Source organism: Nonomuraea insulae (genome assembly GCF_042656245.1).
Genome location: NZ_JBHSPA010000055.1, coordinates 57849 through 113539 on the forward strand (window position 1 = coordinate 57849; position 55691 = coordinate 113539).

The following is a 55691-nucleotide window of genomic DNA, read 5'->3' on the forward strand; positions in this document are numbered from 1 at the left end:
GTGATCCCCGAGGCCACGGCCATGGTCGCGGCCCAGGTCATCGGCAACGACGCGACGATCACGTTCGCCGGCGCGTCCGGCACCTTCGAGCTGAACGTGCAGCTCCCCGTGATCGCGCGCAACATCCTGGAGTCGATCAGGCTGCTGGCGAACGTCTCGCGGCTGCTCGCCGACCGCTGCGTCTCCGGGATCACGGCGAACGTGGAGCGCCTGCGCGAGTACGCCGAGTCGTCCCCGTCGATCGTGACCCCGCTGAACCGGTACGTGGGCTACGAGGAGGCCGCGAAGATCGCCAAGCAGGCCCTGGCGGAGCGCAAGACGATCAGGGAAGTCGTCATCGAGCGCGGCCACGTGGCCGACGGCACGCTGACCGAGGAACAACTCGACGCGGCGCTCAACGTCCTGTCGATGACCAGACCCTAAACCGTACGGACCGGCTGGACCTTCGCCGCGGCGGCGCGCGTGGCGTGCGCCCATCGGGTGACCAGGGACTGGGCGGCGCCCGAGTCGACGGCGTCGGCGGCGCGTTTGCGGGCGGCGGCCAGGGCGGGAGTGAGCTCGGCCGCCGGCGGCGTGCCGTCGGCGGCCACCAGGGCGGAGGCCGCGTTGAGCAGGACGACGTCACGCACCGGGCCAGGCTCGCCGGCGAACACCGCGCGGGCCACGTCCGCGTTGCGCCGCGCGTCCCCGCCACGCAGGTCGTCGGGGTGGGCGCGGGGGATCTCCAGGTCGAGGGGCTCGAAGGCGGTTCGGGTCACGGTGCCCCTGCGTACCACCCAGATCGTCGAAGGGCCGCAGGTCGTCAGCTCGTCGAGCCCGTCGTCGCCCCTGAAGACCAGCGCGGAGCAGCCGCGCTCGGCCAGCACGCCCGCGATGACCGGGGCCATCCCCAGGTGGAAGACGCCGACCGCCTGGGCGGGCGGCAGGGCGGGGTTGGTGAGCGGGCCCAGGAAGTTGAAGACGGTGGGCACGCCCAGTTCGCGGCGTGGCCCGGAGGTGCGTCTCAGTGCGGGGTTGAAGGCGGGCGCGAAGCAGAACGTGATCCCGACCTCGTCGGCCACCCTGACCACGGCGGCGGGCGGCAGGTCGACGACCACGCCGAGCTCTTCGAGCACGTCCGCCGCGCCGGCCATGGAGGAGGCGGCCCGGCCGCCGTGTTTGACCACCTTGGCGCCCGCGGCGGCGGCCACGACGGCGGCCATGGTGGAGATGTTCACGGTGTTGGCGCGGTCGCCGCCGGTGCCGACCAGGTCCACGGGGTCGCCGGGGACCCTGATCGCCGCCGATCTGGCGAGCATGCCGTCGGCCAGCCCGGACACCTCCGCCACGCTCTCACCCTTGGCCCGCAGCGCGACCGCGAACGCGGCGATCTGGGCGTCGGTCGCCTGCCCCGACATGATCTGCTCCATGGCCCAGCCAGTCTGGCGGGAGGTGAGTGACACGCCGTCGAGCAGCGCGGTGAGGAGCAGCGGCCAGGTGGTCATCAGTTGTGTCCTTCTCGTCAGTGCTCGACGGGGGGACACCCACCGGAATGGTGATGGCCGCCTCGTCGAGGCGGCCGGTGCGTATGCGCTGGGAGGTCCGCCTAGGAGGCGGGCCACCACTGGGACGAATACGCGATCATGTCCTCAACATAGCAGACGCCCGTGATCCACATATGGCGGCACGCATCTATGTCGGCAGCACCCATGCGGCGTCGCGCGGCCACCGCCTAGGGTGCGGAGTATGGCGAAGGAGCTGACGGGGCGGACGGCGCTGGTGACGGGGGCCGGGGGCGACATCGGGGCTGCCTGCGCCCGGCGACTGGCCGCGGCGGGGGCCAGGGTGCTGGTCGTGGACATGCGGGCCGAGCCGGCCGGGAAGGTGGCCTCCGAGGTCGGGGGCACGGCCGTGGTGGCCGACCTAAGCGACCCGGGCTTCGCGGACGCGCTGCCGGACGAGCCCGTGGACATCGTGGTGAACAACGCCGGGTTCCAGCACGTCGCGCCGATCGAGGAGTTCCCGCCCGAGGTGTTCGGCGCGATGTTGCGGGTGATGGTGGAGGCGCCGTTCCTGATCGCGCGGAAGGTGCTGCCCGGCATGTACGCCAGGGGCTGGGGCCGGTTCGTGAACATCTCGTCGGTGCACGGGTTGCGGGCCTCGCCGTACAAGTCGGCCTACACGGCGGCCAAACACGGGCTGGAGGGGTTCTCCAAGGTCGTGGCGCTGGAGGGCGCGCCCCACGGGGTCACCTCGACCTGCGTCTGCCCCGCTTACGTGCGGACCGGCCTGGTCGAGGCGCAGATCGCCGACCAGGCCCGGGTGCACGGCATCGCGCCGGACGAGGTCGTGGAGAACATCATGCTGGAGCCCGCCGCGATCAAGCGGCTGATCGAGCCCGAGGAGGTGGCCGACCTGGTCGCCTACCTGTGCGGGCCGAGCGGGACGTTCATCACCGGGGTGTCGCTTCCCATGGATGGTGGCTGGACTGCTCGGTGAGCACACAATTCTTGGAGTTGCTGGCCAGGGAGGCGTCGGCGGTCGAGTTCGAGGGGCCGATCATCCAGGCCAGGGCGGCCGGCGCGGATCCGGCGGCGATCGAGGAGCTGGAGCAGGCCAAGGTCGAGGCGCTCAAGGTGCGCGACCTGCTCAAGCGGCGGGCCAGGCGCGAGGCGGAGCTGTCGGCTCTCTACGACACGGCCGGCGACCTGGCCGCGCTGCGCGACCTCGACGCCGTGCTGGAGGCCATCGTGCACCGGGCCAGGCAGCTCCTGGCCACCGACGTCGCGTACATGACCCTGCACGACCCCGAGCGGGGCGACACCTACATGCGGGTCACGGACGGGTCGATCTCGGCCAAGTTCCGGGCGTTGCGGCTGGCGATGGGGCACGGGCTGGGCGGGCTGGTGGCGCAGACGGCGACGCCGTACTCGACGGCCGACTACTTCGCCGACGCCAGGTTCCGGCACAGGGAGCACATCGACGTCGCCGTCAAGGAGGAGGGCCTGGTCGCCATCCTGGGCGTGCCGCTGCGGCTGGGGCAGCGGGTGATCGGCGTGCTGATGGCGGCCAACCGCAGCGCGCGGCCGTTCCATCAGGAGGAGGTGTCGCTGCTGGCCAGCCTGGCCGCGCACGCCGCCGTCGCGATCGACAACGCCAGGCTGCTGCAGGAGACCAGGAACGCGCTGGAGGAGCTCTCCCACGCCCACAGGACCGCCAGGGAGCACGGCGAGGCCGTCGAGCGGGCCGCCCTGGCGCACGACAGGATGACCTCGCTGGTGTTGCGCGGCGGCGGGATCGAGGACGTGGCGGCCGTGGTGACCGACGTGCTCGGCGGGTCGCTGGCGGTGCTCGACGACCTGGGGCGGGCGATCAGCGGCGACGTGGGCGAGCTGGACGCGGGGGTGTTCGAGGCGGCGCAGGCGTCCAGGGCGCTGGGGCGTACCGTGCGCAAGGGCGATCTGCTGATCGCGTCCGTGGACGTCGGCGGGGAGCCGTTGTGCACGCTGATCCTGCGCAGCGACGACGCCGACGAGCGCATCCTGGAGCGGGCGGCGCTGGTGTGCGCGTTGTTGCTGCTGTTCCGCAGGAGTGTGGCCGAGGCCGAGGGGCGGGTCAGGGGTGAGCTGCTGGACGACCTGATCGTCAGGCCGGGCTCCCCCGGCCTGGCGGACCGGGCGCGCAGGCTGGGGATGGACCTGGGCGCGCCGCACGTCGTGGTCGTGGTCAAGTACTCGGGGCAGCGGGAGCGGGCGGCGTTCTGGGCGTCGTCGCAGGCCACCGTGCGGCACGGGCTGGCGGCCGGGCGGGGTGACGAGGTGGTGCTGCTGCTGCCGGGGACCGACGCCGGGGGCGTGGCGCGGCGCGCGGCGGCCGAGCTGACGTCGTCGCTGCACAGCCCGGCGACGGCGGGCGCCTCCTGCGTGGGGGTCCAGGACATGCGAGAACCACCGGACGTGGCCGACGCGTATCAGGAGGCGCGGCGGTGCGCCGAGGCGCTGATCGCGCTCGGGCGGGCCGGGGACGGCGCGAGCGCGGCCGAGCTGGGGTTCGTGGGGCTGCTCGTCGGCGACGGCCGTGACGTGGGCGGCTTCGTCGGCAGGGTGCTGGGCGCGGTGATCGACTACGACGCCCGCAGGGGCACCGCTCTGGCCGGCACGCTGACGGCCTACTTCGGCACCGGCGGCTCCCCCTCCCGCACGGCCGAGACCCTGCACATCCACGTCAACACCGTCACGCAACGCCTCGACCGCATCGGCAGGCTGCTGGGCGAGGGCTGGCAGGAGCCGGAGCGGGCGCTGGAGATCCAGCTCGCGCTCCGCCTGCACCGGCTCGGCCACACATCGGATGCGAAGACTGTAGGTCCCGGCACCATATGAGTGATGCCGGTCACATCCTACGGTGACCGGCATGGCCACTTCCATCAAGAAGATCGTCGCAGCGAGCCTGATCGGCACCACCGTCGAGTGGTACGACTTCTTCCTGTACGGCTCGGCAGCCGCCCTCGTGTTCAACAAGCTCTTCTTCCCCGAGTCCGACCCCCTGACCGGCACGCTGCTGGCGTTCCTCACCTACGCCGTCGGGTTCGTCGCCCGCCCGCTCGGCGGCCTGGTCTTCGGCCACTTCGGCGACCGGATCGGCCGCAAGTCGCTGCTGGTCGTCAGTCTGCTGACGATGGGGGCGGCGACGTTCCTGATCGGCTGCCTGCCGACGTACGAGACGCTGGGCCCGTCCGCGGCGCTGCTGCTGACGGCGCTCAGGCTCGTGCAGGGCTTCGCGCTCGGCGGCGAGTGGGGCGGCGCGGTGCTGATCGTCTCCGAGCACGGCGACTCGGCCAGGCGCGGCTTCTGGGCCTCCTGGCCGCAGGCCGGCGCGCCCGGCGGGAACCTGCTGGCCACCGGCGTGCTGGCGGCGCTGGCCGCCTGGCAGTCGGACGAGGCGTTCCTGTCGTGGGGCTGGCGGGTGCCGTTCCTGCTGTCGGGGGTGCTGGTGCTGATCGGGCTCTGGATCCGGCTGACGATCACCGAGTCGCCGGTGTTCCAGCAGGCCCCGCCGGAGGAGCGGGCCCCGATCGTCGGGGTGCTGCGGCACCACTCGAAGGACGTGGTCATCGCGATCGGCGCGCGGCTGGCCGAGAACATCTCGTTCTACCTGCTGACCGTCTTCGTCATCACCTACGCCAAGCAGAGCAACATCTCCAACTCCACCGTGCTGAACGCGGTGCTGATCTCCTCGGCCATCCACTTCGTCACGATCCCGATGTGGGGCGCGCTGTCGGACCGCGTCGGCCGCCGCCCGGTCTACCTGGCGGGCGCCGCCGGCATCGGAGTGTGGATCTTCGCGTTCTTCCCGCTCCTGGACACGGGCAACTTCCTGGCGATCACCCTGGCGGTCACCGTCGGCCTGCTCTTCCACGGCATGATGTACGGCCCCCAGGCGGCCTTCTTCTCCGAGTTGTTCGGCACCAGGACCCGCTACACCGGCGTCTCCATCGGCGCGCAGCTCTCGGCGATCGTGGCCGGGGCGCTGGCCCCGATCATCGCGGTGGCCCTGCTGCGGGAGTTCGGCAGCAGCGTGCCCATCTCGGCCTACCTTGGTGTGGCGGCGATCCTCACCATGGCCGCGGTCTACGCCGCACGCGAGACCCGGGGCCGCGACCTGGCCGAAAGGATCCACGCGCGATGAAGGTCACCACGCCGAGGCTCACCCAGCACGTCCTGACCGTCGAGGGCAGGACCACCGGCGAACCCGTGCTGTTCGTCCACGGGAACGTCTCCTCCGGCGCCTTCTGGCGCGACACCATGGCGGCGCTGCCCGAGGGCTACCGCCCGCTCGCGGCGGACCTGCGCGGGTTCGGCCACACCGACCCCGCCCCCGTGGACGCCACCAGGGGCGTGCGCGACTACTCCGACGACCTGATCGAACTCCTCGCCGCGCTGAACCTGGACGGGGCGCACCTGGTCGGCTGGAGCCTGGGCGGCGGCATCGTCCTGCAGGTCCTGCGCGACCGCCCGGCCCTCGTCAGGAGCCTCACACTGGTCAACCCCGTCTCCCCGTACGGCTGGGGCGGCACCGAGGGCCCGCACGGGCGGCTCACGCACCCCGACGGCACGGGCGCGGGCGCCGGGGCGGCCAACCCCGACTTCGTGGCCCGCCTCATGGCAGGCGACATGTCGGACGACTCCCCCGCCTCCCCGCGCAACGTCTTCCGCGCCACGTACGTCAAGCACCCGGTCCCCGACGAGGACTTCTACGTACGCTCCATGCTCACCACCCGCGTCGGCGAGGCCCACTACCCGGGCGACGCCGCCACCTCCGACGCCTGGCCCGGCGTGGCCCCGGGAAAGACGGGGGTGCTCAACGCCATCGCCCCCACCCACTTCCGCCTCGACGACCTCCACGAGATCGACCCCAAGCCGCCCATCCTCTGGATCAGGGGCGCCGACGACGTGATCGTCTCGGACACCTCGCTGTTCGACCTGGCCCACCTCGGCGCGCTCGGCGTCGTGCCCGGCTCCCCCGGCACTCCGGCCCAGCCCATGGTGGCGCAGACCAGGGCGGTGCTGGAGCGCTACGGCCGCCACCGCGAGGCCGTCCTGGACGACTGCGGCCACAGCCCGCACCTGGAACACCCCGCCGAGTTCGCCCGCCTGCTGTCCGAACACCTGAGGGAGGCGTAGATGCTGGTCGCGCTCACGCTCGTGGCGAGCTTACTGACCCCCGTGCCGCGCCTCACGGTGCCGGGCGCCGAGCACGCCGAGATCGCCGTGCTGGACGACCTGACCACGGCGGGCACCGCGAAGAGCGGCCACACCGACCCGGCGGACTGGGCCGGGCTGCACTCGGCGGCCACGGTCAACCCCACCGGCGTGCCCGGGATCCAGATCGACGGCTACTTCCCCGACACCTCCACCGGCAACGCCACGCACGGCTGGAACCACGACTCCCAGTTCGTGATCAGGCTCCCCGAGCGCTGGAACGGCGGCCTGGTCGTCGGCGGCACCCCGGGCAACAGGGAGCAGTACGCCAACGACTACACGATCTCCGACTGGGTCCTGGCCAAGGGGTACGCGTTCGCCACCACCGACAAGGGCAACGTCGGCGTGGACTTCCATCTGGACGGCCGCCGCCCCGGCGACGCCATCGCCGAGTGGAACGAGCGCGTCACCCAGCTCACGACGGCCGCCAAGGCCGTGGTCAGGCAGCGCTACGGCAGGCAGCCGAAGCGCACGCTCGCCGCCGGGATCTCCAACGGCGGCTACCTGGTCAGGTGGCAGCTGGAGAACCGCGGCTGGCTGTACGACGGCGGCGTGGACTGGGAGGGCACGCTCTGGCGGGTCAAGGGCGACAACCTGCTCAACTTCCTGCCTCCCGCGCTGAAGGCCTACCCGGACGAGGCCGGGGTGCGGGCGGCCGGGTTCGCGGCGGGCTCGGAGTTCCTGTGGCCGTTCCACCGGCAGTACTACTGGGAGCTGACCCAGGAGCTGTACCAGAAGGAGCTGGACCCGTCGTACCAGGGCGCGCCGGCCGACTACGACTACGACCGGCGCAGGCCCTACGCGGCCATGGCGAAGATCGCGCTGACCGGCCGGATCACCAAACCGCTGATCACCGTCCACGGCACGCTCGACACGCTGCTGCCCATCTCGCGTGACTCCGACGTCTACGCCGAGATGGTCGGCCCGCACCGGCCCTTCCGCTATCACCGCGTCGAGGGCGGCAACCACCTGGACAGTCTGGTGGACCTCTACCCCGACCGGCTCAAGCCGATGCTCCCGGCCTTCAGGAGTGCCTTCGAGGAGCTGGAGGGCTGGATCAGTCCCTGAGGTAGCGATGCCTGCCCGCGCGCGCCAGGCGCACGATGTGCCGCGCGCCGGGCAGTCTCCTGCCGAGCCGGTGCAGCGCGGTGTCCCGGCCCATGGGGTCCCTTTCCAGGCGGCGCGTGGGATCGACGGCGGCGGCCGGGCGTATCTCGACCCTGCCCCTGCGCATCTCCAGCCCGAACCGCAGCCCGATCTCCTCGTCGGAGGAGCGCAGCGAGGACAACCAGCCGCCGCGGCCCAGGTGCTCGACTCCCGGCATCAGCCGCTTGAACGGCACCTTGGCCACCAGCTGACCGGCGATCCTGCCCGGCACCCCGGCCTCGACCAGCGCGGGCGCGCTCACCTCGCGGGAGCGCCGCCTGGTGCTGCGCAGCACCAGCTCCAGCGGCGGCCCGCCGCTCGGCGGCACGTACGGGACCGGCAGCACGACGTAGACGTGCTGGTCGACCTGCTTGACCGTCACGCCCGGGGACACCAGCGCGATCGACTCGGAGAACGAGCGCGGCTCGACGACCAGGCCCAGCTCGCCGTGGTCGCTCCAGCACGGCACCACCAGCCGCATCCTGGGCCGCTGGGCCAGCACGCCCAGGCAGTTGAGCGGCCCCTCGGGGCGGCTGACGCGGGTCCTGGCCTGGTTGGCCCCGCTGAACATGCGCACGTGCACCTCCCACTGGCCGGGGCGCAGCGGCGCGCCGAGCGCGGCGTTGGTGATGTCCAGCCTGGTCTCGCCCTTGATGCGCACCCGGGTGCGGCGGCGGCCGGCCTGGACGCGCTCCACGTGCTGGGTCAGGGGCAGGAAGTGCACGACGCCGGTCTCGGTGTGGCGCAGGTACAGCTCGATGCGGGCCCGTTCGACGGACTCGGTGATGTCGGTGACGTCCTGCGGCAGTTTCTTGGTGTCCAGGGAGCGCGGCGGGATCCAGTGCAGGCGTTCGCCGTCCACGCGGTAGCGGTCGGGCGAGCCGTCGCCGGCCATGATCTCCGCGGTCAGCCCGAGCACCAGGATGTGGGCGTCCCAGCGCACCTCGGTGAGGTCGGCGCGCAGGCCGGCGCGCCTGGAGGAGTTCGACAGGAGCACGATCTGGTCCAGGCGGCCCAGGCGCACGTACGCGGCCACCATGCGGAGCTGGACCGGCAGGTAGCGGTCGAGCCGCTCGGGGAACCGCTGGATCATGAACTCCTGCACGACGCGGAAGTGCATGCCCCGGTCCACGGAGGATTCGGCGAACCTGGCGGTCAGCAGGGGGCGCAGGACAGCGTGACGGAGCCAGTGGGCGTACATGCGGTCGCGCTGGCGGCCCTCGCCCACGTACGTGTCGATGTCGTCGAGCAGGTCCTGCAGCTCCCGTACGATCGCCCGCGGCTCCTCCTCGGCGCCCGGGCGCTCCCCGAGGTGGCAGCAGACGTGCTCGGCCAGCACGGCGATGACCTTGGCCTGCAGGTACGCCCGCATCACGAACGCCTGCTCCCCCATCCGCCCGCCGGGCACCGAGAGGCCCAGCTCGTGCTCCTCCAGGAAGGCGCGGCGGTAGAGCTGCTGCGGTCCGAGCAGGGTGAGCAGCCGGTCGCGCAGGATGTCGGCGCGGGCCGTGCTGCGCTCGAAGGCGGTCATCGGCGGGCCGTAGTCGCGGATCAGGCGGCCGATCAGGACGTCGGCGTCGGTCTCCACGGCGCGCTCGTGCATGCGCTCAAGAGCGTCCCGCTCCAGGCGGTCGCCCTGGTCGAGGAAGTAGACGTAGTCACCGCGGGCCGCGGCCAGGCCGACGTTGCGGCCGCGCATGGGCGAGCCCGTGTGCGGCAGGTGCAACGTGCGCACGTTGCCGCGCAGCGCGGCGATGGTGTCCAGGCGCTCGGCGATCCCGTCCGTGGACCCGTCGTCCGCGAAGATCACTTCGTATTCGTCCGCGGGCATCGTCTGCTCCAGTGCGGAGCGCATGCACGCGTCGGCGGTGTCACCCGGATTGTGGACATTGACGATCACGCTGACCTTCACACCCATGCGGCCAGCGTGCGCCCGTATACAGGATCAGGCGTGACGGCTTGCCGATTGGAGGAGGAAAGTTGACCTGTTAATACCATCCCGAAGACTGGGAGTGACCCCAGGCGCCGCAGGGAGTGCCGTAGCGGCCCTTGATGTAGCCCAGGCCCCACTTGATCTGGGTGGCGGCGTTGGTCTGCCAGTCGCCGCCCGCGCTGGCCATCTTGCTGCCGGGCAGGGACTGCGGGATGCCGTACGCGCCGGAGTAGCGGTTCATGGCCCGCTCGTTCCAGCCGCTCTCCTTCTGCCAGAGCCGTTCCAGGCAACCCCACTGGTCCGCGCCGAACCCGTTCGCGGCCAGCATGGCCTTGGCTGTGGCCTTGTTGCTGCCCGGCGAGGGGTCGCTGCCCGGGGGGAAGTTCTGGGCGGGGAAGCCGTCGCCGGCGGGGGCCCGCTTGGGCACGACCCAGTCGAGGCCCTTGCCCTCACCGCCCGTGCGGCCCTTCTTGAGCTGGTCGGCCCGGTAGGCCTGCTCGGCCTCGGCCTTGAGCAGGTCGCTCTCGGGGTCGGGCGCGTAGAGGTCGCCACTGGCCAGCTTGCCCAGGTCGTCCATCGAGAACGGCTTCTGGGGCGGCTTGTTGGCGTTGTCGATGGCGCGCTGGGCGACGAAGGCGCCACCGCCGCCGACGATCAGCACCACGACGACGGTGATGACAATGCGTTTGGGAGTGAAGCGCGAAGGCCGGCGCGCCGAGGGGAGGTCTTCCTTCGGGGGGCGCTCACTCAACTGCGGACCGGGGCTCACGATGCATGAGCTTGCCCTGTCCTAGGGGGTGCTCCGCAACCGAAACGCGGGAATCGCTTGGTGTAAATTTCACCAACCACCAGGTTAGCCCACAGTTTCCCGAAAGTTGTGACTTTCGTCACACAACAGGGGTGGCCCCCCTTCAGGCGCCCGTAACCGAAGGGAAGCCGTATTCAGCGTTGCTTGCCTTCTTTGGGATCAGATCTACGACATGTCACAGTTTGGTGACACAACCCGGGTATACGGGACATGGAATAATAATGTGCGCGTGGCTGGCATCCTCCTTGTTGAAGACGACCCCTCGGTCCGCACGGCTCTAGAGCTGGCGCTGACCAGGCAGGGGCACTCCGTCACGTCCTACGCGACGGGTGAGGAGGCCCTCGACCACATCAGGGCCCGGCGCCCGGAGATCGCGATCCTCGACGTCATGCTCCCCGGAATCGACGGGGTCGAGGTGTGCCGCCGCGTGCGCAAACTCGACCAGCTCCCGGTCATCCTGCTCACGGCCCGCGGCGACGACCTGGACGTGGTCGTCGGGCTGGAGGCCGGCGCCGACGACTACGTGGTCAAGCCGGTCGAGCCCCGCGTCCTGGACGCCCGCATCCGGGCCGTGCTGCGCCGGGCCGAGTCCGCCGCCTCCGACCGCATCACCTTCGGCGACCTCGTGATCGACCGGGGCGCGCTCAAGGTCACCCTGTCCGGCAAGGAGATCCACCTGACCCCGACGGAGCTGCGACTGCTGCTGGAGCTCGTACGCCATCCCGGCCAGGTGCTCAACCGCCGCTACCTGCTGCGCGTGGTCTGGGACCACACGCACATCGCCGACTCGCGCCTGGTGGACGCGTGCGTGCAGCGGATCCGCGCGAAGATCGAGCCCACGCCCGCGGAGCCCGTCTTCATCCACACGGTGCGCGGCTTCGGATACCGGTTCAGCCCCCCGTGATGATCCCGCTCCCCACGGGCCTGCGGGCCCGCCTGGTCATCACCTTCACCCTCGTCGCCGTCACCGCCTCGTTGCTGGTCGCCACGATCGGCTACGAGCTGGCCAAGGAAGCCCTCGTCAACCGGGCCGAGACCACCTCGATCGACCTGGTGACCAGGGAGCTCGGCAGCATCACCTTCCCCGTCGGCAAGCTCAGGCAGGGCGAGGCCGCGCCGACGTCCAAGGAGCTCAACCGCGTGGCCCACGCACTCAGCGGGCCGGGCCGCAGCGTGCTGGTGGAGTATCAGAGCCTGATCGCCGCCGACGGCCCCATGTCGATGAGCGACGTGCCCAACGAGCTGTACGGCCGCGCCAAGCAGAGCGTCGTCATCCAACGCAAGATCATCCGCAGCCGGCTCTACCTCATCGTCGGCGCCGAGGTCTACCGGGTCAACGGGGGCAAGGCCGAGGCCACGGGCCTGCGCGCGTTCGTCTTCTTCCCCCTGCACGACGACGAGAGCCAGCTCGCCACGCTCAGGGCCACCCTGGCCCAGACCGGCACGGTCATCGTGCTGATCGCCCTGGGCGTGGCGCTGCTGTCGGCCCGCCAGGTGCTGCTCCCGGTACGGCGGCTCAGCGCCGCGGCCCAGGCGCTCGGCCAGGGCCGCCTGGACACGCGCCTGCCCGTGCACGGCCAGGACGAGCTGGCCGGCCTCACCGCCAGGTTCAACGACGCCGCCGCGGCGCTGGAGCTGAGCGTGTCGGAGCTGCGCTCGCTGGAGGCCATGTCCCGCAGGTTCGTGGCCGACGTCTCACACGAGCTGCGTACGCCGCTCACCGCGATGACGGCCGTGGCCGACATGCTCTCCGACGAGGCCGACCACCTGCCGGAGGCGCCCGCGCAGGCCGTGCGGCTGGTGCTCAAGGAGATCGAGCGCCTGCGCGAGCTGGTCGAGCACCTCATCGAGATCAGCCGCTTCGACGCCGGCACCGCCACGCTCAACCTCGAACCCGTGAACGTGGCCGACGCCATCGAGGACTGCCTGGGCGTACGCGGCTGGAGCGAGCAGGTGACGGTGCGCGCCTCTCAGGGCCTGACCGCCAACCTCGACCCCCGCAGGTTCGACATCATCGTGGCCAACCTCGTCGGCAACGCGCTCAAACACGGCGAGCCTCCGGTGGTGGTCAGCGCCAGGGCCACGGAGAACGGCCTGGAGGTGAAGGTGCGCGACCACGGCAAGGGCATCCCGCGTGAGGCCCTGCCGCACGTCTTCGACCGCTTCTTCAAGGCCGGCGCGGGCCGCGCGCGCAGCCAGGGCAGCGGGCTCGGCCTGGCCATCGCCAGGGCCAACGTCCTGCTGCACGGGGGCACGATCTCCGTACGCCCCCAGAACCCTGGAACCCTCTTCACGGTCTGGCTACCCCACAAATGAAGCCCATCCGCATCCTGACCGCCGCCCTGCTGACCGCCCTGCTGGCCACAGGCGCCTGCGGCATCACGCCCACCGACGTCCAGGACAGGGGCAACGCGCCCACGATCAAGATCCCGCCGCCGTCCAAGACGATCTACCTGATCAGGGACGGCGAGCTCACCCTGGAGCCGGCCGACGTGGACGACGACACCGTCGAAAGCCTGCTCGGGGCGCTCTTCGACGCCTCCACGCAGCCACTCGGGGTCCGGGACACGGCGCTGCGCGGGTTCACGTACCTGAGGTCCAAGAACTCGATCAATCCGCCGCAGCGCGACGAGATCCAGCTCCCGCGCACCTCGACGCTGACCGTCTACATCAGCGGCGAGGGCACGCTGACCAAGCTCGGCAAGGCGCAGATCGTCTGCACCGCGCAGCAGGAGATCGAGTTCGAGATGGTCAAGATCGTGCGGGAGAACAAGAACCGCCCCTCCACGTCGGAGGGGCGGTTCACCTGCGGCGAGCTCAAGTGATCACATGGTGATGTCCTCGAGCATCTCCGTCACCAGCGCGGCGATCGGCGAGCGCTCAGACCTGGTCAGTGTGACGTGGGCGAACAGCGGATGGCCCTTCAGCTTCTCCACGACCGCGACCACGCCGTCATGCCGGCCGACCCGCAGGTTGTCGCGCTGGGCCACGTCGTGGGTGAGCACAACCCGCGAGTTGGCGCCGATCCGGCTCAGCACGGTCAGCAGCACCCCGCGTTCGAGCGACTGGGCCTCGTCCACGATCACGAACGCATCGTGCAACGAACGGCCCCGGATGTGCGTCAGCGGGAGCACCTCCAGCATGCCCCGGTCGAGCACCTCCTCGATCACCTCGGGCGAGGTGACGGCGCCGAGCGTGTCGTAGACGGCCTGCGCCCACGGGCCCATCTTCTCGCCCTCGCTGCCTGGCAGGTAGCCGAGCTCCTGGCCACCGACCGCGTAGAGGGGACGGAAGACGATCACCTTGCGGTGCTGGCGGCGCTCCAGGACCGCCTCCAGGCCCGCGCAGAGTGCCAGCGCCGACTTGCCGGTGCCGGCCCGGCCGCCGAGCGAGACGATGCCGATCTCCGGGTCCATCAGCAGGTCGAGCGCGATGCGCTGCTCGGCGGAGCGGCCGTGCAGGCCGAAGACCTCGCGGTCGCCGCGGACCAGGCGTACGGACTTGTCGGGCTGCACCCGGCCGAGCGCCGAGCCCTTGGCCGACAGCAGCCGCAGGCCGGTGTGCGCGGGTAGTTCCCTGGCCTCCTCCAGGTCCGCGGTGCCCGAGTCGAAGAGCGTCGACACGTCGTCGGCGGTCACCTGGATCTCGGCCATCCCCATCCAGCCGGACTCGTGGACGAGTTCGGCGCGGTATTCCTCGGCGGCCAGGCCGATCGAGGCCGCCTTGACCCGCATGGGCAGGTCCTTGGACACCAGCACGACGTCACTACCCTCACTGGCCAGCGAGCGGGCCACGGTGAGGATGCGCGTGTCGTTGTCGCCCAGGCGGAAGCCCACGGGCAGGATGGATGGATCGCTGTGGTTGAGCTCGACCCTGATCGTGCCGTCCCCCGTCGGCATCGGCTCGTCCAGTCTGCCGTACTGGACGCGTAGCTCGTCGAGGTAGCGCAGGGCCTTCCTCGCGAAGTAGCCGAGCTCTGGATGGTGCCGCTTGCCTTCCAGCTCCGTGATGACCACGATCGGAAGGACAACGTCGTGCTCGGCGAACCGGGTCATTGCCGCCGGGTCGGCCAGCAGAACCGAGGTGTCCAGCACGTACGTGCGCTTGGCCGACTGAGTAGGGTTGCTCGAGGACACTGCCACACGTTCTCCCCCGGGCGCCCCTTGGTGCGGGCGCCCTGCAGACGAGGTGGGAATCGGACCGGACCCGCGTCCCCGACCGCAAATTGCCGTCGGCGCCGGAGTCCGGCCCCCTCGGCAAGTTGGTGCAAAGGCGGGCCCTCTCCGAAATGTCCGACCTGTGACCGGACACTTCCAACGTTACGTCCTTGATACCCGAATGTCGTGTCAGGAACCGTAACGTCGGTGTCTCGCAGCGTAATCACGCAGCGCCCGCAGGAAGTCCACCCTGCGGAAGTCCGGCCAGTAGGCCTCATGGAAGTAGAACTCGGAGTGAGCACTCTGCCAGAGCATGAAGCCGGACAGACGCTGCTCGCCCGAGGTCCGGATGAGGAGGTCCGGGTCGGGCTGGCCGCGAGTGTAAAGATGCTCCGCGATGTGCTCGACATCGAGCACCTCGACGAGGTCCTCGATGCTTGCTCCCTTGCTCGCTTGCTCCTGGAGCAGTGAGCGCACCGCATCGGCAATCTCACGTCTTCCTCCATACCCAACTGCAACGTTCACAATCAGGCCTGGACGGTGTGATGAAGCTTCTTTTGCATCTTTAAGGACATTGGCGGTTCTGTCGGGCAGCAGATCAAGCGCCCCGACCGGGCTGATCCGCCAGCCCTCCTCCACGAGCTCCTGGGTCACGTCCTCGATGATGCGCAGCAGCGGCTCCAGCTCTTCCCTCGGCCGGTTGAGGTTGTCGTTGGACAACATCCACACCGTCACGACCTCGACGCCGCTCTCTCGGCACCAGCCGAGCAACTCGGATATCTTGTCCGCACCCTTGCGGTGACCCGAGGCCACGTCGCGCATGCCCATGGCGCGCGCCCAGCGGCGGTTGCCGTCGATGATGACCCCGACATGCCGGGGGACGACGCTGTCCTTCGACAGCTTGGTCTCCAGCCGGTGCTCATACAGCCGGTAGACCAGATCGCGCAGGCCCACGGAGTGCCTCCCCAGCGGTGCTGTGCCTTCAGGTCGATTGACCTAACAGGCAATTATCACCGCGAATCGTCCGTGCCTGCTCCTTCTACCGGATTCCTCGCCAGATCTCTACCTTTCAGACACCCTTCCGCCTCATCTACGAGTTCGCGGACGAACTCCGACAACTCTGACGACGTCAGCACCGCCCGCATGCCCACGCCCGTGGCGCCCCACGCCTCCACGTAGGCCCTCCTGGTCAGCCGCCACTCACCGGGCCCCGGCCGCCCCGGCTGCCACACGGGGATGGTCCTGAGCTGGCAGCGCAGCTCTCCGCCGCCCACCAGGCCGGCCCTCGTGCGGTAGCGGAAGGAGAACAGCTCGCTCTCCGGCTCCTCGTCGGGGAAACGGTCCTCGGGATCGGCCCAGCGCCTGGCCGCTCCCCCGCCCCTGCGGGCCTCGTCGACGCCGCGCGCCAGGCGGGCCAGCAACCAGCCGCAGCGCTCGCCCACGCTGCCGTACGGGGTGCCGTCGCGGTGCAGCTCAAGGGTGATCTCGTACGGCATGCCGACACTGTCTCTGCACGCGACCGGCGTGACGCTCAGATAAGAGCCGTCGACACAGCGTAGTCCTCCCATCCCCTCCCAGTTTCCGCCCGAAAGCCCCCTAAACCGGTGGTCGCCAGGCATGTTCCCGCCAGTCGGGCGGCTGGTGCCACTCCGTCCAGCCGAAGCCCACGCGACCGTCCTCGCTCTCGTACCGGCACATCGCCCGGGGGAACTCGGCGACCGCGCCCCCGGGGGAGGTCAGCGTCACGGGGGCGAAGGCGATCGGCCGGACCGTCGTCGCGTGCCCGGGGAAGCGCAGGACCGTCTCCGTCGGGAGGTCCCCGTCGAACGTGGTGGCGGCCGAGAAGCCCGGCACGTGCACCACCTCGCCGCCCGGTGGCCTCTGGAACGCGGGCCAGTCCAGCTCCAGGCCGACGTTGGCGCGCATGCCGTGCAGGTAGGCGCCGTCCCGCATGCGGGCGCTGCTCCAGAGCCAGGAGATCGACCACCAGTCGCGCACGCCCCAGCTGTGGTCGCGTTCGCCGTGGCCGCGGAAGGCGCGGCCGTCGATCGTGCCGGTGACCTCGCAGGGCATCTCGTAGCGGGGAGTGATCGCGTAGCCGTAGACGCCGGCCGTCTCGTAGGTGAGGTCGAGTGACAGGGCGGCGGAGGACAGGTGGACCTCCGCGCGCCGTAAGGGGTCGGTCGTGTGGTGGGCGGCCGTGTAACCGGCGCCCGTCACCGTCAGGTCCTCGCCGGGCAGCGGCGCCTCGTGGTCGAGCACCGCCGTACGTCCGCCGTCCGCGGTGACCAGGCAGGCCCAGTACCAGGCGCGCCCCCAGTTGGGGTAGAGGCCGAGACGGACGTAGCCGCCCAGGTCACCGTCCTCGGAGACGAAGTCGTAGTACCAGGACTCGTTCCACAACAACTCGCCGTTCGGCGGGTGTGGGTGCTCGTCCTCCGGGCCCAGGGGCCACTCGCCCATGTTGACGATCCGCATGCCCGCCTCCTACCCCGATCGGGACCACCAGCGGCGTCTGGGTGGCGGATCATCGGGCATCCGGCCGCGCTCGCGCAGCCAGGCGGCGAAGTCGGCGGCGTCGGTGCGGTAGTTGGGGGGCGGGGTGGCGCGGGCGCGCGCGTACGCGGCGAACTCGGCGGCCAGGTCGGGCCCCGCCGCCGCGGCGGCGTCGGGATGGATCCTGGCCACGATCCCGCGGCGCTTGGCGACCAGGCTGGCGGCCTGCACGCGCATCCGTTCCCGGTCGAAGCCCTCGGGCACCTCCGCCCCCGCGACCAGCGCCGCCACGACCCGGCCCTGCGCCTCGGCCAGCTCGGCCCGCGCGCCCTCGTCCGTCCTCGTGGCGGGTGTCATCGTGCCTCCCCGGTCAGGGCCGTCCTCGTGGCGGGTGTCATCGTGCCTCCCCGGCCAGGGCCATCGCGGCCCTGATCCTGGACAGCTCGTTCGCCAGCACGGCGTCGCTCGGGTAGTCCTCGTCCCACTCCAGCAGCACGCCCGGCGGGGTGGCGCGGGCGCACAGCTCGGTGAGCAGGTCGAGCACCGCCTGTGGCGCGGCCGTGCTGTGCGTGTCGTGCCAGACGCCGTGGTGCTCGTAGCCGCCGGCGACGTGGACGTAGGCGAGGTGCTCAAGGGGGAGCGTGTCGAGCGCCGCCACGGCCGGCAGGCCCAGGTTGAACTGGTTGGTGTAGAGGTTGGCCACGTCGATCAGCAGGCCCACGCCGGTCCGCTCCACCAGCTCGGCCAGGAACTGCGCCTCGGTCAGCTCGTCGTCGGGCCAGCCGAAGATGGCGGCCACGTTCTCCAGGGCCAGGGGGACGGGCAGCGCGTCCTGGGCGCGGCGCACGTTCTCGGTGACGATCCGCAGGGACTCGCGCGTGCGCGGCACGGGCAGCAGATGCCCGGCCTCCACGCCGCCGCCGCGCACGAACGCCAGATGCTCGCTGACCAGCGGCGCGTCCAGCGCTCGTGCGCAGGCGGCCAGGTGGGCCAGCCGGTCCTGGGAAGGCGGCTCGGCGCCCCCGATGCCCAGCGACACCCCATGGGGGATGACCGGCAGGCCCCTGGCCCGCATGACGCGGATGGACTCGGGCAGGCCGGCCGGCCTGATGTTCTCGGCGACCACTTCGAGGAAGTCGACGCCGGCCATCCTTTCGATGCTCAGGTCCAGCTCGGACCGCCAGCCGATGCCCACTCCGAGTCCGGCCATCTCACCCTCCTCCGCCGCCGCAACCACCGCCGCCGCCGCCGCAGCCGCTGCTTCCGCCGCAGCCGGACGACCCGCTTCCGCAGCTCGACCCGCCGTGCGAGCCACCGTGCGAGCCACCGCCGCAGCCGGCCGAGCCGTCCCCCGCGTACGAGCCCCCAGCGTATGAGTTGCCGCGCCGGCGGACACGCCTGGGCTCCTGCCTGCCGAGCTGCGAGCGCAGGTCGGCGTCGCGCAGCTCGCCGAGACCGTAGAGCGCGAGGGTGACGGGGCCCTGCTCGACGCCCCTGCCGTTCGCCCGCCTGGCCGCCTCCAGGGTCTCCCTGCCCGAGGCGGTCAGCGAGGTCCTCATGGAGCGCCGGTGGTTGCCGAGCGCCACCTCGGTCCGCACCCCCGTGACCACGAAGACGATCAGGGCGACCCACGCCTGGAAGTTCGCGTTCAGCAGGACGGTCAGCCCCTCGATCGCGACACCGGCGAAGGCCGCGACGGACAGCGCGCGCAGCCGCGCGCCCTGCTTTCTGACCTCGGAGAAGGCGCTTTCCGGTACGAGCATCCCCTGTCCGACGAGGTGCTGGTGGATCGCCTCCATGGCCACGCTCTTGGCCACCGTGGCCCTGACGGAGACGACGGGGACGCCCGAGACGGTGCCGGCCAGCGCGTTCAGCACGACCTCCTCGACGGGCTGCCGCGCGACCGTGCCCCCGCTGACCTCGTGCGCCCAGCCGGCGCGTGAGACGCGGATGGCGCCGGCGTCGGCCAGGAGCGCGATGGCTGTGTCCGCCACCCTGTTCGGGCCGCCCACCAGGTACGCCAGGTCGTAGTGGTCCGGAGTGCGAAGCCGGATCCCGCCCGTTTCGGCCCGTATCGCGGCGTGCCCGCGCTGTATCGCGGAAGTGGTGAAGGCGGCGTAAACCGCGATGCTCACCGAAATGATCAACATGAACAGGTCCATGTGGGGCCTCCGCTTCCTGCGGCCGATCAAGCCCGGCGTACTGTGACGACGCCTATTTGCACGGTAAGGACCCGGCCACGGTGAGCGTGGGTTCTGCGCCTTTAGCTAGCTGCTCGATCCGCAGCTCGACCCACCGCTCGACCCGCCGCCGCAACTGGAGCCCCCACCGCAACTCGACCCACCGCCGCAACCGGACGAGCCGCCGCAGCTCGACCCGCCGCCGAAGTCGAGGCCGCCGTAGGAGTCGGTGCCGAACGTGGCGCCGCCGTCGCCGCCGCTGTGGGTGCCGCACGAGCCGGCGCTGTCGGCCCCGGGGTCGCCGATGGACAGCTCGTCGGAGAGGGTCTGGTCGCCGGCGTCCTGCAGGCCGTACAGGGCGACGGGGATGCCGACCGAGAAGGCCAGCGTGCTGTGGTCGCGCACGCCCCTGGGGTGGTAGTCGCGGGCAGCGCGCAGGACGTCGCGCCCCTCCCGCGTGATGACGCTGCGCAGGCGCCGCCGGTGCCGGCGCAGCGCCAGCAGGCCGCTGACCACGGCGGCACCCGAGATGAGCAGCGCGCCGAAGAACGGCATCCCCTCCCCCGCCACCTTGAGCCCCGCCAGCACGAACAGCAGCACCACGTAGCCCACGGCCACGCCCACGGCGATCTTGACCCCGGCCCGGCGCCGCCACGCCGTGCCGAACGCCTCCTCCCGCACCATCAGCCCGCGCGCCTCCAGGCTGCCGGCCAGGGAGGCGAGGGCGGGGTGCGTCTCCAGCTCCCGCCGCAGCTCACTGGCGCGGTAGCCGCCCGGCCTGGCCGCCAGCGCGTCGAGCACGGCCTGCTCGACCGGCTCCGGCGAGGGCCGCGCCCCGTGGACCGGGGTGACCTGCGAGCCGCGTGACACACGAACGGCGCCGGCCGTCGCGAGGACGGCCAGCGCCGTGTTGACGGTCCGTCTCGGCCCGCCGGACAGGTACGCCAGCTCATAGTGGGACAACTGGTGCCCGTGGCCGCTCGGCGTCGTCTCGCTGACGCGCCTGCGCTCACGTTCGACGCGCTGTTCCGCCGTGCTGACCAGGAAGAACATGCCGAAGGCGGCCATGAGCAGGACGAAATCCACTGCGGTCCTCCCTTGCGGTACGGCAGTCCGCCAAGTTAGACGGCACCGCCGTACCCGCACAAGGGAGGAGTCCTCATCCGAGCCGGTCGAGCAGGGCGTTGTACTCGTCCCACAGCTCCTTCGGCAGGTGGCTGCCGAAGGTGTCGAAGTGGGCCGGGATCAGCGCCGCCTCCTCGCGCCACACGTCCTTGTCGACGGTCAGCAGCGTGCGCATGTCCTCCTCCGACAGGTCCAGGCCCTCGGTGTCGAGGTCGCCGGGCAGCAGGCCGATCGGGGTGGGCACGGCCTTGGCGTCACCGTTGAGCCGCTCCACGATCCACTTGAGCACGCGGCTGTTCTCGCCGAAGCCCGGCCAGACGAACTTGCCCTGGTCGTTCTTCCTGAACCAGTTGACGTAGTAGATCCGGGGCAGCTTCGCGCCCTCGCGGCGGCCGATCTCCAGCCAGTGATCGAAGTAGTCGCCCATGTTGTAGCCGCAGAACGGCAGCATGGCGAACGGGTCGTGGCGCAGCTCGCCGACCTTGCCCTCGGCGGCGGCGGTCTTCTCGGAGGCGACGTTGGCTCCGAGAAAGACGCCGTGCTCCCAGCTCAGCGACTCCGTCACCAGAGGCACGGCGGTGGCGCGGCGACCGCCGAACAAGATCGCTGAGATGGGCACGCCCTCGGGGTCCTGCCATTCGGGAGCGATGGTCGGGCACTGCTCCGCAGGGGTGGTGAAGCGGGCGTTCGGGTGGGCGGCAGGCTCGTCGCTGCCGGGCGTCCAGGAGCGGCCCTTCCAGTCGGTCAGGTGCGCCGGCGGCTCCTCCGTGAGGCCCTCCCACCACACGTCGCCGTCGTCGGTCAGCGCGACGTTGGTGAAGATGCTGTTGCCCCAGAGCGTCTTGATCGCGTTGGCGTTCGTCACCTGCCCGGTGCCGGGGGCGACGCCGAAGAAGCCGGCCTCCGGGTTGATCGCGTGGAGGCGGCCGTCCTCGCCGAACCGCATCCAGGCGATGTCGTCGCCGATCGTCTCGACCTTCCAGCCCGGGATCGTGGGCTGGAGCATCGCGAGGTTGGTCTTGCCGCAGGCGCTCGGGAAGGCGGCGGCGATGTAGCGGGTCTCTCCGGTGGGCGGCGTGAGCTTCAGGATGAGCATGTGCTCGGCCATCCAGCCCTCGTCGCGGGCCATGACGCTGGCGATGCGCAGGGCGTAGCACTTCTTGCCGAGCAGGGCGTTGCCGCCGTAGCCGGAGCCGTAGGACCAGATCTCGCGGGTCTCGGGGAAGTGGCTGATGTACTTGGTCGAGCTGCACGGCCACGACACGTCCGCCTGGCCGGGCTCCAGCGGCGCCCCGACGGAGTGCACGGCCTTGACGAAGTCGCCTTCGCCGGTTCGACGCGCCGCCGCGCGCTCTTCGATCAGCCGCAGCGCCCTGTCGCCCATCCGGGTCATGACGCGCATGGAGACGGCGACGTACGCGGAGTCCGTGATCTCCACGCCGAGCTGCGAGATCTCGCCGCCCAGCGGGCCCATGCAGAACGGCACCACGTACATGGTCCTGCCCCGCATGCAGCCCTTGAACAGCTCGCCGAACGTCTCGCGCATCTCGCCGGGCGCGATCCAGTTGTTGGTGGGCCCCGCGTCCTCCGCACGCTCCGAGCAGATGAAGGTACGGTCCTCCACCCGCGCCACGTCGGTGGGGTCGGACTTGGCGTAGAAGCTGTTGGGCCTGGCCGCCAGGCGCGTGAGCGTCCCCTGCTCGACGAGGAGGTTGGTCAGGCGTGTCCACTCCTCCTCCGACCCATCGCACCACTCGACGCGATCGGGCTGGGTCAGGGCTGCGATCTCGTTGACCCACGCGGCCAATTCGCTATTGGTGGTGGGCGCTGTTACTGCGACGGAAACGGACACGACGGTGACTCCTCCACTCTCTCAGGGCCCAGTCATCATTAACGACGAAGCGGCGTTAAAGCCAATTGGCATAGACCTCTTGGCCAGGCCGTCGCCGCAGGCAGCGGCCCTGACGATTGGGGGAGCCTACCCACGCGGAGGAGATTTAAAAGGAGTAATTCAGAGCAGTGGTCCAGTCCAATTGCGCTGGTCTAAACCAATTCCGGAAGTGGTTTAGTCCATTGCCGGAGCCGTTTCCGCTGGGAGATCTCAGGAATTGACGTCGGGCCCCGATGAGCGAACCCGGTCGACGTGCTGGAGCGCGTCGCGCAACTCGGCCAGCCACGTGTCGGTGTTCTTGCCGACCAGGCGTACGCACCAGGCCAGCGCGTCGCTGCGGCTCCTGGCCACGCCGGCGGCCACGAGCGTGTCGAGAACCTGGCGTTCCGTCTGGCGCAACCTGGTCATCACGGGGACGGAGAGTGTGGTGAACATCACAGTCTCGCCGCCGCAGCTCACGCCCCAGGCCACCTTCTGCCGGAACTTCCGCTCGGCCTCCCTGGCGATCTCGATCCGCCGCTCCCGCGTCTCCTCTCTGAACCTCCGGGCCAGCCCTTCGATGAGCGCGGCCCGCTCAGCCTCGGGCACGTCGTCCGGGGGGTCGGGGAGCGCGCCCAGAACCGCGATCTCCTCCCGGTCCCTGATGATCTCGGGTGCGCCGGTGAACCACTCCTCGGGCAGACGCCCGGTGAACCAGCCGTGCACCTGTGCGGTCACATCATCTTCTGTTGCCATGTAATCACAATTACACAGTTGCGGATGAAAAGCACGCAAGGCAACGAGGCCCTGTACGTCAAGGCAAGCCCCGGTGCGGGGAAGGGTCAGCGGACCTTGGCGGCGGCGATGGGGCTGACGCGGACGACACCGGCCAGGTTGCGGGTGTTGACCGGGACGATCTTTACCACGTCACCGGTGCGCGGAGCGTGCAACATCTTGCCGTCACCCCAGTAGATCGCCACATGGGAGATGTAGTCAGGGTTGGTCGGATCGTTGCGCCAGAACAACAGATCGCCCGGCTGAGCCTGCGCGAAAGGCACCTGCGGCCCCGTGACCCACTGCTGATGGGTCACCCGGGGCATGCGCACCCCCGCCTGCGCGTAGGCCCACTGCACGAGCCCGGAGCAGTCGAAGGTCTCGGGCCCCTCGGCCCCCCACACGTACGGGCGCCCGAGCTTGGAGACGGCCGCCTTCAGCGCGACCGTGAGCTGCTCGCCCGTCATGAACGACCCGGCCGGCCAGTTCTGCTGCGGCACGTTCTGCCGCTGCGGCGGCAGCACCGGGTTCACCAGGGCCACCTGCGTGCCCTTGGGCAGCGCGCCCAGGATCTTCTTGCGCAGCTTGTCGGAGTCGGCCTTCGGCGCGCTGACGATGAGCGCGTTGTCGTGGGGCAGCCCCAGTGTGCGGCCGACGTCCTTGGACACGACGGCGTCCACGGCGCCGAAGCCGGTGGTGGCGTACGCGCCGATCCGCAGTTGCCCCGCCGAGCCCGCCGGCACCCGGCTGTGCAGGGAGAGCCCGCCGTCGTTGCCCAGCACGAACGAGACCGCCACGTCACCGGCCGCCACGTTCTGCCAGAGCGGATCGGACGAAGCGGTCACCTTGGGCGTGTACGCCCGGAACGTGGATGGATTGACGGCCAACGTCTGCACCCGCTTGCCGTCGAGCGTGACCGAGGCCGCGTCGGCCAGCTCCAGCGCCCGCACCCCGGACAACTTGGCGACCTTCTGTAACAACTCGTTCGTGAACGGCTTGCGGGTGAGCACGAAGAGGTTGGGCTTGTGCAGCCTGCCCAGCGGCGCCACCGGCTGCGGCGTCGCGGCGGGCGTCGTCCGTGGCGTCTGTGGCCGCTTCTCGGCCAGCAGCCGCTGGGTGGGCGTGGCCTCCACGGCGGCGGGCGCGACGGCCCCCTCCGGCCGCGTCAGCAGCAGCACGTCGGCGGTCAGCACCGCTACCAGTGCCACCACGATGAAAGGCACCAGCTTGTACGTATTGCTGCGCTTACGGGTATTAACTAAGAAACTAAGATCTTGCCGAATTCCCGACGAATGCGAAAATGCCGCCGGGCCGACGGGGGCCCGGCGGTCGTCGTCCGGGGGAGTCAGTTGCCGATGTACGGGACTGCCTCGAGGATCTCGACGGTGTTCTGGCGTCCATTGGGCATGGAGTAGGTCGCCTTCTCCCCGATCTTCTTGCCGTTGATCGCCGCACCCAGCGGGGACCTGGGCGAGTAGACGTCGATCGGCGCCCCGCTCTCCTCGCGGGACGCGAGCAGGAAGGTGACCTCGTCGTCGTCGCCGACGAACCGGATGGTCACGGTCATGCCGGGGCCCACCACGCCCTCGGCCTTGGGGGCCTCTCCCACCTGGGCGTTGTCGAGGATCTGCCGGAGGTGGAAGATGCGGGCCTCCATCTTGCCCTGCTCGTCCTTGGCGGCGTGGTAGCCACCGTTCTCCTTCAGGTCGCCCTCTTCCCGGGCGGCCTCGATCTTCTTGGCGATGTCGACGCGCCCGGGCCCGGAGAGATACTCGTACTCCGCCTTCAGGCGGTCGTACGCCTCCTGCGTCAGCCAGGTGACGTTCTCATCGCGAGAGTCGGCCACGGGTTCTCCTTGCTTGCCTAGGGGGCCCTGAGATCAGTTGAGGTCGCGTACGGTTGAATTGCGAGAGACTAACAACTTAACCGATCGAACGCTTCCCCAAATGTCTCACTATACGAGATTGCAGTACTGGATGTGGACGGAAGTCGCCTCGCCGCTCGTGTCAAGGCTTTCCTTGAGCTGCTTACTACCCTCACCAGCCGGGATTCTTACTTCCTTGCTGCCCACTTCCGCGTGATTGACGTCCAGCGCCCTGATCCGGCAGACAGCCACCCTATCGTCTGGCTTGTATACCTCAAAGGTGATCGCGGCCCGGGTCGGCCCCTCGACCTTGAACGTCACAACCTGCGACGGCGCCTCGGAGCCGCCCGCCGTCATCGACCACATGACGTAGCCCCAGCCGCCCGCGATGATGGCCACCAGCACGCCGATCACCACGTGGACGACGAGCCGGCCACGACGTTTGGGACGATCGGGAAAGTCGTCGGGTGTGCCGAGAACGGGTCGGTTCTCGACATCTCTGGTGGCCATGGCGGAATCTCCCTGCACTCCCTCAGCGTTATCCGAGACAATTGTCGCCCGCGAGGGGTGTGCCCTCGCGACCGCCCAGCAGAAACTAACCTGTCTGGGCGACTGACCAGTCCCGACTGAGGAGCATCGAGCCCGTGAGTGCACCGCTGAGGCTGATGGCCGTCCACGCCCACCCCGACGACGAGTCGAGCAAGGGTGCCGCCACGATGGCGCGTTACGTCCGTGAAGGCGTGGAAGTGCTGGTCTGTACGCTGACGGGCGGCGAGCGCGGATCCGTGCTCAACCCCAAGATGGACCGGCCCGAGATCGTTGCCAACATCGGGGAGGTGCGCAGGGCCGAGATGGCGCGGGCGCGCGAGATCCTCGGCGTGGAGCAGCGTTTCATGGGCTTCATCGACTCGGGGCTGCCGGAGAGCGAGGAGGAGGAGCTGCCCGAGGGCTGCTTCGGCCTGCAGAAGCTGGAGGACGCCTCGGCCCCGCTCGTGGCCGCCGTACGCGAGTTCCGTCCGCACGTGATCATCACCTACGACGACGACGGCGGCTACCCGCACCCCGACCACATCATGACCAACAAGGTCTCCGTCGAGGCCTTCGAGGCGGCCGGCGACCCCGACCGCTATCCGGACGCCGGTGAGCCCTGGCAGCCGCTGAAGCTCTACTACCAGATGGGGTTCACCAAGGAGCGCTTCGAGGCGCTGCACGAGGTGATGACCGAGCGTGGCCTCGGCTCCCCCTACTCCGACTGGATCTCCCGCTGGGAGGACCGCCCCGCCAAGTGGCCGGTCACCACGCGGGTGCCGTGCGGCGACTACTTCCAGATCCGCGACGAGGCCCTGCTGGCGCACGCCACCCAGGTCGACCCCGAGGGCTTCTGGTTCGTCTGCCCGCGCGAGCTGCAGGAGGAGATCTGGCCCACCGAGGACTACCACCTGGCGCGTTCGCTGGTGGACACGGAGCTGCCCGAGGACGACCTGTTCGCGGGCATCCACGCCGACGACGTCGAGCCCGCCTGCCACTGAACGGAGCACGGCCCCCCGGTGGCAGACTGGAAGTGTGAATGTTCTCGCAGCTGGTGATGTGAGTCCGGGCCTGCTCGGCTTCATTGTCGTGGCCCTCATCGGGGTCGCCCTGTATATCCTGATCAAGTCGATGAACAAGCAGATGTCGAAGATCCAGGTGCCGCACGAGGGCGAGACCGAGGCTGAGCAGAAGGCCGAGGAGAAGGCCGAAGTGAAGGCCGCCGACAAGAAAGCCGAGTAAATGGCGACAGAAGTGGTCGACAACACGACGGAGAGCCGGTTCGAGCTGCTCGTGGACGGCAAGGTCGCCGGGTTCGCCGACTATCAGCTACTGCCCACGAAGATCGTCTTCACCCACACCGAGGTGCTGCCGGCCTATGAGGGGCAGGGGCTGGCGGGCAAGCTGGTCGGGCACGCCCTCCAGGCGAGCGCCGACACGGGCCTGCGCGTCGTGCCGACCTGCCCCTACGTGGCGAAATACATCGAACGCCACCCCGAGTTCAAGGACCTCGTAGACGCCTCCTGACCCGGCGAGCCGGGTCAGGCTCGTCCAGGTCGCCTCGGGCGGCCTTCGGGCGGCCAGGCACGCCTCCAGGCTCTCCCAGCGGGTGGCCGGGCACGTTCCAGGTTCTCTCAGCGGGCGTTCCGTCAGCTCCCAGGTTCACTCGGCGGGTGACCAGGCACGTTCCAGCGCCTTCGGCAGCCCCCACCAGCCCAGCGGCGTGAGCACCTCGTCATCGTTCACGATGCCGAGCTGCCGCCACAGGACCACCACCGACCCGAACAGGCTCTCCGTGGCCCCGAGATCCTCGTCGTCCTGAACGTCGATGTCGATGTCCTCGGACTCGGCGATGAACCGCGCCATCCGCTCCGGCGAGGCCAGCACCCCCGGTCCCAGCCTGACCAGCGCCGCCACCCCGGCCAGCCAGTCCGCGTGCTGGATCGCGCAGAGGTTGGCCAGCGCCATGTCCTCCTCGCTCAGCTCCCCGTCGAGGTCCGCGAACTCCTCCAGCACGTCCATGTTCTCCGACAGGTCCGAGATGGGCCCCGCGACGCCCGCCGCCACCGCCAGCCACAACTCCACGTCGTCGTCGGGCATCGGCCGCTCGTCGAACCCGGCACAGGCCCGCAGCACGGTGGCGGGGTAGCCGGGCAGGGCGAGCAGCGCGCGCAGGCGTACAGAGGCGGTCTCCAGCTCCCGGAGCGGGACCTCGGGCTGCTTGGGCAGCTCCGCCATGATCCGCTGCAGCTCCGACAGCGCGAACGCCTCCTCCTCGTCCCACACCGAGAACAGCTCTTCGTCCTGCTCGTCGCTGACCGCGAACCCCGGCACCCGCCCGTCGGGCAGCGGCGTGCTCAGCCAGCGCTCCTGCAGCTCCTCGTACGCCGAGCGCGCCTCCTGATCGCCGGCCGCCAGCGCGTCGGGATCGATCTCCCCCGCCGTGACCCGCTCCTCCAGGTGCGTCACCATCCGCCCGAACATCTCCGCCGCCACGGGCCCGCGCTCGTCCTCCTCCGGCCAGACGAAATAGCTCGGAGTCATGAGGATCGGCTCGGTGCCGGTGGACTCGACCCACCGTTGCACGTCACCGACCGTGGCCACCCCTGACTCGATCGAACCGAGGGTCGCCTTGGCGGACTCCCAGAAGGCGATGGAGAGCGGGTTGCCCGCCGACATCATGGCCCGCCGCAGGTCGGGCAGCGCGACGAGCGCCACCCCTGACGGCACGGCGAGCAACGCGCGCGCCACGTCCCTGCGTGTGACATCGGACGCCGGACGACCGGCGTGGGCGCAGACGTAGTCCATATCCACGCCCCGTAACCTACGCCGTCCCCCGAACGGCGTGAAAGGTAGTGGGAGTCCCGGCCGTCTAGGGTGGGCAGGGGAGGTCCTGATGAACCGCTTGAAAGACGCGACGAGTCCTTACCTGCTCCAGCACGCGGACAACCCCGTGGATTGGCATCCGTGGGGTGAGGAGGCGTTCGCGGAGGCCCGCGGACGTGATGTGCCGCTGCTCATCAGCGTGGGTTATTCGGCGTGTCACTGGTGTCACGTCATGGCGCACGAGAGCTTCGAGGACGTCGGCACCGCGCGCCTGATGAACGAGCACTTCGTCAACATCAAGGTCGACCGCGAGGAACGACCCGACGTGGACGCCGTCTACATGAACGCCACGCAGGCCATGACCCATCAGGGCGGCTGGCCGATGACGGTTTTCGCGACGCCCGACGGACATCCGTTCTACTGCGGCACCTACTTCCCGCGCCCCCGCTTCCAGCGCCTGCTCACCGAGGTGCACAAGGTGTGGAGCAGCCAGCGCGACTCCGTGTTGCAGCAGGGGGCGAAGGTGGTGGAGGCGCTCAACACGCACACCGCGCTGCCCAGCGGGGCGCTGCCGGGTGAGGAGACGTTGCGGCAGGCGGTGGCGAACCTGCGGGAGTCCTACGACGCGGCGAACGGCGGGTTCGGCGGGGCGCCCAAGTTCCCGCCGTCGATGGTGCTGGAGTTCCTGCTGCGTTCCGGCGAGCGGGAGATGAGCGGCGGGACGCTGGCGGCGATGGCCCGCGGCGGCATGTACGACCAGCTCGGCGGCGGGTTCGCGCGTTACAGCGTGGACGCCGAGTGGGTCGTGCCGCACTTCGAGAAGATGTTGTACGACAACGCCCTGCTGCTGCGCGTCTACACGCACTGGTGGAAGGCGGGCGGCGGGGACCTGGCGCGGCGGGTGGCGCTGGAGACGGCCGACTGGCTGCTGCGCGAGCTGCGCACTCCCGAGGGCGGGTTCGCCTCGGCCCTCGACGCCGACAGCGAGGGCGTGGAGGGCAAGTTCTACGTCTGGACGCCCGAGGAGCTGCGCGAGGTGCTCGGCGACGACGACGGCCGGTGGGCGGCCGGGCTCTTCGAGGTGACGGGGACGTTCGAGCACGGCGCCTCCGTGCTGCAGCTCCTGCGCGACCCCGAGGACCCCGAACGCTACGCGGACGTGCGGGCGCGGCTGCTGGCCGCCAGGGAGCGCCGGGTGCGGCCTGGGCGCGACGACAAGGTGGTGGCCTCCTGGAACGGGCTGGCCATCGCGGCGCTGGCCGAGACCGGCGTCGTCTTCGAGCGGCCCGACCTGGTCGCGGCGGCCACGGCGGCGGCGGAGCTGCTCGCGGGCACGCACATGGCGGACGGGCGGCTGCTGCGGACCTCCAGGGACGGCCGGGCGGGCAAGAACTCCGGGGTCCTGGAGGACTACGCCAACCTGGCCGAGGGCCTGATCTCCCTCTACGGCGTCACCGGCGAGGCCCGATGGCTGCGGCTGGCCGGGTCGCTGCTGGACACCGTGCTCGACAGGTTCGCCGACGGGGAGGCCGGCTTCTACGACACGGCGGACGACGCAGAGCGGCTCTTCCAGCGCCCCCAGGACCCCACCGACAACGCCACCCCCTCCGGCCAGTACGCGGCCGCCGGAGCCCTGCTCTCCTACGGCGCCCTGACCGGCTCCAGCCGGCACCGTGAGGCCGCCTACACCGCGCTGGGCACCGTGTCGGTGCTGACAGAGGGGCACGCCAGGTTCGCGGGGTGGGGGCTGGCCGTGGCGCGGGCGTCGCTGTCGGGGCCTGTGGAGGTGGCCGTCGTCGGCCCCGCCGACGATCCCCGTACGGCGCGGCTGCACCGGGAGGCGCTGCTCGCGGACGTGCCCGGCCTGGTGGTGGCGCTCGGCGGAGCGGCGGAGAGCGCCTATCCCGCCCTGCTGGAGGGGCGAGGGCTGGTCGGGGACGCCCCCGCGGCCTACGTGTGCAGAGGGTTCACGTGCCGGATGCCTGTGACGACGGTCGAGGAGCTGCGGGCCGAACTCACTGGTTGACCTGCTGTTGCCGGCGGCCTGTCCCGTCGCCCTGCGACCCGGTGTCGTCCTGGAGGGTCGGCTGGTCGGGAACCTGGGTGGCGGGCGGTGCCGTCTCCTCGGGTTGCTGGTCAGGCTGCCCGCCGCCGTCCGGCGTCTCCGTGATCGGCGGGTCGGTGAAGGACGGCTCGCTGGTCGCGGGATCGGGCTGGTTCCATTCGTCCGGGTTCGGCGAAGGCGTGTACTCCTGGTCGGGCACGTTCTGGTCGGGCTCCGAGTAGCCGTCGGACCAGCCGTACTGCGACGACGGCTCGGGGAACTCCTCGACCGGCTTGCCCGCCATCGCCTCCGTCATGAACGCTCGCCAGACCTGCGCGGGCAGCTGCCCGCCGAACTGCGTGCCGTAGCCGGGGATTGTCACCGTGGCGTTGTCGTCGCGGAACATGTCGACCGCGACCGCGAGTTGCGGCGTGAAGCCGTTGAACCAGACCGACTTCGATTCGTCCGTGGTGCCCGTCTTGCCGGCGACGGGGCGGTCGTAGAGCCTGGCGGCGGTGCCGGTGCCGTATTCGACGACCTGCTGCATCGCGTACGCGGTGTCGGCGGCGGCCTGCTCGCTGACGACCTGGGTGGAGACCGGCTTGACGGTCTCCTTGGCGCCCTGGGCGTCGGTGACCGACTTCACCACGTGGGCCTCCATGTGCACGCCCTTGTTGGCGAAGGTGGAGAAGCCGGAGGCGTTCTGCACGGCGCTGACGGAGGAGACTCCGAGCGGGAAGGAGGCGGTGTCCTTCTGCTTCTCGAGCTGGGCGGCGGGGATGCCGACCGCCTCGGCGGTCTTGGCCACCTTGTCCAGGCCGACCTTCTGGCCGAGGTCCACGAACGCGGTGTTGACGGAGTTCTGGGTGGCGCTGACCAGGTCGATCTGGCCGTAGGAGCGGTCGCCGTCGTTGGGGATCGCCTGCGGCGCCGACGCCACGCGCAGCGGCGAGTTGCCGTCGACCCGGGTGGACAGGTCGAAGCCGTTGTCCAGGGCCGTGGCCAGCGTGTACGGCTTGAAGGTGGAGCCGGCCATCACCTTGGCGGAGAACGCGTTGTCGTAGTACTTCGACTGCGACGGCTTGCCCCCGTAGAAGGCGACGACCTCGCCCGTGGTGGGATCGACGGCGGCCAGCCCCGTGCGCACCTTCTTCGGCGTGGCGTCCGGCATCACGTCGGAGACGGCCCGCTCGGCGGCCTGCATGAGCTTCTTGTCGAAGGTCGTGACGATCTTGAGGCCACCGCTGTTGATGTCCTCGTCGGTGTAGCCGCGCCGGTTGAGCTCGCTGGTGACCTGCTCCAGCATGTATTGGGCCTGCCCCTTGAGCTGGAACGGCTTCTTCGGCGCCTTGAGCTTGGGGAACTCCTCGGCGGCCACCTGCTGGGGCGTCAGCGCGCCCGTCTGCCCCATCGCGTTGATCACCGACTGCCAGCGCCCCTGCGCGGCCACCAGGTCGGAGCCCTTGGGGTCGGCGAAGCGGCTGGGCTGCTGGATCACGGAGGCGAGGTAGGCGCCCTCGGAGACGGTCAGCTTCTCGACGTCCTTGCCGAAGTAGGCGCGGGCGGCCGACTGGATGCCGTTGGCGCCCCGGCCGAAGTAGATCGTGTTGAGGTACTGCTCCAGCACCCAGTCCTTCGACTTGGACTGGTCGACCTTCATCGCGATGAGGATCTCTTTGAACTTGCGGGTGACCGATCGCTCCTGGCTCAGGCCGCTGTAGTAGTTGCGGACGAGCTGCTGGGTGATCGTGGAGCCGCCCTGGAGCTGCTGGCCGGTGAGGGTGGACCACACGGCCCGCCCGGTGCCCTTGGCCGACACGCCGCCGTCCTCGTAGAACGAGCGGTTCTCGGCCGCGATGACCGCGTCGCGCACGTGCTTGGGCACCTTGGCCAGATCGATGGTCTTGCGGTCGATCCCCTGCCGGGCGAGCACCGTCTTACCGTCGCGGTAATAGATCACCGAGCCCTGCGCGGTGGCCTGCTTCTGGGTCGTGTCGGGAATCGGAGTCATCGCCCAGGCAACAGCGAAAAGCCCGGCGAGTACGAGGATTCCCGTGCCGATAGATATCAGTAGAACTCGGAGAATCCGTCGCTTCCGCATCCCTTTACCACCGCCATTCCGCACCCCTCGACCTCCCCTTGCCCAGCGTCGCCCAACCCCCGCAAGCTGGGCGAATGCCAAGAGTAAACGATCGATAATGGTGCCTCGTCCCATAGAGATGGTACGACTAGCCGCCGTCACGTTGCGGAACATCGGCGACCAACGGCAACACTCGGTAGGGAACCGGAGTGTCCAGGGCGATGATCGAATTAGTCCTGAGTACGCCCTGAACATCAACTATCCGATCGATAACCCGCTGCAAATCGGCATTCGTGCGCGCGACCACCCGGCAAAGAAGATCGCTGTCGCCGGTGATCGTGTGCACCTCCAGCACCTCGGGGATCGCGGCCAGCCTGTCGGCCACCGGTTCGTGCCCGGCGATCTGCCTGATCTCCATGCTGACGAACGCGGTCACGTCGTAGCCCAGCGCCGCCGGGGACACGTCGGGCCCGAAGCCGGTGACCACTCCCCTGTCCACCAGACGGTCGAGCCTGGCCTGGACCGTGCCCCTGGCCACGCCGAGCCGCCGCGAGCACTCCAGCACGCCCAGGCGGGGTTCTGCGGTCAGGAGGGTGATGAGCCGGGCGTCGAGGTCGTCGATTGTCATGCTGTACAGATCTACCGGACCCCGCGCCATGTCACTAGGCAGATTGTGCACTCAACGAGGTAACCCTTGCGCAGACCGTCCAGGGAAATCGAGAGTTGAGGGTATGAATGATGTCTTTCCGGTCAACGGCATGGACGCCGTGGTGTTCGCTGTGAGCAACGCCAAGCAGGCGGCCCACTACTACTCGACCGCGTTCGGCATGCGGCTGGTCGCCTACCGCGGGCCCGAGAACGGCAGCCCGGACGCGGCCTCGTACGTGCTGACCTCGGGCAGCGCCACCTTCGAGTTCCGGGCCTCGATCCGCCCTGGCACGGACCTGGCGCGGCACGTGGCCGAGCACGGGGACGGGGTCATCGACCTGGCCATCCAGGTGCCCGATGTGGAGGCCGGCTACGCCTACGCGGTCGCCCACGGGGCCGAGGGGCTGGTGGAGCCGTACACGGCGGAGGACGAGCACGGCAAGGTGGTGCTCGCGGCCATCGCCACGTACGGCGAGACGCGGCACACGCTGGTCGACAGGTCCAACTACGGCGGCCCCTACCTGCCGGGCTACGCGCCCGCCGAGCCCCTGGTGGCGCCGCCCGCGACGAAGCACGGCCGGCTGTTCCAGGCCGTCGACCACTGCGTCGGCAACGTCGAGCTGGGCAAGATGGACGAGTGGGTGGAGTTCTACCGCAAGGTGATGGGCTTCACGAACATGGCGGAGTTCGTCGGCGACGACATCGCCACCGAATACTCGGCGCTCATGTCGAAGGTCGTGGCCGACGGCTCGCGCAAGGTCAAGTTCCCGCTCAACGAGCCGGCGGTCAGCCGCAAGAAGTCGCAGATCGACGAATATCTCGAGTTCTACCGCGGCCCGGGCGTGCAGCACATCGCGCTGGCCACCAACGACATCCTGACCACGGTGGACCAGATGCGGGCGGCCGGGGTGCAATTCCTGGAGACGCCCGACTCGTACTATGACGACCCCGAGCTGCGCGAGCGCATCGGGCGGGTGCGCGCGCCGATCGAGCAGCTGAAGCAGCGCAAGATCCTCGTGGACCGCGACGAGGACGGCTACCTGCTGCAGATCTTCACCCAGCCCGTGCAGGACCGGCCCACGGTCTTCTTCGAGCTCATCGAGCGGCACGGCTCGCTCGGATTCGGCAAGGGCAACTTCAAGGCGCTGTTCGAGGCCATCGAGCGCGAGCAGGAACGCAGAGGCAACCTTTAGTTTGTCCAGACTTAGTGGTGGTCATCCAGACATCATGGGATTGCCGCCACCAGGCCTGGCGGGACGCTGGCGGCGGTTGTTCGCCGGCGTCCTCGACTGGCTCATCGTCAACATCGTCTCCGCGCCGTTCAGCTGGACGAGCTGGGACTACGTCTGGAACGAGAGCAAGAACGGCTGGGAGCGCTTCCCAGTGGAACACACCTTCGTGGCCGGGCTCGTCGCCTTCCTGTACTTCTGGCTCCTGCACGCCTTCTGGAACGGTCAGACTCTGGGCAAGAAGCTGTTCGGCATCCGTGTCGTCTCGGAGTACGGCGGCAAGATAGGCGTGGGGCAGACAGCTGTCAGGCAGGCCGTCGCGACCGTGCTCGAATGGCTCTGCTGCGTCGGCCTTCTGCTGGATCTCGGCTGGATCCTCTTCGACCCCCGCAAACAGGCCCTCCACGACAAGGCCGCCAGGACGGTCGTCGTGAATGCCTGACTCAGCGTAAGATTCTGGTCACGATTCGAAGGGGGCTCGTTCGCCTATGCGTTACAACAGGCGCGGGGTGGCTCTGCTGGCGGCGCTCATCACCGTGCTCGCCTGCTCCCCCGGCGACGAGCCACCGCCCAGCAGCCATCACCTGCCCGCCGACCAGCGCGCGGGCACGCCCGGCATCGGCGACCCCGACTTCCCCAGGGACGGCAACGGCGGCTACGACGTCGCCCACTACGACCTCGCCGTCGCCTACGTCCCCGCCACCAAGCGTCTCGACGGCGTGGCCGCCGTGCGCGCCCGCGCCACCCAGGACCTGACCAGCTTCAACCTCGACCTGACCGGTCTCGACGTGCGCGGGGTCGCCGTGAACGACGTCCCGGCCCGGTTCAGCCGGGAGGGCGACGAGCTGACCGTGCGCCCGTCCAAGGTGCTCGACTCCGGCACCACCTTCACCGTCAAGGTCACCTACAGCGGGCTGCCCAAACCGGCCAAGGACACCGCCAACCTGGGCACCTACGGCTTCATCCCGACCCCCGACGGCGCGTTCGTGGCCTCCGAGCCCAACGGCTCCAAGACCTGGTTCCCCAGCAACGACCACCCGTCCGACAAGGCCACGTTCAACTTCACGATCACCGTGCCCGCCGGGGTGACGGCCCTGGCCAACGGCGAGATGATCGGGCAGCCCGTCACCGCGGGCGGCAGGACCACCTTCAGGTGGCGCGAGCGCCACCCGATGGCCACCTACCTCGCCACCGCCACGATCGGCAAGTTCGACCTGCGCCAGGGCAGCACGGCCACCGGCATCCAGAACCTCGCCGCCACCGACCCCAAGTTCAAGGGCTCGCTCAACGAGCTCTACACCAGATCCGGCGAGATCACCGACTACTGGACCACGGTCTTCGGCCCCTACCCGTTCTCCTCGACGGGCGGCGTGGTGGACGACTACTCCGCCGGTTACGCGCTGGAGAACCAGACCAAGCCCCTCTACGGAGGCTTCAACCCCCAAGAGACGATCGTCGCCCACGAGCTGGCGCACCAGTGGTTCGGCAACAGCCTGACCATCAAGCGGTGGAAGGACCTCTGGCTCAACGAGGGCTTCGCCACATACGCGGAGTGGCTGTGGTCGGAGCACAAGGGCCGGCAGAGCGCGGAGGCCATGTTCCAGCAGCTCCACAACCGCCCCGAGAGCGACCCGATGTGGAAATATCCCCCCGGTCGCGCCAAGCCGGACGACCTCTTCAACCAGTCCGTCTACACCCGCGGCGGCATGACCCTGCACGCCCTGCGCCGCGCCATCGGCGACGCCACGTTCTTCACCCTGCTCAAGAGGTGGACCGCCGAGCACCGCTACGGTCACGTCACGACGGAGCAGTTCATCGACCTCGCCGAACACCTGTCCGGCAAGGACCTCACCCCCCTCTTCGACGCCTGGCTCTTCCAGCCCCGCCGCCCGTCGTAGGAAACGCTTCTCGTCGCCCGATCCAAGTACGGGTGTAAGGGCGAACGACGAAGGGAGCGAGGCCAGTGCGCCTCAACGACGACCCCGCGGCCTTAGAGGCCTTCTATCGCCGCCACGTGGATGCCGTCATGAGATTCGTGGTCCGGCGAGTGAGCGACCCTCACCTCGCCGCCGACCTGACAGCGGACATCTTCCTGGCGGTCCTTGACTCGGCGCATACGTACGCGCCCAACCGGGGTAGCGAGATCGCATGGCTCTACGGCATCGCGCGCAACGTCGTGTCCGCCCAGCACCGTAAGGCGGCCAGGGAGGCGCGGATGACCAGCCGCGTCGCCGGTCGCCGGCTGATGGACGACGACGATCTCGCCAGGATGGAGGAGCGGATCGACGCCGAGCGCAGGATGCGCGGCACCCTGGAGGCCATGCAGGGCCTCCCTGAGGGTGAACGCGCGGTGCTGGAGCTCGTCGTGATCGATCAGCTCACCGTCACCGAGGCCGCCAAGGCTCTGGGCATCAGGCACGTGACGGCACGTGTCCGGCTGCACCGGGCCAGACGCGCCCTCGAGAACGTCGCCTCGCCATCGGCCGTGTATCTGGAGGGACGGACATGAACAGGTTCGAAGATCGCCTTCTCAGTGCACTCAAAGACGAGCTCACGACAAGGACGGCGGAGGACAGGATGACGACTGTGACACCGGTACGGCGCTCCCGGCGCTTCGTGGGGCTGTCCGCCGCGGTGGCGGGGGTCGCGGCGGCCGCCACGGCGGTGGTGGTGCTGACCGGGATCGCCGGCAGCCCGGCGTACGCGGTTTCCACGGGGTCGGACGGCGGGGTCAGCGTACAGATCCACGCGTTCACCGACCCCGAGGGGCTGCAGGCCGAGCTGGCCGATGCCGGGGTCGAGGCCGTGGTGGACTACCTGCCGGAGGGCCAGACCTGCAAGCAGCCGCGCGGCTCGGCCGGGGACACGCAGGGGATGTTCGCGGCGGGCATCGGCAAGGATGGCGACGGGATCACCTTCAAGATCGAGAAGGGCCAGGTGCCGGCGGGGTCCACGCTGGTGCTGGCCATCTCGAAGAGCAAGGACGGCGACACCGCGCCGCCGTCGGCGACCACGATGCAGATCGTCAAGGGGGCGGTCGCTCCCTGCGAGCCCACCGCCCTGCCCGTGCCGCCGCCCGGTGACGGCGGCACCTCGGAGAAGAAGGACGACGGACCGAGCCACGACACCGGCACGGAGGAGGGGCCGAGCTTGACCAGCAAGACCGGCTGACCCGCCTCCCAGCGCCCGGCGGCCCCTCCCGAGCAGCGGGGGCCGCCGGGCTTTCACACGTCATGGAACGCCCGCGTCATGGAAACGCCGACGTCACGGACCGCCGACGTCACGAACCGCCCGAGGCGCTGGAGAAGACCAGGACGGAGGCCGTGAACCCGTGTACGTGGTTGTGACCGGCGACCGGACCCACCTCACCGGCCGCGAAGAAGCCCGCCACGCCTATGGGCCCCAGCGTGTCCCGTAGCGCGACGGGGTCGTGGTCGGCCGTGCCGAACATGGCCGACCCCCGCCCGTTGCAGGAGAACAGCAGCGCCCCGTCCACCTTGCCGAGCTCTTCACGGTGGGCGTCGAGCAGGTCGTACAGGTCCTCGTCGGCGGTGGCGGCGTCGCGGACCTGGAAGCGCACGGTCCTGCCGATCTCCACGATGTCGCCGATGGCCACAGCCTCGCGCTCGGGGTCGATGCCGATGACTCCCCTGATGAGGAAATCTCCGCGTTCGTGGCGTTCCGCGTACTCGTCCATGGCCAGCCCGATCTGCAGGCCGGAGGCGACGAGCTCGCGGTCGTCCTCGTCCAGGTCGCTGACGATGTCCTCAAGACGCGCCAGCGCCGGCTGGCCGGCCAGCTCCAGCAGCAGGTTCTCCTCCGACGCGGTGACCACCATGCTGGGCCCGATCGGACGGCAGCCCTGGCTGACCACGGTGCTGATCTTGATGGGCCCGCTGAGCAGGACCCCGATCGCGCCTTCGGTGTAGATCTCGCCGTCGGCGAACAGCCGTACGGATCCTCGTCCCTGGAGGCCGTTGGCCAGCCCGCCGATCAGCGGCAGGTCGCCCAACACGTCGACCGAGCGCTCGACGAAGGCGTCGGTCGGAAAGGTGTACGGATCGGCCAGCAGGATCGCCACGTGGTCGTCCCCGCCCCGTTCGGGCAGACCCACCACCACGAACCTGTCCTCGGCCGTCAGCGTCTCCAGCGTGAACGTCGTCAGCCGGGCCCCCTCCAGGGTCGCCGCCCATGCGCTCACGGCCGGCGTCAGCTCCACGCCCTGGCCGTCCCCTATCACTCCTGTGGCGCTGCATCCGATCACGTGCGCCTCGGGCGCGAGCTTCATCGCGGCCTGGCCCGCACGGGCGACGTCCTCGGGGTCGTCGCCGCAGATGAAGAAGCAGACCAGGTCGGCTGGGCCGCTGAGCCTCGACAGTGCCTGGCCGACGGCGTGTTCCGCGGCCTCCACCAGGTCGGAACCCACGGCGAGGCCGTCGGCGAAGCGGCTTGTCATCACGGCCACGGATCTCGCCTCCCTCGACATGTCCAAGTTCCCTAGGCCCGATTCTCCCCACTAAAGGGACAAGCACGCACACGAACCGCCACGCAATGGTCAAGATCCGAAATCTCCGCCAGGTGCGAAACTCTCTGACACATTCCTCGCAGGGGACGTAGTCTCAATCCCGTGCATCAGCCACGTATTCTCCGCGAGTTGCGAGAGAGCGGCCACGTTCATCGCACCGTCAAGGCCGAAGTCCGGGAAAACCTGCTGGCCAAGCTGCGGGCGGGCGAGCCGCGCTTCCCCGGCATCGTGGGCTTCGACGACTCCGTCCTGCCACACCTGGAACGTGCCCTGCTGGCCGGGCACGACCTGGTCCTCCTCGGGGAGCGCGGCCAGGGCAAGACCCGGCTCATCCGTACCATCACCCATCTGCTCGACGAGTGGACGCCGGTGGTCGAGGGCTGCGAGATCAACGATCACCCGTACGAGCCGGCCTGCACGCGCTGCAAGGCGCTGGCGCGAAGTCTGGGTGACGAGCTGCCGGTGGCGTGGAAACACCGCGACGAGCGCTACGGCGAGAAGCTCGCCACCCCCGACACCTCCGTGGGCGACCTGATCGGCGACGTCGACCCCATCAAGATCGCCGAGGGGCGCACGCTCGGCGACCCTGAAACGGTCCACTACGGCCTGGTCCCGCGCACCAACCGGGGCGTCTTCTCCGTCAACGAGCTGCCCGACCTGGCCGAGCGCATCCAGGTGTCGCTGCTCAACGTGCTGGAGGAGCGCGACATCCAGGTGCGCGGTTACAACCTGCGACTGCCGCTGGACATTCTGCTCATCGCCAGCGCCAACCCCGAGGACTACACCAACAGGGGCCGGATCATCACGCCGCTTAAGGATCGTTTCGGCGCCGAGATCCGCACCCACTACCCCTCGACCGTCGAGGACGAGCTGACCCTCATCCGCCAGGAGTCCGTGCCGGACATCGGGGCCGACGTGCCCGAGCACCTGGTCGAGGTGATCGCCCGCTTCACCCGGCTGGTCCGCGAGTCGACCGCCGTGGACGCCCGTTCCGGGGTGTCCGCGCGCTTCTCGATCGCCGCCGCCGAGACCGCGGCCGCCTCCGCGGTGCGCCGGGCGGCGCTCACGGGCGAGGAGCAGCCGGTCACGCGCGTGGTCGACCTGGCCTGTGTGGTCCACAGCCTGCGGGGCAAGGTGGAGTTCGAGGTCAGCGAGGAGGGCAGGGAGACCGAGATCCTGGCCCACTTGTTGCGGCGGGCGACGGCGGAGACGTTCAGGAGCCGGTTGGGCGGAATGGACCTGTCTCCGGTGACGGACAAGTTCGCCGAGGGCAACCAGGTGGAGTCCGGCGAGCTGGTTCCGGCCGGCGAGCTGCTGCACCGCATCGGTCCCGTCAACGGCCTGGCCAAGATCATGTCGCGGCTGGGCATGGGCGCTGGCGAGGAGTCGCCGGGGCACGCGGCGGCCGCCCTGGAGTTCGCGCTCGAAGGGCTTTACCTGATGCGGCGGCTGTCCAAGGAGGACCTTGACGGAGTGACCGTCTACCGTACGTGAACACTTGGGCGGTCTCCCGCGTCATAGCTTGTAGCTGATCGCCGTCGGGGGAGACCGTCCATGCGCCTGCTCGCCTGTGCCACCGCTCTTGCCTTGAGCGTGCCCGCCACACCCGCCGCACCCACTGCTTTCGTGTACGGCTACGCCTGGCCCGACGGCCAGGGCCATCTGCGTGTCGTCCCGAGGTCGGCCGCGCTCAAGGCCGTTGCCGGGGCCAAGGAACTGCGCCTCGACTACACCGGGGCGGCATACGGCCGGATCACGGTCGCGTGCGACCTGAAGGAGACCGAGGGCCGGGCCAACGTGGATGCCAAGGGCCTGGGCCGCACCATGTGCAAGCCCGCCGACCTGGCCGCCACGCTGGGGCGCGGCCCCGTGCCGGTGCGCGTCGAACACCGGGGCGGCAAGGCGACCCGGGTCAACGAGATCCTGGTCAAAGACTGGCCCGACCCGCGCTTGGCCAAGGGCACGCTCAAGCGCGTCAACGACACGACCGTGCTGTTCGCGACCGGCGGAAAGACCGTCAAGCTCGGGTACGCGTACACGACGACCTTCTCCCGCACCACCGCCCGCTGCGGCGACGGCTGGCTCGCGGGCAGACCCGTCAACGCCTCCCAGAACGGTCTCGGCAAGAAAGACTGCACGTGGAAGGACCTGACGAAGGCCCTCAAGGGAGTCAGGCACCCCGTGCTCGTCAAGATCGACTACACGCCCGGCGTGGATTCCCTGAACCAGGTGTGGGAGATCTTCGGCGACGCCTGAAAATCCATGTACACACATGGGCGCCTTTCTGGGGTTAGCGTGGTTTCGTGATGGCCTTCCGCTATGGCGAGTTCAACGACGGCCCCGACCCCCTGGCCCCTCCCTACGACGTACGCGCCGCGCTCGACGAGATGGGCGATGCCATCCTGTCGGGTTCGACGCCCGTCCACGCCCTGCGCGACCTGCTCAAGCGCGGCCTTCCCGGCTCGCAGGATCGGCGCGGGCTCGACGACATGCTCAAGGAGGTCCGCAGGCGCCGCCGTGACCTGCGCGAGCGCGGGCGGCTCGACGGGACGCTGGAGCGGGCCAGGTCACTGCTCGACAAGGCGATCGGGCAGGAGCGGGCCGAGTTGTTCCCCGATCCGTCCGACGACGCGCGGCTGCGGGAGGCCGAGCTCGACGCGCTGCCGGAGGATACGGCCAGCGCGATCCAGGAGCTGAGCACGTACGAGTGGCGCTCCCAGGCGGCCCGCCAGACCTTCGAGGAGCTGCGCGACCTGCTGCGCAGGGAGGTCCTGGACAGCCAGTTCAGGGGCCTGCGCGACGCGCTGGCCAATCCCGACCCTGAGGCCATGGAACGCGTCCGCCAGATGATGTCGGACCTGAACGACATGCTCGACAAGGACTCCCGAGGCGAGCACACCCAAGCCGACTTCGACTCCTTTATGTCGAAATATGGCGATCTGTTTCCCGAAAAGCCCCGCAACCTGGACGAGCTCGTCGACATCCTGGCCCGCCGCGCCGCCGCCACCCAGCGCATGCTCGCCTCGATGACCCCGCGCCAGCGTGAGGAGCTGTCCAACCTCATCAACCAGACCCTCGACCAGGCCGGCCTGTCCGACCAGATGCGCCGCCTCGGCGAGGCCCTCTACTCCCGCCGCCCCGACCTGGCCTGGAACGCCCCGGAACGCCTCACCGGCGAGGAGCCCCTGTCCATGGGCGACGCCGTGACGGCCCTGGAGGAGCTGGCCGACCTCACCCAGCTCGAAACCGCCCTGCGCCAGGACTACCCGGGCGCGCGGCTCGACGACATCGACGAGGAGGCCGTACGCCGTGCGCTCGGCCGCGCCGCGGTGGACGACCTGGAGGCGCTCAAGCGCATCGAACGCGAACTGGAGGAGCAGGGCTACCTCCTGCGCCGCCGCGGCAAGCTGGAGCTGACCCCCAAGGCCGTACGCCGCCTGGGCGAGACCGCGCTGCGCCGCGTCTTCTCCTCCCTCGACGGGGGCCGCCGCGGCGACCACGACCAGCACGACGCGGGCTCGGCCGGCGAGCTCACGGGCTCCTCCCGGCCGTGGCGCTTCGGGGACGAGCAGCCGATCGACGTCGTGCGCACGCTGGTCAACGGCGTACGCAGCGGCGGCGTGGCCCTCGGCGACCGGGCCGGGGTGCGGCTCTCTGTGGACGACTTCGAGGTGGCCGAGACCGAACGCCGCAGCGCCGCGGCCGTTTGCCTCCTGGTGGACCTGTCGTACTCGATGGCCCTGCGCGGCACCTGGGCCGCCGCCAAGCAGACGGCGCTGGCCCTGCAGGCGCTGGTGGCCTCGAAGTTCCCGCAGGACGCCGTGCAGATCATCGGCTTCTCCAACTACGCCAGGGTGCTGCAGCCGGACGAGCTGGCCGGCCTCGACTGGGACATGGTCCAGGGCACCAACCTGCACCACGCCCTCCTGATCGCCGGCCGCCACCTGGACCGCCACCCCGACTTCGAACCGGTGGTCCTGGTCGTCACCGACGGCGAGCCCACGGCCCATCTCCTGCGCAACGGCAGCTCGGCCTTCGAGTGGCCGCCCTCGCACGAGACCCTGGAGCTCACGCTGTCCGAGGTGGACAAGATGACCCGCCGCCGCGCCACGATCAACATCTTCATGCTGGCGGCCGACGACCGGCTGAAGGAGTTCGTGGACGAGGTGGCCCGCAGGAACGGCGGGCGGGTCTTCTCGCCCAGCGCGGAACGGTTGGGCGAATACGTCGTCAGCGACTTCCTCCGCCTGCGCCGCTCCCGCTGATCCACACCATAGATTCGTGACCCCTCCTCCATCTAAGGGTGCGAGACCAGAGGAGACCTCTTGCACCCTGACCACGAGCGAGCCTTCACCGAGTTCGTCGGGTCGGCGACGCCGTACGGCGGGTGGAGGTCGACTGGGCGGACGGGCGGCGTGCGGAGGCGCGGATGGCCAACGGGTTCTTCATCGTCCGGATCATCGGAAAGCAGACGGCCGATCCGGAGGGGCGCGAGGACGCGCTGGGCCGGCCGCTCTGCGTCCTGGTCTCGCCGCCTGTGACGGTTACGGCCTATGGGGAGGATGGGAGGGTGTTGCAGACGGAGAAGGACGTGGCGTACACACCGTTGGGGGAGCTGACCTGACGCCGGACGAGCCGGGACAGGCGTTGATCGCCCGTCCCGGTTTGTCGGTGCGTCATGCCAGACTTGCTCGCCATGAGTGATGACGTGCGGTTGCGGGATGTCGTGGAGGCCGATCTGGAGGTGTTCCTGGAGCAGGAGCACAACCCGGAGGCCGCGCGGCGGTCGAGGTTCGCGCCCCGGGAGCGGGAGGCGTTCATGCGCCACTGGAAGACCCGCATCCTCGACGACCCGACCGTCTTCGTGCAGGCGGTCATCGTGGACGGTGAGCTGGCGGGCAATCTGGTGGCCTGGTGGGAGAAGGATCAGCGCTTCATCGGCTACTGGTTCGGGCAGGCGTTCTGGGGCCGGGGCATCGGCACCCGGGCCATGGCGCTCTTCCTCGGCAAGGAGCAGACCCGCCCGCTCTACGCCGACCCCTTCCACGCCAACACCGCCTCGGTGCGACTCCTGGAGAAGCACGGCTTCTCCCGGTCCGGGACGTTGTGGCACGACGAGGACGAGCACATCCTGCTCGTGCTCCACTAACCGGCGGAGGTCTTCGCCTCCTCTTCTCCTACGTGCTGGCGACGCATCCCGGACAGCAGTCCTGAACTGGGGAGAGGCCCGTTACGGCGCTCATGGCCGGCCAGTTCACGCTCCACCGCTGCGGCGATGAACGAGGAGAACTCACGTTTGCCCACGCGGCGACGGATCGCCTCGACCGTGCCTTCGGGCAGGGAAAGGCTGACGTGAGTCGCGGGACCCTCACCGATGCTGTATGAAGTCTCAGCCATGAGAGTTCCTCGATCGCTTCCCGTGGACGCACGCCGCCGTTTCGACAGGAGGTTGCCCGTCCGCGGCGGGCCATAAGGGGGAAGGGGAGTTGTCCGCTCCTTCCACTCTTAACCTATAGCGCACCGGGGGGCTTGCCACAAGACCCGGGTCATGCCGCAGAATCATTCGGCCGAGGCCGGAAGCTGCGGAAATGGGGATACGAAGTGCGTGTGTTGTTGTCGACGTACGGCTCACGAGAGAACGTCGAACGGCTGGTGGGACGCTCGGAGGCGCGGGCGTGCGCGCCACCGGACGAGGACTTCGCGCAGCGGGCGACCGCCGTGGCCGGCATGATCCGCGCCGACGGGACGACGGTGGCCGCGAAGCCGCTGCTCGACACGATCAGCCGGGAAAGGCCGCCCGTACCCGCGTGAACCATACGGAACAGTCGAGAACACGAGAACCTGCAACGGCCACCCGGAGCGGTGCCACCAGATTCGTCACGCCGGTCCAGACGCCTTGCCACGCGCAACGGTGCAAGCGACCTCAGATCGGAGCTATTGACGTGAACCCGCTGACCACCGGCGCGTTTGACCTTCCCGCCCACCTCGCTCCCAAGGCCGACCCGGCGCTGATCGCGAGCGACGAGAAGCACTTCGCGGCCATCGCGGAGAACCTCGAACAGTCGATCGCCGACCTGTCCGACCGCCTCGACGCCACACGCCAGGCACCCGGCGGCGCGGGCCGGGCGGCGCTGGAGCGGGACCTGGAGATCCACCGGCTGACCGCCCGCCTGCGCGCGCTGCGCCGCTTCGGCCTGGACCTGTGCCTCGGACACATGATCAGCGCGGACGACCCCGAGCCCGTGTACATCGGGCGGCTCGGCCTCAAGGACAGCGAGGGTCGCCGGCTGCTGGTCGACTGGCGCTCCCCCGCGGCCGAGCCGTTCTTCGGCGCCACCCACGCCAACCCGATGGGCCTGGCGAGCCGCCGCCGCTATCGCTGGACCCGCGGCCGGATCAGCGACTACTGGGACGAGGTGTTCACCTCGGACGGCTTGGTCGGGCACGCCGCGCTCGACGACCAGTCCGCCTTCATCGCCAGCCTGGGCAGCAACCGGTCGGCCCGGATGCGAGACGTGCTCGGCACCATCCAGGCCGACCAGGACGCCATCATCCGCGCGGGATCCCGCGGCGCTCTCGTCGTCGACGGCGGCCCGGGTACGGGCAAGACCGTCGTCGCCCTGCACCGCTCCGCCTACCTCCTCTACGCGGACCCTCGCCTCGGCCACCACCGGGGCGGCGTGCTGTTCGTCGGTCCGCACCAGCCCTACCTGTCCTACGTCGCCGACGTCCTGCCCAGCCTCGGAGAGGAGGGCGTGCAGACCTGCACCCTGCGGGACCTCGTCACCGAGGGAGCCACGGCGGCGACCGAGAGCGACCCGGACGTGGCCCGGCTGAAGTCGTCCGCCGACATGGTGAAGGCGATCGAGCCCGCCGTCAGGTTCTACGAGAACCCGCCCGACAAGGGGATGACGGTCACGACCCACTGGTCCGACATCTGGCTGAGCGCCGAGGATTGGGCGGAGGCGTTCGACGCGCCGGAACCCGGCACCCCGCACAACGAGGCGCGTGACCAGATCTGGGCGGAGCTGCTCACGATCCTGCAGGACAAGCACGACGGCGACGCCTCGCCCGACCTGCTCCGCAGGTCTCTGTTGCGGAACAGGGAGCTGCTCACGACGTTCAACCGCGCGTGGCCGCTGCTCGAAGCGGCCGACCTCGTCGGAGACCTGTGGTCGGTCCCCGCCTACCTGCGCATGTGCGCTCCCTGGCTCAGCCCCGACGAGATCCGGCGGTTGCAGCGGGGGGACGCCCAGGCCTGGACGGTCTCCGACCTGCCGCTCCTGGACGCGGCCCGGCAGCGGCTCGGCGACCCTGAGGCGGCGCGACGTAAGCGCCGGCACAACGCCGCCGTCGCCGCGGAACGCGAGAACGTGGCCAAGGTCGTCGACCGCCTGCTTGAGGCCGATGACGACGGCGAAGGCGTGATTACGATGCTGGGCGGACAGGACATCAAAGACGCCCTGGTCGACGAGACCGCACTGTCCAGCACGGAGCCGGACGTGCTCGCCGGCCCGTTCGCGCACGTCGTCGTGGACGAGGCTCAGGAGCTGACCGACGCGGAGTGGCAGATGTTGCTGCTGCGGTGCCCGTCACGGAGCTTCACCATCGTCGGGGATCGTGCACAGGCCAGGCACGGGTTCACGGAGACGTGGCAGGAACGGCTCGAGCGGATCGGGCTCGACCGGGTCACCCTGGCCTCCCTGAGCGTCAACTACCGGACGCCGGAGGAGATCATGGCCGAAGCCGAGCCGGTCATCCGGGCCGTGCTTCCCGACGCCAACGTGCCGACCTCCATCCGCAGCAGCGACGTCCCCGTCGTCCACGGGTCGGTTTCGGAGCTGAGCTCGATCCTCGACACCTGGCTCGCCGCGCACGCCGACGGGATCGCCTGCGTCATCGGCGACCCCACCTTCAAGGGGACGTCCCGCGTCCGGTCGCTGACCCCGGAGCTGTCGAAGGGGCTGGAGTTCGACCTGGTGGTCCTGATCGACCCGGAGGCGTTCGGCAAGGGCATCGAAGGAGCCGTCGACCGCTATGTCGCGATGACCCGAGCGACCCAGCAACTCGTCATCCTCACCAGCCCCTGACATCTGATGGGAGGGCATTCTTGGGCGCCCGCACGTACGTGAGCCTGCGCACCGCAATGCGGGCAATTCCCAGGAAGCCCCATCGGGCACCACCGAAACCCGATCGGTGCGGCTGACCCTGCCGCTGTGGAGCCCAGTGGGCAATGATCCGCCGCCTGGTCGCGAGCATCTCGTGGAGCGCTGGTAAGGCGGCCCACGGGTTCAGCCGAGGGGCTGGACGAATGCGCCTCCGGTGCCGAGGTTGAGACGATCCACTCGGACGGGTCGCGAGCCGGCGGTGTTGATCAGATGGCAGGATTCGAACGAACTTTGAGTGACGTACATGATGGGGGCATTCGGGCCGCCGTCCCAGATCGCCCCATCCTCGGCCTCCGCGTAGAAGTAGGCGGTTCGAAAGATGGTCTTGAGGACGAATGCCTGCCCGCCGGTATCGACGGACCACCATCCTTTGGTGCGCCAGCGACCGAACTCCGCACATGCGTCCGGAGCGGGGAACATGATGGCCACCCACAGCCGATGGTGGTAGTCGTTACGAAAGTACAGTTTCGAATAATTGATCTCTGACACGATCTACTCCCCGGGCTCGGCGAACCGCTGGGAAAGTGGCCTGTCATCGATTTCCGCAGGGTGCGGAAGCGGCGGCGGCGGCTCTTCATCGGCGATCCCACCCCTGCGGGCGCCGGCGTTCCTCGGCTTCCGCGAGGGCGCCACCTTCAGCCCGTCTTCTTCCACCACGGCACCGAACGCCATTGTCGGATCGGGCTCACGCTCCGTCATCCGAACCACCCCTTTTCGTTGGTCCCGCGTGTTGGACACCCAAAGAATGCCCGCCGCGCCTTTCCCTAAGCTCGGCGAGCAATCATCACGGCACCAAGGATTCGGCAATCACGGAAGCCATTGAAATGGTAATCCGGCATGGCAAGAATTTTGCGTCGAATCCTCCGGATGGAGCGCTTCCAGGAGCCGTTATCATCGCGCCGGCGTCCCGCGTTCAATTGGCGGCCCTGGTATTCCCACGCCCACTCGGCGACCTCACAAACCCGGCCGTCGAGCTTTCAGTACGCCTGCCCTCCTCAACGATTCGACCGGTGCTGGCTGATCTGGGCCTCGGACGGAACACCACGCTTCTTCAAAGAGCACATCGTGACCAATGACAATCTGGTCATCAACTTTACGCAAGCCGGCTAGGGCATGTTCTGAGTTCGAATCTTTAGGCGCACCGGAGCCCTCATCCAGCCCATCACCGGCACTCCCACCCTTGCCGAGCTCCTGGAGCGCATGAGACGGTGGCAAGTGGCCCCACCTACGGGTGGACGGTGGCTCCGTCCTGCCAGCGGTAGAGGTCGCGCAGCAGGGAAATCTCGGCGCCGTGATGGATCAGCTCCCTGTTGACGTGCAGGACGATGCCCTCCATGGGAAACCGCTCGGGACCCACCGTGGGCGGATTCTCCAGGTCGGCGTCCGAGAGCTCGCGAACCCCCGCGTTCCATCTCCCGTACATCTCATCGAGCTGTTTCAGCGCCTCGTCAGCGGTCCCCGCGAAGGCGAATGTCTGGGAGTCGACGTCCTGGCCGCCGAAGTGCCATCCGACCCGATAGCCCAGGCAGGAGACGATGATGTGCGCCAGCCGCCAGGCAATCGTGGTCACCGGCGCCGGCACCGGGTCAGGGGACGCGTAGTCCATCGTCCATTCCCCCGAACCTGCCGTCATCGGTGCGGCCGACGTGCCACGTGGGCGGATGCTCCAGCAGCCACGCACCGGCTCCCAGAAGTACTCCTCATCGGCAAGACCGTCCAGCCGCGGCCGCAGGTTCTTGTGCCAGTGCCGGTCCAGCTGGTCCGCGATTCGCTCGCTTCTTGTCATTTCGGCACACTACATACACGGAGACCTGGCTGCGACCCTCGCGGACGCCGGCGCCGGCCGTGGGCCGCGAGAGCGTACCGCACCTGCGGCAACCAAGTCGGGGGCCGCCCACCTACGCGGCCAAGTTCTTCAGCAGGATCGACGACGCTGGCCCGATATAGCGGAATCTCCTGACACGCCCGTACAAGGGCCGAACGCAGGCCCAGGGATTCGGGGGTCAGGCGCCGATGAGGCCGGAGTAGAAGTCGAGGGCGACGTCGAAGCCGTCCCGGCAGTTGCGGTGGGAGCGGTAGCAGGGGCGCCAGGCCGAACTCGCGCCCACTCCCGCCCTCGCGTCGCTCAACGCCGGCGGCACGCGCTCCGGTTTCGGCAGCAGGCCGTGGCCCAGGTAGCGGACGCCGGCCAACTCGGTGTGCCGGCCACGCCCGCCCGAGACGAAGGTTCCCAGCCGCCAGCCGCTCTCCTCGTCCCACACCAGCGCGGTGTCGTCGGCCAGCTTGAGAGTGGCGTCACGGGGGTCGCAGGGCCCCTTCCACCAATCTACGACCTCGGATCCGAGCAGGTCACGGACTTGCTGGACGTAACTGTACGGCTGCTGCAGCCACTCGTCGGTATACGGCTCGACGTGCCTGACGGCCACGGACGGCACCCCCTTGTGCCCTAACGGTAAGGAAAAAGCGACGGTGACCAACCATACCCGCGCCGAACTTATTCCGTTGCACAGCCGTCTAGTCATTACGGACGATATTTACGTCCCACACGGGGAAGGAGGGGTACTCATGATTGCCGCGGTTCTCCTCGTCATACTGATGGTCGTCGCGGTGGCGACCACGGAGCTGTGCATGCGCTGCTCCGCAGAGAGCAAAGAGAGTGTCGAGTCCCCGGTCGAGATCACCGGGGACTAGTCTCTCCCGCATGTCCCTGCTTCTCTGGCTGCACATCGGATTCGCGATCTTCACGATCGGCCCGGTCACCGCCGCGACGATGGCCGCGCCGCGCGCCATCCGCACCAAGAACGTGCCCGCGCTCCAGTTCATCCAGCGTACGACGAGGATCTACAGCCTCGGCAGCCTGGGTGTGTTCGTGTTCGGACTGGTGCTCGGCATCGTGGTGGGCGGCGGGCTGCTCGGCAAGTGGTACATGACGGCGTCCATGACGCTGTTCATCGTGGCCGCCGTGCTGCTCGTCATCATCGACCGGGATCTGCGCACCGCCGTCCAGGCGCTCTCGAGCGAGAGCGCCGAGGACGACGCGAAGGTCCAGAACGGGCGGATCGCCGCGATCAGCGGGCTGCTGTCCGTGATCTGGCTGGTGATCCTCTGCCTGATGGTGTTCCCCAGCTAGGACCCCGAGCAAGGCCCCTTAGGACCCCCAAAGACGATGGAGGTCAGGCCAGTGCCTGGGTGAGATCCGCGAGCAGGTCGTCGACGGTCTCGATGCCCACCGACAGCCGCACCAGGTCGCTGGGAACCTCCAGCGGCGACCCGGCCGCCGAGGCGTGCGTCATCCTGCCCGGATGCTCGATGAGCGACTCGACGCCCCCGAGCGACTCCCCCAGCGTGAACAGCTTGGCCTTGTCGCACACCGCCACAGCCTCCGCCTCGCCTCCGGCGACGCGGAACGACACCATGCCCCCGAACCGCCGCATCTGCTTGGCGGCGATCTCGTGCCCGCCGTGCTCGGCCAGGCCGGGGTAGAGCACCTCGGTCACGCGCGGGTGGGCGAGCAGCAGGTCCACGACGCGTTCGGCGTTGTCGCAGTGGCGGTCCATGCGTACACCGAGGGTCTTGAGCCCGCGCAGCGTCAGCCACGCGTCGAACGGCCCCGCCACCGCCCCCATCGCGTTCTGGTAGTAGGTCAGCTCCTCCCCGAGCCCGGCGTCGGCGGCGACGAGAGCCCCGCCCACCACGTCGGAGTGCCCGCCGACGTATTTGGTGGTGGAGTGCACGACCACGTCGGCCCCCAGGGAGAGGGGCTGCTGCAGGTACGGGGAGGCGAACGTGTTGTCCACGACCAGCAGCGACCCGTTGTCGTGGGCGAGCTGGGCCAGGGCGGCGATGTCGGCGATGCCGAGCAGTGGGTTGGTGGGCGTCTCGACCCAGACCACCTTGGTCTTCTGCGTCATCGCCGAGGCCACCGCGTCGAGGTCGTGCAGCGGCACGGGGTCGTAGTGCAGCTCCCAGCGCTCGTGCACCTTGGCGAACAGCCGGTAGGTGCCCCCGTAGGCGTCGTTCGGGATGATCACGTGGTCCTGCGGCTTGCACACCGCGCGCAGGAATGTGTCCTCGGCGGCCAGCCCCGACGCGAACGCCAGCCCCCGCGCCCCGCCCTCCACGGCGGCCAGCGCGGATTCGAGCGCGGTCCTGGTGGGGTTGGCCGAGCGGCTGTACTCATATCCGGAACGCAGACCGCCCACGCCGTCCTGCTTGTACGTGGAGGTGGCGTAGATCGGTGGCACGACCGCACCGGTCAGCGGGTCGGGCTCCTGACCTGCGTGGATGGCCAGCGTCTCAAAACCGTTGCTCATACAGGCAACGGTAACGGAAGACGGNCCGCGATCCGTCCCCTCCGGATCGCGCCCCGCTGACGGGCGCCGTCCCCACGGCCCCCGTACGGGCTCACGCGCCATGCCCGCGCGAGCCGGGTCGGTCAGGCCGCCTTGGGCTCGTGACGGTCCCCGTCTGACCTGGACGGGAGCCGTACGACATCCGCCTTGATGAACCGGCCTCTGCCTCCCTCCGCCTGCTCCCCGTTGATACGGGAGAGCAGCACGGGGTCGGTCAGCGCGAGCAGCACCGCGACGACCAGTCCGACACCCAGCAGAGCGAACCCGATGGCAACCATTTCTCTGTCCCCTTCCGACGTATCCAGCATCGGCGACGCACCCCATCCGCCGCCTCCACTGAAGGACTGGTCTCCCGCGCTCCCTCTCGGCCGAACGGTTGATATGAGTTGTCCGACTTCCGGCCTAGGCTCAAGGCCGTGGGGGACTCCAAACGCGTCGTGTACTGGGTCCGCCGGCTGAGCGAGATCGCGATGCTCGGCTGGCTGGGCCTGATGTTGCTGCTCGACCTCGTGCTCGCCACCACCATCGGGGGTCTCCAGTGGCTCGTGCCCATCTGCGGCGCGGCCGGGATCACCGCCGTGGTGCTGCGGCGCCGATACCGGCTGAACGGGTTCCTCGTCATGCTGGGCCTGTCGTTCGGCACATCGGTGCTCATCGGCGGCACCCAGCTCCCCGGTGTGCCGGGCATGACCGAGACGGGCTCGCTGCTCATCCTGCTCATCGGCGTGCTGCGGCACGTCGAGCCGGTGCGCAAGGCGGCGGTCCTGGCATGTGTGGCGCTGGTCGTCCTGATGTCCGAGGCGAGCGCGCGCGACTACAACAGCTCGGGGCTGGCGTTCTCGTTCCTGCTGTTCGCGGGGTGGTCGACGGCCGCGGGAGTCGGCGGCTACCTGCGCTTCCAGCAGGAGCGCCGCACGGAGGCGGTCCATTCGGTACGCCGTGCGGAGCGCCTGGAACTGGCCAGGGAACTGCACGACCTGGTCGCCCACCACATCACGGGCATCGTCGTCCAGGCCCAGGCCGCCCGTACGGTCGCCGAGACCAGACCGGACGCGGTGGCCCCCGCGCTGGACGCGATCGCGACGGCGGGTTCCGAGGCGCTGACGTCGATGCGGCGCATGGTCACCGTCCTGCGCACGGAGGACGACGCGGACCGCAGGCCCGGCACCACGCTGGCCGACCTGCGGATGCTGGCCGACCGGTTCTCGGCGGACGGGCCGAAGGTGGCGTTCGAGATCGGCCAGGGACTCGACGACCGTACGCTGCCGCCGGAGGTCATGACGACCCTGCACCGGGTGCTCCAGGAGGCCCTCACGAACATCCGCAAACACGCCTCCCGCACCGCCTGGGTGGAGGCGGACCTGCGCCGCTTCGAGCGGGTGGCGGTGTTGCGGATACGGAACTTCGGCTCCGGCTCAGACCCTCGGGTCGCTCGCCTTGGCGGCGGGTTCGGGCTGGTCGGGATGGCCGAGCGGGTGGAGGCGCTGGGCGGCAGGCTCTACGCGGGCCCGTCCCCCGAGGGGGCCTGGGAAGTGGTCGCCGAGTTCCCCCTCCCCTGACTCCAGCGCCTGCCTGAGCGCCTCGTCACCGAGCAGGTCACGCAGCCGCCCGAGGATCCGCTCCACATCCAGCCGCTCACTCGGCGGCAACGGCGCCCCGACCGCCCGCCTGACGGCCCCCGCCGCCCCCAGCGCCCGCGCCCCCTCCCTGACACCGGAACCCGCCGCCTCCCCGGCGCTGGACCCCGCCCCGAGCAACCCCGCCGCCTCCCTGGCGCCGGCGCCTGCCCCAGCCCCGAGCGACAGCGCTCCGGCCAGCCCCTCCAGGGCCAGCGCGACCGCCCGCGGATCCCCCGTGCTCCGGGCCGCCGCATATCCCTCCCGGTGCCGTTCCAGCGCCCCTTCCGCGTCCCCCCGCTGCTCGGCCGCGAACCCCAGCTCGGCCATGACGAGCGCGATGCCGGGCGTCCCCCGCACCAGCCGCAGCCACTCCAGCACGGGCACCAGGTAAGCCTCCGCCTCCTCGTAGCGCCCCTGCCGCCGCGCGCTCATGGCCAGCCCGAGCAGGGCGTTCTCCTCGGCCGACTTGTACGCCTGCTCGACCGCCAGAACCCTGGCCCGCTCGTGGTAGTGGTCGGCCCGCCCGTAGTCCCCCGCCAGCAACGCGATCCGCCCCAGCCCCGCCAGCTTGAACGACACCTCGAACCCCAGCTCCTCGGCCAGCCGCAGCCCCTCCTCCCGCAGCCGGGCGACCTCGGCGTAGTCGCCCCGGATCTCGGCGGCCCGATCGAGCGCGTCCATGGCCTCGATCTGCCCCCACCCGTCCCCGAGCTCCCTGAACAGAGCCAGCCCCCGCTTCCCGCCCCGCTCCATCGCCCCCAGGTCACCCTGCCCGACGGCGAGCTTGCCCCGCAGGCACAGGGCCGCCGCGACCCCCCACCGGTCCCCCAGCGCCTCGAACCCCGCCAGCGCCCGCTCCGCCGCCGCCACGTGCGCCGAGCGATCCCCGTACGCCCACCGGACGTGACTCAGCAGCCAGTCCGCCAGCGCCCTCCCGGCGGGGTCGAGATCGTCCCAGCGCACGGGCGAGGCCGTCGCACCGATCAGCAGCTCGACCCCGGCCAGCCAGACGGACGCCCTCGCCGCCTCAGCTCCGACGGCCTGCCCGCCCAGGACGGCGGCCACCGACCGCCGCGCCTCACGCAGCCGCCCGCGCAGAATCCAGTACCAGGCCAGGGCGTTGACCAGCCGCAGCGGCGACGGCCCGGCCAGCGCGAGCCGCAGATTGTCGCTCTCCGCGTCGAGCCGCGCGAGCCACTCCCGCTGCCCCGCCCCCCGGAGATCCGCCCGCACGGCCAGCTCGGTGTAGTAACGAGCGTGCCGCTCCTTGATCAGCTCGTGCTCGCCCGCCTCCCTGAGCCGCTCCAGGCAGTACGCCCCCACGGACTCCAGCAGCCGGTACCGCGGCCCAGGCCCCACCAGCGACCGATCCACCAGCCGGGCCAGCACGTCCAGCACATCGACGCCTGGCTCGGCACAGACCTCCTCAGCGGCCTCCAGCGTGCATCCGTCGGCGTGCACGGCCAGCCGCCGCAACACCACCCGCTCGGCCTCGCCCAGCAGCTCCCAGCTCCAGTCGATCATCGCCCGGAGGGTGCGCTGCCGCGCGGGCGCGTCCCGCTTCCCGGCGCTGAGCACCCGGAACCGATCATCCAGCCGATCCGCCAGCTCCCGTACGCCGAGCGCCCGCACCCGGGTCGCGGCCAGCTCAAGAGCCAGCGGGATCCCGTCCAGCCGGCGGCAGATGCCGGCCACGGTCTCATCGGCCTCGACGTTCGCCCGTGCCGTGAACAGCCGTACGGCCTCGGCCTCCGGCAGCGGCGGCACCACCCGTACGGACTCGCCCGTCACCCCCAGCGGCTCCTGGCTGGTGGCCAGCACCCGCAGCCCGGGCGCGGCCCGCAACAGGCCCGGCACCAGCGAGGCCACCGCCTCCACCAGGTGCTCGCAGTTGTCCAGCACCAGGAGCATGCGCTTGTTCGCCAGAACCCGGGCCAGCCGCGCCCCCAGCGGCTCACCGGCGTCGTCACGCACCCCGAGCACCGCCGCGACCGCCTCGCACGGATCCACCGCCCCGGCCAGCTCGACCAGCCACACCCCGTCCGGCTGGTCCTGGGCGGCCGACACCGCCAGCGCGAGCCGCGTCTTGCCCACGCCGCCCGTCCCCGTGAGCGTCACCAGCCGGGACACCTCCAGCAGCTCCCTGACCTCCCTCAGCTCACCCTCCCGCCCGATCAGCCCGCTCACCGGCGCGGGCAGGTTCGTACGGGGCGCGCCGCGGAGCCCCGGATCCTGCCGCAACATCGCCTGGTGCAACGAGGCCAGCTCAGGCGACGGATCCACCCCCAGCTCCGCACGCAGCCGCCCCCGCAACCCCTCGTAGGCCGCCAGCGCCTCCCCCTGCCGCCCACCCCGGTACAGCCCCGTCATGTGCGCCGCCACCAGCCGCTCCCGCAGCGGATTCCTGGCCGCCAGCTCGCCGAGGTCCACGGACTCGCCCAGCGCGAGCCGTACCTCGGCCTGCTCCTCCAGCGCCGCCAGCCGCGTCTCCTCCAGTCGCGCGACCTCGGCACGGGCGAAGTCCGCGTCGGCGAAGTCACCGTAGGCGGGCCCACGCCACAACCCGAGTGCCTCCTCCAGCT

The 55691-nt window shown here is 69.9% G+C and carries 55 protein-coding genes and 1 pseudogene (2 of these 56 cut by a window edge); 28 read left to right on the forward strand and 28 right to left on the reverse strand.

The annotated features are described in order from the left end of the window. On the forward strand, positions 1–423 hold the 3' portion of the coding sequence (locus ACFPZ3_RS41840) for a class II fumarate hydratase (RefSeq protein ID WP_379519924.1). The gene continues 963 nt to the left of window position 1, outside the view; only the last 423 of its 1386 coding nucleotides appear in the window; the start codon falls outside the window, past its left edge; the stop codon is at positions 421–423. On the opposite strand, the gene trpD is transcribed toward ACFPZ3_RS41840, so the two are convergent. Further along, on the reverse strand, positions 420–1484 hold the full coding sequence (gene trpD, locus ACFPZ3_RS41845; protein ID WP_379519925.1) for an anthranilate phosphoribosyltransferase: 1065 nt from the start codon (positions 1482–1484) through the stop codon (positions 420–422). The two genes, ACFPZ3_RS41840 and trpD, sit on opposite strands and share 4 nt — an antisense overlap. Before the next feature lie 241 nt (positions 1485–1725). Here trpD and ACFPZ3_RS41850 point away from each other — a divergent pair, with 241 nt between their 5' ends. The 5 genes from ACFPZ3_RS41850 to ACFPZ3_RS41870 are packed head-to-tail and all read left to right on the forward strand — an operon-like array spanning position 1726 to position 7805. Next, positions 1726–2478 (forward strand): 3-hydroxybutyrate dehydrogenase, encoded by a 753-nt coding sequence (locus ACFPZ3_RS41850; RefSeq protein WP_379519926.1) that lies wholly within the window; start codon positions 1726–1728, stop codon positions 2476–2478. Next, positions 2475–4358 carry a helix-turn-helix domain-containing protein gene (locus ACFPZ3_RS41855; protein WP_379519927.1) on the forward strand — a complete coding sequence of 628 codons (1884 nt, stop codon included), beginning with the start codon at positions 2475–2477 and terminating at the stop codon, positions 4356–4358. The genes ACFPZ3_RS41850 and ACFPZ3_RS41855 overlap by 4 nt, the downstream gene beginning before the upstream one ends. A gap of 31 nt (positions 4359–4389) precedes the next feature. Continuing rightward, positions 4390–5664, forward strand: a complete 1275-nt coding sequence (locus ACFPZ3_RS41860; RefSeq protein ID WP_379519928.1) for an MFS transporter — start codon at positions 4390–4392, stop codon at positions 5662–5664. Then, entirely contained in the window at positions 5661–6659 is a 999-nt protein-coding gene (locus ACFPZ3_RS41865) for an alpha/beta fold hydrolase (RefSeq protein WP_379519929.1), read from the forward strand. Before ACFPZ3_RS41860 ends, ACFPZ3_RS41865 begins: the two co-directional genes overlap by 4 nt. Then, positions 6660–7805, forward strand: a complete 1146-nt coding sequence (locus ACFPZ3_RS41870; RefSeq protein WP_379519930.1) for an alpha/beta hydrolase family protein — start codon at positions 6660–6662, stop codon at positions 7803–7805. Here ACFPZ3_RS41870 and ACFPZ3_RS41875 read toward each other — a convergent pair. Both ACFPZ3_RS41875 and ACFPZ3_RS41880 read right to left on the reverse strand, forming a co-directional pair. Beyond that, positions 7795–9801, reverse strand: coding sequence for a glycosyltransferase family 2 protein (locus ACFPZ3_RS41875; RefSeq protein WP_379519931.1), 2007 nt, complete (start codon positions 9799–9801; stop codon positions 7795–7797). The two genes, ACFPZ3_RS41870 and ACFPZ3_RS41875, sit on opposite strands and share 11 nt — an antisense overlap. Positions 9802–9871: 70 nt before the next feature. After that, positions 9872–10477 carry an aggregation-promoting factor C-terminal-like domain-containing protein gene (locus ACFPZ3_RS41880; protein ID WP_379519932.1) on the reverse strand — a complete coding sequence of 202 codons (606 nt, stop codon included), beginning with the start codon at positions 10475–10477 and terminating at the stop codon, positions 9872–9874. Positions 10478–10853: 376 nt separating this feature from the next. Here ACFPZ3_RS41880 and ACFPZ3_RS41885 point away from each other — a divergent pair, with 376 nt between their 5' ends. From ACFPZ3_RS41885 to ACFPZ3_RS41895, 3 genes are read left to right on the forward strand one after another with little or no spacing between them, the layout of a single operon-like run. Then, positions 10854–11528 (forward strand): response regulator, encoded by a 675-nt coding sequence (locus tag ACFPZ3_RS41885; RefSeq protein WP_379519933.1) that lies wholly within the window; start codon positions 10854–10856, stop codon positions 11526–11528. Then, complete coding sequence (locus tag ACFPZ3_RS41890) at positions 11528–12940, forward strand: ATP-binding protein (RefSeq protein WP_379519934.1); 1413 nt, start codon at positions 11528–11530, stop codon at positions 12938–12940. Before ACFPZ3_RS41885 ends, ACFPZ3_RS41890 begins: the two co-directional genes overlap by 1 nt. Then, positions 12937–13449, forward strand: coding sequence for a hypothetical protein (locus tag ACFPZ3_RS41895; RefSeq protein ID WP_379519935.1), 513 nt, complete (start codon positions 12937–12939; stop codon positions 13447–13449). The genes ACFPZ3_RS41890 and ACFPZ3_RS41895 overlap by 4 nt, the downstream gene beginning before the upstream one ends. Here ACFPZ3_RS41895 and ACFPZ3_RS41900 read toward each other — a convergent pair whose 3' ends face one another. The 13 genes from ACFPZ3_RS41900 to ACFPZ3_RS41960 form a co-directional block, all read right to left on the reverse strand. After that, positions 13450–14766, reverse strand: a complete 1317-nt coding sequence (locus ACFPZ3_RS41900) for a PhoH family protein (protein WP_379519936.1) — start codon at positions 14764–14766, stop codon at positions 13450–13452. A gap of 204 nt (positions 14767–14970) precedes the next feature. Continuing rightward, on the reverse strand, positions 14971–15735 hold the full coding sequence (locus tag ACFPZ3_RS41905; RefSeq protein ID WP_379519937.1) for an isoprenyl transferase: 765 nt from the start codon (positions 15733–15735) through the stop codon (positions 14971–14973). 56 nt (positions 15736–15791) lie between these two features. Continuing rightward, a complete protein-coding gene (locus ACFPZ3_RS41910) occupies positions 15792–16277 on the reverse strand; it encodes a hypothetical protein (protein WP_379519938.1) in 486 nt (161 codons plus the stop codon). Between the two features lie 100 nt (positions 16278–16377). Then, complete coding sequence (locus ACFPZ3_RS41915) at positions 16378–17259, reverse strand: DUF7064 domain-containing protein (RefSeq protein ID WP_379519939.1); 882 nt, start codon at positions 17257–17259, stop codon at positions 16378–16380. 9 nt (positions 17260–17268) lie between these two features. Next, positions 17269–17634 carry an SCO6045 C-terminal-like domain-containing protein gene (locus ACFPZ3_RS41920; protein WP_379519940.1) on the reverse strand — a complete coding sequence of 122 codons (366 nt, stop codon included), beginning with the start codon at positions 17632–17634 and terminating at the stop codon, positions 17269–17271. Positions 17635–17671: 37 nt separating this feature from the next. Then, positions 17672–18487, reverse strand: a complete 816-nt coding sequence (locus ACFPZ3_RS41925) for an MbnB/TglH/ChrH family RiPP precursor modification enzyme (RefSeq protein ID WP_379519941.1) — start codon at positions 18485–18487, stop codon at positions 17672–17674. A 1-nt stretch (position 18488) separates the two neighbouring features. Then, complete coding sequence (locus tag ACFPZ3_RS41930) at positions 18489–19427, reverse strand: TIGR04222 domain-containing membrane protein (protein WP_379519942.1); 939 nt, start codon at positions 19425–19427, stop codon at positions 18489–18491. A 117-nt stretch (positions 19428–19544) separates the two neighbouring features. Beyond that, the gene (locus ACFPZ3_RS41935; protein WP_379519943.1) at positions 19545–20543 is read right to left on the reverse strand and encodes a TIGR04222 domain-containing membrane protein; all 999 of its coding nucleotides are present in this window, start codon (positions 20541–20543) and stop codon (positions 19545–19547) included. A gap of 73 nt (positions 20544–20616) precedes the next feature. Next, on the reverse strand, positions 20617–22434 hold the full coding sequence (locus ACFPZ3_RS41940) for a phosphoenolpyruvate carboxykinase (GTP) (RefSeq protein WP_379519944.1): 1818 nt from the start codon (positions 22432–22434) through the stop codon (positions 20617–20619). Positions 22435–22683: 249 nt separating this feature from the next. Then, positions 22684–23208 carry a hypothetical protein gene (locus ACFPZ3_RS41945; protein ID WP_379519945.1) on the reverse strand — a complete coding sequence of 175 codons (525 nt, stop codon included), beginning with the start codon at positions 23206–23208 and terminating at the stop codon, positions 22684–22686. A gap of 86 nt (positions 23209–23294) precedes the next feature. Beyond that, complete coding sequence (locus ACFPZ3_RS41950; protein ID WP_379519946.1) at positions 23295–24449, reverse strand: C40 family peptidase; 1155 nt, start codon at positions 24447–24449, stop codon at positions 23295–23297. Between the two features lie 122 nt (positions 24450–24571). Next, complete coding sequence (greA, locus tag ACFPZ3_RS41955) at positions 24572–25072, reverse strand: transcription elongation factor GreA (RefSeq protein ID WP_103960435.1); 501 nt, start codon at positions 25070–25072, stop codon at positions 24572–24574. Positions 25073–25180: 108 nt separating this feature from the next. After that, positions 25181–25600, reverse strand: coding sequence for a DUF4307 domain-containing protein (locus tag ACFPZ3_RS41960; RefSeq protein WP_379519947.1), 420 nt, complete (start codon positions 25598–25600; stop codon positions 25181–25183). 134 nt (positions 25601–25734) lie between these two features. On the opposite strand from ACFPZ3_RS41960, the gene mca reads away from it, so the two are divergent. The 3 genes from mca to ACFPZ3_RS41975 are packed head-to-tail and all read left to right on the forward strand — an operon-like array spanning position 25735 to position 27145. After that, a complete protein-coding gene (gene mca / locus ACFPZ3_RS41965; RefSeq protein ID WP_379519948.1) occupies positions 25735–26619 on the forward strand; it encodes a mycothiol conjugate amidase Mca in 885 nt (294 codons plus the stop codon). A 34-nt stretch (positions 26620–26653) separates the two neighbouring features. After that, a complete protein-coding gene (locus ACFPZ3_RS41970; protein ID WP_379519949.1) occupies positions 26654–26860 on the forward strand; it encodes a hypothetical protein in 207 nt (68 codons plus the stop codon). Next, the gene (locus tag ACFPZ3_RS41975) at positions 26861–27145 is read left to right on the forward strand and encodes a GNAT family N-acetyltransferase (protein ID WP_379519950.1); all 285 of its coding nucleotides are present in this window, start codon (positions 26861–26863) and stop codon (positions 27143–27145) included. A gap of 135 nt (positions 27146–27280) precedes the next feature. On the opposite strand, the gene ACFPZ3_RS41980 is transcribed toward ACFPZ3_RS41975, so the two are convergent. After that, the gene (locus ACFPZ3_RS41980) at positions 27281–28426 is read right to left on the reverse strand and encodes a hypothetical protein (RefSeq protein WP_379520121.1); all 1146 of its coding nucleotides are present in this window, start codon (positions 28424–28426) and stop codon (positions 27281–27283) included. 88 nt (positions 28427–28514) lie between these two features. Here ACFPZ3_RS41980 and ACFPZ3_RS41985 point away from each other — a divergent pair, with 88 nt between their 5' ends. Next, positions 28515–30470, forward strand: a complete 1956-nt coding sequence (locus ACFPZ3_RS41985; RefSeq protein WP_379519951.1) for a thioredoxin domain-containing protein — start codon at positions 28515–28517, stop codon at positions 30468–30470. Here the strand turns inward: ACFPZ3_RS41985 and ACFPZ3_RS41990 are convergent. After that, positions 30460–32499: a transglycosylase domain-containing protein gene (locus ACFPZ3_RS41990; protein WP_379519952.1), complete on the reverse strand. Its 2040-nt coding sequence runs from the start codon at positions 32497–32499 to the stop codon at positions 30460–30462. The two genes, ACFPZ3_RS41985 and ACFPZ3_RS41990, sit on opposite strands and share 11 nt — an antisense overlap. Before the next feature lie 217 nt (positions 32500–32716). Further along, positions 32717–33196 (reverse strand): Lrp/AsnC family transcriptional regulator, encoded by a 480-nt coding sequence (locus tag ACFPZ3_RS41995; protein WP_379519953.1) that lies wholly within the window; start codon positions 33194–33196, stop codon positions 32717–32719. Positions 33197–33299: 103 nt separating this feature from the next. On the opposite strand from ACFPZ3_RS41995, the gene hppD reads away from it, so the two are divergent. The 5 genes from hppD to ACFPZ3_RS42020 all read left to right on the forward strand — a co-directional run bounded on the left by hppD (position 33300) and on the right by ACFPZ3_RS42020 (position 37616). Next, positions 33300–34409 carry a 4-hydroxyphenylpyruvate dioxygenase gene (hppD, locus tag ACFPZ3_RS42000; RefSeq protein ID WP_379519954.1) on the forward strand — a complete coding sequence of 370 codons (1110 nt, stop codon included), beginning with the start codon at positions 33300–33302 and terminating at the stop codon, positions 34407–34409. A gap of 34 nt (positions 34410–34443) precedes the next feature. After that, entirely contained in the window at positions 34444–34887 is a 444-nt protein-coding gene (locus tag ACFPZ3_RS42005; RefSeq protein WP_379519955.1) for an RDD family protein, read from the forward strand. A gap of 46 nt (positions 34888–34933) precedes the next feature. Then, positions 34934–36343, forward strand: a complete 1410-nt coding sequence (locus ACFPZ3_RS42010) for a M1 family metallopeptidase (RefSeq protein WP_379519956.1) — start codon at positions 34934–34936, stop codon at positions 36341–36343. A 65-nt stretch (positions 36344–36408) separates the two neighbouring features. Next, the gene (locus ACFPZ3_RS42015) at positions 36409–36954 is read left to right on the forward strand and encodes an RNA polymerase sigma factor (RefSeq protein WP_379519957.1); all 546 of its coding nucleotides are present in this window, start codon (positions 36409–36411) and stop codon (positions 36952–36954) included. 68 nt (positions 36955–37022) lie between these two features. Further along, positions 37023–37616 (forward strand): hypothetical protein, encoded by a 594-nt coding sequence (locus tag ACFPZ3_RS42020; RefSeq protein ID WP_379519958.1) that lies wholly within the window; start codon positions 37023–37025, stop codon positions 37614–37616. Between the two features lie 109 nt (positions 37617–37725). Here the strand turns inward: ACFPZ3_RS42020 and ACFPZ3_RS42025 are convergent, their stop codons facing one another. Continuing rightward, positions 37726–38901, reverse strand: a complete 1176-nt coding sequence (locus tag ACFPZ3_RS42025; protein WP_379520122.1) for an FIST signal transduction protein — start codon at positions 38899–38901, stop codon at positions 37726–37728. Between the two features lie 171 nt (positions 38902–39072). Here ACFPZ3_RS42025 and ACFPZ3_RS42030 point away from each other — a divergent pair, with 171 nt between their 5' ends. The 5 genes from ACFPZ3_RS42030 (at position 39073) to ACFPZ3_RS42050 (ending at position 44119) form a co-directional block, all read left to right on the forward strand. Then, positions 39073–40464, forward strand: coding sequence for a sigma 54-interacting transcriptional regulator (locus ACFPZ3_RS42030; protein WP_379519959.1), 1392 nt, complete (start codon positions 39073–39075; stop codon positions 40462–40464). 60 nt (positions 40465–40524) lie between these two features. Further along, positions 40525–41226, forward strand: coding sequence for a hypothetical protein (locus ACFPZ3_RS42035; protein ID WP_379519960.1), 702 nt, complete (start codon positions 40525–40527; stop codon positions 41224–41226). A 50-nt stretch (positions 41227–41276) separates the two neighbouring features. After that, positions 41277–43235, forward strand: a complete 1959-nt coding sequence (locus tag ACFPZ3_RS42040; RefSeq protein ID WP_379520123.1) for a vWA domain-containing protein — start codon at positions 41277–41279, stop codon at positions 43233–43235. A gap of 122 nt (positions 43236–43357) precedes the next feature. Next, complete coding sequence (locus ACFPZ3_RS42045) at positions 43358–43594, forward strand: hypothetical protein (RefSeq protein WP_379519961.1); 237 nt, start codon at positions 43358–43360, stop codon at positions 43592–43594. 72 nt (positions 43595–43666) lie between these two features. Then, positions 43667–44119, forward strand: coding sequence for a GNAT family N-acetyltransferase (locus tag ACFPZ3_RS42050; protein ID WP_379519962.1), 453 nt, complete (start codon positions 43667–43669; stop codon positions 44117–44119). Here ACFPZ3_RS42050 and ACFPZ3_RS42055 read toward each other — a convergent pair. Further along, positions 44116–44367, reverse strand: coding sequence for a hypothetical protein (locus ACFPZ3_RS42055; RefSeq protein WP_379519963.1), 252 nt, complete (start codon positions 44365–44367; stop codon positions 44116–44118). The genes ACFPZ3_RS42050 and ACFPZ3_RS42055 overlap by 4 nt on opposite strands. Before the next feature lie 204 nt (positions 44368–44571). On the opposite strand from ACFPZ3_RS42055, the gene ACFPZ3_RS42060 reads away from it, so the two are divergent. Together ACFPZ3_RS42060 and helR are read left to right on the forward strand one after the other, a co-directional pair. After that, positions 44572–44781, forward strand: a complete 210-nt coding sequence (locus tag ACFPZ3_RS42060; RefSeq protein WP_379519964.1) for a hypothetical protein — start codon at positions 44572–44574, stop codon at positions 44779–44781. 131 nt (positions 44782–44912) lie between these two features. Continuing rightward, a complete protein-coding gene (helR, locus tag ACFPZ3_RS42065; protein WP_379519965.1) occupies positions 44913–47060 on the forward strand; it encodes an RNA polymerase recycling motor ATPase HelR in 2148 nt (715 codons plus the stop codon). 201 nt (positions 47061–47261) lie between these two features. Here the strand turns inward: helR and ACFPZ3_RS42070 are convergent, their stop codons facing one another. The 4 genes from ACFPZ3_RS42070 to ACFPZ3_RS42085 all read right to left on the reverse strand — a co-directional run bounded on the left by ACFPZ3_RS42070 (position 47262) and on the right by ACFPZ3_RS42085 (position 49564). Further along, positions 47262–47627, reverse strand: a complete 366-nt coding sequence (locus tag ACFPZ3_RS42070) for a hypothetical protein (RefSeq protein ID WP_379519966.1) — start codon at positions 47625–47627, stop codon at positions 47262–47264. Positions 47628–47630: 3 nt separating this feature from the next. Next, on the reverse strand, positions 47631–47837 hold the full coding sequence (locus ACFPZ3_RS42075) for a hypothetical protein (protein ID WP_379519967.1): 207 nt from the start codon (positions 47835–47837) through the stop codon (positions 47631–47633). A 526-nt stretch (positions 47838–48363) separates the two neighbouring features. Beyond that, a complete protein-coding gene (locus tag ACFPZ3_RS42080) occupies positions 48364–48924 on the reverse strand; it encodes a DinB family protein (protein ID WP_379519968.1) in 561 nt (186 codons plus the stop codon). A gap of 217 nt (positions 48925–49141) precedes the next feature. Next, positions 49142–49564, reverse strand: a complete 423-nt coding sequence (locus ACFPZ3_RS42085; protein ID WP_379519969.1) for a DUF6292 family protein — start codon at positions 49562–49564, stop codon at positions 49142–49144. Positions 49565–49703: 139 nt separating this feature from the next. Here ACFPZ3_RS42085 and ACFPZ3_RS42090 point away from each other — a divergent pair, with 139 nt between their 5' ends. After that, entirely contained in the window at positions 49704–49829 is a 126-nt protein-coding gene (locus ACFPZ3_RS42090) for a hypothetical protein (RefSeq protein WP_379519970.1), read from the forward strand. Between the two features lie 10 nt (positions 49830–49839). Beyond that, entirely contained in the window at positions 49840–50268 is a 429-nt protein-coding gene (locus ACFPZ3_RS42095; protein ID WP_379519971.1) for a DUF2269 family protein, read from the forward strand. Positions 50269–50311: 43 nt separating this feature from the next. Here the strand turns inward: ACFPZ3_RS42095 and ACFPZ3_RS42100 are convergent, their stop codons facing one another. Together ACFPZ3_RS42100 and ACFPZ3_RS42105 are read right to left on the reverse strand one after the other, a co-directional pair. Beyond that, the gene (locus ACFPZ3_RS42100) at positions 50312–51451 is read right to left on the reverse strand and encodes a cystathionine gamma-synthase (protein WP_379519972.1); all 1140 of its coding nucleotides are present in this window, start codon (positions 51449–51451) and stop codon (positions 50312–50314) included. 122 nt (positions 51452–51573) lie between these two features. Then, positions 51574–51768 carry a hypothetical protein gene (locus tag ACFPZ3_RS42105; protein WP_379519973.1) on the reverse strand — a complete coding sequence of 65 codons (195 nt, stop codon included), beginning with the start codon at positions 51766–51768 and terminating at the stop codon, positions 51574–51576. Between the two features lie 513 nt (positions 51769–52281). On the opposite strand from ACFPZ3_RS42105, the pseudogene ACFPZ3_RS42110 reads away from it, so the two are divergent. Continuing rightward, positions 52282–52983 (forward strand): annotated as a pseudogene (locus tag ACFPZ3_RS42110) (sensor histidine kinase); the annotation flags it as partial. Here the strand turns inward: ACFPZ3_RS42110 and ACFPZ3_RS42115 are convergent. Continuing rightward, positions 52906–55691 carry the 3' portion of a BTAD domain-containing putative transcriptional regulator gene (locus ACFPZ3_RS42115; RefSeq protein ID WP_379519974.1) on the reverse strand. It continues 340 nt past the right edge of the window, so only the last 2786 of its 3126 coding nucleotides appear in the window; its start codon lies off the right edge, out of view; it ends in the stop codon at positions 52906–52908. The pseudogene ACFPZ3_RS42110 and the gene ACFPZ3_RS42115 sit on opposite strands and share 78 nt — an antisense overlap.

Excerpts from the sequence above, each read along its gene's own strand:
- trpD (WP_379519925.1), bottom strand. The coding sequence starts at position 1,484 with ATGACCACCTGGCCGCTGCTCCTCACCGCGCTGCTCGACGGCGTGTCA.
- ACFPZ3_RS41850 (WP_379519926.1), top strand. The coding sequence starts at position 1,726 with ATGGCGAAGGAGCTGACGGGGCGGACGGCGCTGGTGACGGGGGCCGGG.
- ACFPZ3_RS41860 (WP_379519928.1), top strand. The coding sequence starts at position 4,390 with ATGGCCACTTCCATCAAGAAGATCGTCGCAGCGAGCCTGATCGGCACC.
- ACFPZ3_RS41865 (WP_379519929.1), top strand. The coding sequence starts at position 5,661 with ATGAAGGTCACCACGCCGAGGCTCACCCAGCACGTCCTGACCGTCGAG.
- ACFPZ3_RS41870 (WP_379519930.1), top strand. The coding sequence starts at position 6,660 with ATGCTGGTCGCGCTCACGCTCGTGGCGAGCTTACTGACCCCCGTGCCG.
- ACFPZ3_RS41875 (WP_379519931.1), bottom strand. The coding sequence starts at position 9,801 with ATGGGTGTGAAGGTCAGCGTGATCGTCAATGTCCACAATCCGGGTGAC.
- ACFPZ3_RS41890 (WP_379519934.1), top strand. The coding sequence starts at position 11,528 with ATGATCCCGCTCCCCACGGGCCTGCGGGCCCGCCTGGTCATCACCTTC.
- ACFPZ3_RS41895 (WP_379519935.1), top strand. The coding sequence starts at position 12,937 with ATGAAGCCCATCCGCATCCTGACCGCCGCCCTGCTGACCGCCCTGCTG.
- ACFPZ3_RS41910 (WP_379519938.1), bottom strand. The coding sequence starts at position 16,277 with ATGCCGTACGAGATCACCCTTGAGCTGCACCGCGACGGCACCCCGTAC.
- ACFPZ3_RS41915 (WP_379519939.1), bottom strand. The coding sequence starts at position 17,259 with ATGCGGATCGTCAACATGGGCGAGTGGCCCCTGGGCCCGGAGGACGAG.
- ACFPZ3_RS41920 (WP_379519940.1), bottom strand. The coding sequence starts at position 17,634 with ATGACACCCGCCACGAGGACGGACGAGGGCGCGCGGGCCGAGCTGGCC.
- ACFPZ3_RS41925 (WP_379519941.1), bottom strand. The coding sequence starts at position 18,487 with ATGGCCGGACTCGGAGTGGGCATCGGCTGGCGGTCCGAGCTGGACCTG.
- ACFPZ3_RS41930 (WP_379519942.1), bottom strand. The coding sequence starts at position 19,427 with ATGTTGATCATTTCGGTGAGCATCGCGGTTTACGCCGCCTTCACCACT.
- ACFPZ3_RS41945 (WP_379519945.1), bottom strand. The coding sequence starts at position 23,208 with ATGGCAACAGAAGATGATGTGACCGCACAGGTGCACGGCTGGTTCACC.
- ACFPZ3_RS41960 (WP_379519947.1), bottom strand. The coding sequence starts at position 25,600 with ATGGCCACCAGAGATGTCGAGAACCGACCCGTTCTCGGCACACCCGAC.
- ACFPZ3_RS41975 (WP_379519950.1), top strand. The coding sequence starts at position 26,861 with ATGGCGACAGAAGTGGTCGACAACACGACGGAGAGCCGGTTCGAGCTG.
- ACFPZ3_RS41980 (WP_379520121.1), bottom strand. The coding sequence starts at position 28,426 with ATGGACTACGTCTGCGCCCACGCCGGTCGTCCGGCGTCCGATGTCACA.
- ACFPZ3_RS41985 (WP_379519951.1), top strand. The coding sequence starts at position 28,515 with ATGAACCGCTTGAAAGACGCGACGAGTCCTTACCTGCTCCAGCACGCG.
- ACFPZ3_RS41990 (WP_379519952.1), bottom strand. The coding sequence starts at position 32,499 with ATGACTCCGATTCCCGACACGACCCAGAAGCAGGCCACCGCGCAGGGC.
- ACFPZ3_RS41995 (WP_379519953.1), bottom strand. The coding sequence starts at position 33,196 with ATGACAATCGACGACCTCGACGCCCGGCTCATCACCCTCCTGACCGCA.
- hppD (WP_379519954.1), top strand. The coding sequence starts at position 33,300 with ATGAATGATGTCTTTCCGGTCAACGGCATGGACGCCGTGGTGTTCGCT.
- ACFPZ3_RS42005 (WP_379519955.1), top strand. The coding sequence starts at position 34,444 with ATGGGATTGCCGCCACCAGGCCTGGCGGGACGCTGGCGGCGGTTGTTC.
- ACFPZ3_RS42010 (WP_379519956.1), top strand. The coding sequence starts at position 34,934 with ATGCGTTACAACAGGCGCGGGGTGGCTCTGCTGGCGGCGCTCATCACC.
- ACFPZ3_RS42020 (WP_379519958.1), top strand. The coding sequence starts at position 37,023 with ATGACGACTGTGACACCGGTACGGCGCTCCCGGCGCTTCGTGGGGCTG.
- ACFPZ3_RS42025 (WP_379520122.1), bottom strand. The coding sequence starts at position 38,901 with ATGACAAGCCGCTTCGCCGACGGCCTCGCCGTGGGTTCCGACCTGGTG.
- ACFPZ3_RS42035 (WP_379519960.1), top strand. The coding sequence starts at position 40,525 with ATGCGCCTGCTCGCCTGTGCCACCGCTCTTGCCTTGAGCGTGCCCGCC.
- ACFPZ3_RS42040 (WP_379520123.1), top strand. The coding sequence starts at position 41,277 with ATGGCCTTCCGCTATGGCGAGTTCAACGACGGCCCCGACCCCCTGGCC.
- ACFPZ3_RS42050 (WP_379519962.1), top strand. The coding sequence starts at position 43,667 with ATGAGTGATGACGTGCGGTTGCGGGATGTCGTGGAGGCCGATCTGGAG.
- ACFPZ3_RS42055 (WP_379519963.1), bottom strand. The coding sequence starts at position 44,367 with ATGGCTGAGACTTCATACAGCATCGGTGAGGGTCCCGCGACTCACGTC.
- ACFPZ3_RS42075 (WP_379519967.1), bottom strand. The coding sequence starts at position 47,837 with ATGACGGAGCGTGAGCCCGATCCGACAATGGCGTTCGGTGCCGTGGTG.
- ACFPZ3_RS42080 (WP_379519968.1), bottom strand. The coding sequence starts at position 48,924 with ATGACAAGAAGCGAGCGAATCGCGGACCAGCTGGACCGGCACTGGCAC.
- ACFPZ3_RS42090 (WP_379519970.1), top strand. The coding sequence starts at position 49,704 with ATGATTGCCGCGGTTCTCCTCGTCATACTGATGGTCGTCGCGGTGGCG.
- ACFPZ3_RS42095 (WP_379519971.1), top strand. The coding sequence starts at position 49,840 with ATGTCCCTGCTTCTCTGGCTGCACATCGGATTCGCGATCTTCACGATC.
- ACFPZ3_RS42100 (WP_379519972.1), bottom strand. The coding sequence starts at position 51,451 with ATGAGCAACGGTTTTGAGACGCTGGCCATCCACGCAGGTCAGGAGCCC.
- ACFPZ3_RS42105 (WP_379519973.1), bottom strand. The coding sequence starts at position 51,768 with ATGGTTGCCATCGGGTTCGCTCTGCTGGGTGTCGGACTGGTCGTCGCG.